Source organism: Alteromonas sp. IB21, assembly GCF_016405965.1.
Taxonomy (GTDB): domain Bacteria; phylum Pseudomonadota; class Gammaproteobacteria; order Enterobacterales; family Alteromonadaceae; genus Alteromonas.
Genome location: NZ_JAEFCD010000002.1, coordinates 230,686 through 288,356, shown reverse-complemented (window position 1 = coordinate 288,356; position 57,671 = coordinate 230,686). Strand labels below are relative to the sequence as shown.

Genomic DNA, 57,671 nt, shown 5'->3' with positions numbered 1-57,671 from the left:
TACGGTGAGCCATCGGCACACGTTTTCTAACTGTCTGACATTACCTGGCCATGGTAGCTGTGACATGACGCGCTCAGCCTCTTTAGAAATACTTTTCGCTTCTACATCCAGCTCTTTTGCCGCACGGCGCAAGAAGTGTCGAGTTAGAAGGGGGATGTCTTCTCTGCGCTCACTTAGAGAAGGCAGGTGCACGCGAATTACGTTCAAGCGGTGGAATAAATCTTCCCTAAATTTTCCATCGGCAACTCGCTGTTCTAAGTTTTGGTGGGTTGCTGCAATGATGCGCACGTCTACACTCACCGATTGATGGCCGCCAACACGATAAAACTGGCCATCAGCTAGTACGCGCAACAAACGGGTCTGCACATCTAATGGCATATCACCAATTTCATCTAAGAATAGCGTACCGCCGTCGGCTTGTTCAAAGCGGCCCTGGCGAGCAGCTTGTGCACCGGTAAATGCGCCTTTCTCATGACCGAATAGTTCAGACTCTACAAGGTCAGCGGGAATGGCGGCCATGTTCAGTGCAATGAAGGGTTTACTCGCTCTAGGGCTGTGCCTGTGAAGCGCATGTGCAACCAGCTCTTTACCTGTGCCTGATTGTCCGTTGATAAGCACGCTGATTGAAGAGCGAGATAAGCGCCCAATGGCACGAAATACTTCCTGCATAGCAGGGGCTTCGCCGATGATCTCTGTCACCACATCTTCAGGTTGTGTTTTCGATACGGTTGATTGCTCCCTTGAATGGGCAAGAGCGCGCTGGGTTAATGTAACCGCTTCGTCTATATCGAAGGGTTTTGGCAAATATTCAAATGCACCCTTTTGATAAGCATTTACAGCACTATCAAGGTCAGAATGCGCTGTCATGATAATAACGGGCAACATAGGGTGCGAAGTATGCACTTCGTTCAATAAAGTCATGCCGTCCATTTGTGGCATTCTAATATCTGAAATGATGACCTCAGGGGCTTGGCCGCTTTGAAGTTGAAGTAATAAATCTTCAGGATTTTCAAAACTTAAGCAGCTTATTTCAGCCGCTTGTAAGGCCTTTTGCAGCACCCAACGAATAGAACTGTCGTCATCGACAATCCACACAGACTCATTCGTCATCGTCTGTCTCCTTACGATCGATTGGTAGATAAATTACGAACTCAGTGTGACCAGGGTAGCTGTCCACATCTATTTTGCCGCCGTGGTGGTTGATAAGGGTCTGTGATATTGACAAACCCAGCCCAGAGCCATTCTGTTTACTTGTGACCATGGGGTAGAAAAGTGTGTCTTTGATTTCCGGAGGAATGCCCGGGCCGTTATCAATAATCTTAATTTTTGCCACCAGCGCATAACGTTTTGTTTGAATCGTCATCTGGCGCTCTATGCGTGTTATTAACCTTATTTCTGGATTAGGCGTTTCGCTTTCTGTCAGCGCCTGAACACTGTTGCGAACAATATTAAGCACCGCTTGTTGGATCATATCTGGATCGAGCATTAGTGGCGGTATACTTGGGTCGTAGTCGCGAACAATGGTAATAGGGTTATCTGTGTCAAATCGCATGAGGCTGCGGATTTTTTCAAGGGCCTGATGCACATTGCTTTCTTCGAATCGTGGCAGTGAATTAGGCCCTAGTAGACGGTCAACCAAGTTGCGAAGACGATCTGATTGCTCAATGATCATGCTAGTAAATTCTTTGTGCTCGTCGTTCAGCTCTTTTTCTAAAAGCTGTGCTGCGCCACGAATGCCACCAAGTGGGTTCTTAATTTCATGAGCAAGGCCGCGCACTAGTTCTCTGGCCGCAAAATGCTGTGCGTTTTGCAGTGTTTCTCGAGTTATGCGCTTTTGCTGATCAATTCTTTTAACTTCAAACAGCAGTCGTGGGCCGTCTTCAAAGTGCAAATTAGTTACAGTCAAGTCAGCAGATACGTAGCGGTTATCTCTAAACGCGAGTTTCACTTCATTCTCAGTGAAGTCTTCACCTTTTCTAATGGCGGCCTTCAATCGTGTAGTTTCTATTGTGCCGGGTATGAAAAAGTCTTGAAGCAAGTGCCCAATAAGTTGTTTTAGCCCAGTCTCAAACAAAGCTTCACCCGCATGGTTGGCATAAACAATCGTAAGTTTATTGTCTACCATCACCAATGCGGTGTTTAAGCTATTGATTAGCTGTTGTGTTTCTAACTCGGTGGAATGCATCCGAGCTCGTCTCCTTTGCACCATAATTGTGCATTGTAGCTTGCAATGATGCGGAGCGCGAATAAAGAACTCAGTAATAAATATTCACTGAACCTCTGTGGTGCGCTTGCATAACAATGGTTGCACGCTATTAGTTATTAATTAACGCCGATGCCTGATGAAGGTAAAGGGTTTGAACTGGAGACGATGCAAGAGTCTTGCCCGTATTGTTAGTTAATTCAACTTTGTAGGTGTGTGCCCCACGATGGATACCAGATAACTTAAAAACGCCGGAATTATTGCTAGCAATTGGGGCATCATCAAAAATTAACCGATAGATAGGTGCTTTAGGTGCACCAGTTTGAGTCGCTGAAATGGTAATTTCACCTAAATTATTTCGGATCGTCGCCTCAGGTGCTGGAGATTTGATTACCACGCGGTACTTCGGTTTCGGTGAATCTAGCTTAAGTGGTGGGGGAGGGGGAACCTTAGCAGCAGTAACTACGTTCTGTGTTTTTCCATCAAACGCTAACGGCTCTGCATTTTTTTGCGGCTTATCGGTGTAAGTAACAGACCCATCTTCTCCAACTACTTTATAGATTGTTGTAGAAGAAGAGGTTCCAGCAACGGGTGCATTGAGGCCTTCAGCTTCGTCGTTCATTTGTGCATCTTGCTGCGTACTTTGTTGCTCATTATCTTGACCTAGCGCATTGGCCTGTAAAGGAAGCAACCCATAGCTAACGAGCGTGAGCAGTGATAGTAAGCAGATATTTCGCGTCATGTTTTGCACGTGTTGTTACCTAATCAATGTATTGTTGGGCTGCCTGTTTATTATTTTTGGCCGAGTACTTAATTGGTCTGGCTAGATTTGACTAAAACTGGCGCACAGTAAATTCCGCTAAAAAGGGGACTCTATTGGTATTTTTTAACGAATTTATAGAACCATAGTAGATAATTAGCGCGCATAAAAAAAGCCCGCAACGCGGGCTTTAGTATATATCGCTATACAGGTGTAATTACACGCTGTAGTACATATCAAACTCAACTGGGTGAGTTGTCATGTTAAGTTTAGTTACTTCTTCAGACTTAAGGTCGATGTATGCATCGATCATGTCGTCTGACATAACGCCACCGGCTTTAAGGAAATCACGGTCGTTATCAAGCGCTTCAAGCGCCATTTCTAGCGAGCTTGCAACTGTTGGGATTTCCGCTGCTTCTTCTGCAGGTAGATCGTACAAGTCTTTATCCATAGCATCGCCAGGGTGGATCTTGTTCTTAATTCCGTCAAGACCAGCCATAAGCATAGCGGTGAACGCTAGGTATGGGTTAGCCGTTGGGTCAGGGAAGCGAACTTCGATACGGCGCGCTTTATCACTTGTTACGTGTGGAATACGAATAGACGCAGAACGGTTACGTGCAGAGTATGCAAGCATTACCGGCGCTTCGAATCCAGGAACTAGACGCTTGTAAGAGTTAGTCGACGCGTTTGCAAATGCGTTAATTGCACGTGCGTGCTTGATGATACCGCCGATGTAGTAAAGTGCTTCTTCAGAAAGACCAGCGTACTTGTCGCCTGCGAAAATGTTTACGCCATCTTTAGAGATCGACTGGTGGCAGTGCATACCAGAGCCGTTATCGCCAACAAGTGGCTTAGGCATGAAGGTAGCAGTTTGGCCGTATGCATGTGCAACGTTGTGTACAACATACTTGTAAACTTGAATTTCGTCCGCCTTCTTAACTAGCGTATTGAATTGGCATGCAATTTCGTTTTGGCCAGCGGTTGCTACTTCGTGGTGGTGCGCTTCAATAACAAGGCCCATTTCTTCCATTACTAAGCACATTGCTGCACGGATGTCGTGCGCAGAGTCTACTGGTGGTACTGGGAAGTAACCGCCTTTAACGCCTGGGCGGTGCGCCATGTTGCCGCCTTCGAACTCTTCACCAGAGTTCCACTTCGCTTCAGCAGCGTCGATCTTGTAGAAAGAACCCGCCATGTCAGTGTGGAAGCGAACGTCGTCGAAAAGGAAAAACTCTGGCTCTGGACCAAAGAATACCGTATCACCAATACCTGTTGACTTTAGATACTCTTCAGCGCGACGTGCCACTGAGCGAGGATCGCGCTCGTAACCTTCCATTGTAGAAGGCTCAACGATGTCACAACGAATGTTAACTTGGGTTTCTTCAGCAAACGGGTCTACAACGCAGCTGTCCGCATCTGGAAGAAGAACCATGTCTGATTCGTTGATGCCTTTCCAGCCAGCGATTGAAGAACCGTCGAACATTTTACCTTCTTCGAAAAATTCTTCATCAACTAGGCCCGCAGGGATAGATACGTGTTGTTCTTTACCTTTAGTATCGGTAAAACGTAAATCTACAAACTTCGCTTCACTTTCTTTAATAAGCTCTAATGCCTTATCAATCGACATCGTGTCCTCCAGGTTTAATGTAAAAAATGCGGGATGATCAGCTTCACCCCAACAGTGAAAAAAGTGAAAGCGATTATCATGCCATCTATATGTATGCCGATTTCTGTGGCATAGAGGGGCACTTATCACTTCCTTTTACGTCAGAATGCACCACAATGGTGCTATGTTGCACTATTGTGGTGACATGTTCTTTTTTACGTTAATCAGCCTAGAATACTTTGTAGCATATGGCTACCTAAGATGTTCAATCCGGTGCAACACAGGTGGTCAATAGTTGAACAGGTAATTGAAAAGCAATAAAACATGTCCGTATCAAAAAAAAGATGCGCAAATGCCGTGGTTTTTCTGTACAATCCGCGCAAATTTTCTATCTGCATTTTTTTGCAACAAATCTAACGCATACTCCTTTCCACTGAATTGCAGTAGTCGTTGATTTACACAGGCTCTATATAAGCATGAATACCACTGATATAAATAAGTTGCGTAACATCGCAATCATCGCCCACGTTGACCACGGTAAAACGACCCTGGTAGACAAACTGTTACAGCAGTCTGGCACCCTTGAATCTCGAGGCGAGCAAGAAGAGCGCGTAATGGACTCGAATGACATCGAGAAAGAACGTGGCATTACCATCCTAGCTAAGAATACAGCGATTAACTGGAACGACTACCGTATCAACATCGTTGATACTCCAGGACACGCTGACTTCGGTGGTGAAGTAGAGCGCGTGATGTCGATGGCTGATTCTGTACTTCTACTTGTAGATGCACAGGAAGGTCCGATGCCACAAACGCGTTTCGTAACGCAAAAGGCGTTTGCCCAAGGTCTTAAGCCAATTGTTGTCATTAACAAAATTGACAAGCCTGGTGCTCGCCCTGATTGGGTAATAGACCAAGTTTTCGATTTGTTCGACAACTTAGGTGCTACTGACGATCAACTGGATTTCCAAGTTGTTTATGCGTCTGCACTAAACGGTTGGGCATCACTTGATGCAGATACTAAAGAAGACGATATGACGGCATTGTTCCAAACTATCGTCGACCAAGTATCTCCACCTGATGCAGATATCGACGGCGCATTCCAAATGCAAATTTCTCAGCTTGATTACAACTCTTATGTAGGTGTAATCGGCGTTGGTCGCGTTAAGCGCGGTTCTGTGAAGACTAACCAACAAGTCACTATCGTTACTGCCGATGGTCAAAAGCGCAACGGAAAAGTTGGCCTAGTTTATGGCTACCTTGGTCTTGCTCGTCATGAGGTGAGTTCTGCTCACGCGGGTGACATTATTGCAATTTCTGGTCTTGGTGAACTGAAGATCTCTGACACCATCTGTGACGTGAACACGGTAGAAGCGCTTCCTCCACTATCGGTTGATGAGCCTACAGTAACCATGACGTTCCAAGTAAACACGTCACCGTTTGCGGGTAAAGAAGGTAAATACGTAACGTCACGTAACATTCTTGAGCGTCTAACCGACGAGCTAGTACACAACGTTGCACTTCGCGTAGAAGAGACGCAAGATCCGGACAAATTCCGCGTATCAGGTCGTGGTGAGCTTCACCTGGGTATACTTATCGAGAACATGCGTCGTGAGGGTTACGAGCTTGCAGTATCACGTCCAGAAGTAATCTTGAAAGAAGTTGACGGCCAAACACAAGAGCCTTTTGAAACCTTGACTATCGACTGTGAAGAGCAGCACCAAGGTTCTATCATGGAACAGCTGGGTCTTCGTAAAGCTGAAATGACAGACATGTCGCCAGATGGTAAAGGTCGTGTGCGTATCGACTTTATTATTCCAAGCCGTGGTCTAATTGGTTTCCAAACTGAATTTATGACGATGACGTCAGGTTCTGGCTTGCTTTACCACACGTTCGATCACTACGGTCCATACAAGGGCGGTGTTATTGGCAAGCGTAAAAACGGTGTGCTTATTGCCAACGCTAACGGTAAAGCGCTAACTAACGCCTTGTTTAACCTTCAAGAGCGTGGTCGTCTATTTATCGGACACGGTGTAGAAGTGTATGAAGGTATGGTTATCGGTATTCATAGCCGTGACAACGACCTTACTGTAAACGCGCTTAAAGGTAAGCAGCTTACTAACGTTCGTGCATCAGGTACTGACGAAGCGCAAACGCTCGTTCCGCCAATCAGAATGTCTCTTGAGCAAGCACTTGAGTTCATCGATGATGACGAACTCGTTGAAGTAACGCCTGTGTCTATCCGTATTCGTAAGAAGCTTCTTACTGAAAACGAGCGTAAGCGTGCATCACGCGGGCCTAAGTCTTAATACCTTCTAAGACTTAAACAACTCTCAAAATGCCAGCTTTTTGCTGGCATTTTTTATTCTGTTTCATCGCTAAGTACAGCGTTAAACGGCCAAAACTTCGACCAATGGTTAGTGGTCAAAGATAATTTACCCACCTATGCTTAGACTAATTGGGTTCGGGTCTAAAAAAGGCCTTAAGCTGGCATAAATTATAATTACTTACCGATTTTTAAGGGGAGCGTATTGTTTTCCGTTGCTGTGATCGAAGACGATCCTATCACGCTTGATATGATAATAAACGCGCTGGAAACGCAGCTAGACGCTACCGTTTACTCGTTTACACGCAGTAAGTTTGCTCGGGACTTTTTGCTACAACAAACTTCTGACTCGTTAAACCTTATTATTAGCGACCAAGTTATGCCAGATTATGATGGTTTAAGCTTGCTGAGAACCTGTCATTCTTCAGGTCTTAACGTACCATTTTTACTTATTACAGCAGATCCAAATAAAGAACTGGTTATTGAGGCTCGTAAGCTTCAAGTCACGGGCTTTTTAGCTAAACCGCTTGATATGAAAGAGTTAATTCAAAAGACGAAAGCCGTAGCCGCGCTCGGCAATTAATAGCATAAACTGATGTGATTTATCTCTAATTAAGTTCATTTCGATATAGAAAATAAAGTAAAACCGCGTGATTCACCCTAGTTTATGGCGCGGGAAACTTCTACACTGGTGCCACAAGTTATTATGCAACAGGATGTAATGTGAGCACGTTATTCGATAATACTCCCCCTCGAAAAGACACCTTCTCGTTTAAATGGCAAAAGTACAAAGGAAAAGACATCATTCCTGCTTGGGTTGCCGATACCGAGTTTCGTTGTGCTCAGCCAATATTAGATGCCATATCAGGCTACATTGAACACGGTAATATGGGGTATATACTGCCCGCGCATCACGAAGGCGCAATTCAAGCAGTAGTGAGATGGCTTAAGGAAAAGCACAATTGGAACATTCAGCCTGAGTGGCTAGTATGGACGCCAGGTGTGGTGCCTGCGTTCAACGTTGCCTGTAAAGCTTATTGTGAGCCCGGCGATAAAGTGCTTATTCAAACCCCGAATTACCCGCCCTTGCTAGCTGCACCTAAGCTAAATGGTTTAGAGCGCGTTGATATTGGTACTGTGGTTCAACATGAAAATGGCGAAAGCGCAGATAAGATTAATCACGTTGAAGGCGCACGCTACACGCTAGACTTTGAAGCGCTAGAGCGGGAGGCGGCAGACCCTAAGTGTAAGCTGTTTATTCTTTGTAACCCAATGAATCCCGTTGGCTCGGTATTGTCGAAAAAAGAGTTAGATCGTATTGCCGATATTTGTAACGCAAATAATGTAAAACTTTGCTCTGATGAAATTCACTGTGACCTTATTTTAGAAGAGGGAAAAACACATATTCCTGCAGGACGTGAAGCAAACCTTGCGGACAATAGTGTTACCTTAATGGCCGCGAGTAAAACCTTCAATATTGCGGGCTTAGGTACCTCATTTGCTATCATTCCTAACCGTCAACTGCGTCAGGCATTTACTAATGCCGCAGCAGGCATCGTGCCGTGGGTTACCGTATTGGGGTTGGCAGCAACTGAAGCGGCGTTCACCCAGTGTGACGATTGGCATCAACAGCAACTTACTTATTTACGTGAAAACAGAGACATGGTCTTCAACACCATTAACAGCATAGATGGACTGCGGATGCTAAAAGCTGACGCCACCTTTTTAGCTTGGGTTGATGCAAGTGGCCTTGGCGTTGAAAATGTTCAGCAGTGGGTAGAGGAAAAAGGTGTGGGACCATCGCCTGGCATCGATTTTCACAAAGCTGACCATTTCCGAATTAACTTCGGCTGCAGCAAAGCGATGCTCCAAGATATTCTCCAACGTCTAGCCAGCTAAAATCGGGGGTAAAGTGCTTTTCAGCCCTAATCTGAAAGCTTTAACCTACTACTGACGTTAAAAAGGGCCAAAGCGGCCCTTTTTCTATGCAGTCTGTTAGTTGCATTGGCTTACTGCTTTTGAAACCTGTCAACTGGGTTAACTTACAAAAAAGTCAGATTAATTCTGCCCTCATTTCTGTAACTAGCCAAAAACACCGATTAGTTTATACAAACCCAAACCAATAACAGTGCCTACTACCAGAAACCCGGCTACGTTACTTTTCCACGTGTTTCTAAATTCGCCCAACGCAGTGTTTTTGTTCATCACCACTAGCAAAAATATAGCAATGATAGGGAGTAGCAAGGCATTGGTGGCTTGTGCGAACAAAATGGCGGGTAACGGCTTAAAGCCAAGGGCTGCAACGCTTACTCCTATCACGATGATAATAAACCACACCGCTTTGAAGCTTTTGCTTTGCATATCGTCAGATAGTCCAAGCGCACCAGTCACGGCGTAAGCGGCTGCTAATGGCGCTGTGATTGCACTGGTTAATCCAGCTGCAAACAAACCAAGTGCAAAGAACCACTGCGCTTTATCTCCTAAAACGGGCTTAAGCTGTTCGCCCATATTAGATGCGTCCATGGTTGCAGCTTGATTGAAAAACGCCATCATGGCCGTGGCCATAACAATTAGCGTGATAAGTCCGCCCATGCTTATTGCTCTTGCTGATTGATTGCGACAGGCTACAACAGCGTCGTGTTTATTCTGTCCTTGAGATGATTTAGCCACGAGGCTAGCGTGTAAGAATAAATTGTAGGGAACGATGGTTGTACCTATTAGCGCAAGCACCGTTGTAATTGCATCGGTATCAAGGCGGGGAGAGATGAATTGGCTAAACATAGCAGCAACGTCAGGCTTAGCTACTAATAGGGTCACTAAAAACACCCCAGCCATAATAAATACCAAATAGACGAGAACGGTTTCAATCCACTTATAGCTTCCAGACCAAAGTAAAACGATTGCAATTGTGCCTAATACGCTGGCCCATGGGCCTATACCAATGCTTATAAAGGCATCTAAGCCGATGGCTGCCCCCGTTAAATTTCCAGACTCATAGGCGGCATTTCCGATACCGATGGCACTGACTATAAGCAAAATAAACACATTTTTCAGCCATGGTTTATATGCCATGTCTTTCATTGCACTGGCTAAGCCTTTGCCACTGGCCACGCCTAATCGAGCCGCCATATCTTGCAGCACTATAGTAGCGAAAATGGAAAAAAGCAGCGCCCATACAAGGTGAAAACCAAAGTTTGCACCAGCTAAGCTTGCTGTGGTTACTGTTCCCGGCCCTATGAATGCGGCCGCGATGATATATCCTGATTTATCTTTTGCCATTGCAACGACTCTTAGTTAAGTTTTGCTATCATGACAATAGGTAGGCGAGCACGCAACAGTACCGCTAAACCAATACAGTAACAGATTGGTTTTAAACCTATTGTCGCGTACCCAATGCGGGCAAGTCATTTTCTCTCGCCTTTACCCGGTTTAAGTGAGGGTAAAAGGTTAAAAAATACGCCCTTAGCAAAGTGGGCGCGCAGACTACCGTTTCACGAAATAGAACGCAAATTAAAATAGGATATTAATGGTGAAAGACGGTTATCCGATAACGATGGTGAGCGATATTGTGTCGTTACCTAATTTTGAGAACGTGCTTCCTTCCACTTACCACGTTGATGGAATGATCTTTGCCATAGCCTCCGCGCCAGAGATACCCATGCCCGAGCAGTGGATGCCTTGGTTAATTCAGTCAGGTGACAGTAAGCTTGTAGATAAAGACGTAGATAAACTGGCTGATGCGTTAATGAATGGTTTGCGCGCGCACTTGAATTTTATGCGGCAAGAAAAGTCACCACTGCCTCAGGAGCTAATCTTGGCCGAAGAGGTGAGTGGCTTTAAACGACCCTCGAAAGCATTAGAGAGCTGGTTGTCAGGACTACTTCATGTCCACAAGTTGCTAGAACCTGTTTGGGAAAATGCCTGGCAACAATTCGAGAAAAAGAATACCGCCGATAATGGAGAAACGCTAGAAGCGCCTGAAGTGCGATTGTCACGTTGTTTAAAGTTGTTTTCTACATTGGCAAATATAGATTTAGCACTTTCATATCGTAATGAAGCACAAACCGAGCAGTTAAAAAGCAACATGGTTTTGCTGATAAAGCAGGTGCCTTCGGTACTTGCGGATTACACAAAGCTCTCCGGAGAATTGGCTGGGGCACTACCCAATCAGTTTGAGACATTCAGCAAAAATTAAATGGCTGCCGTTTGCCTCAACCTTAAATTGAGCTGTTACCGCTGTCGTTGGTGTTGGCGCTGATTCAACGTGTGCTTAAGGGAGGCGGTATAACTGTCTAACTCTAGCTTGGCCTTCTCGTATTGCTCGTTCAAAAGCAAGGAAGCCGGTTCCCTCATCAAGGCTTTAAAGGCCAAATCTGTTTGTTTTAGCAAATCTTTAAGGTGTTGATTACTGTCGTCCATGTCGTATTCCGATAAGTACATTTGTTTAAATCCGAGAAACAGCTTCAACCCGGAGCTTTCTTGCGCTTACATCGTTATCGCTAGTTTATCGCTTCAGGGCTCGATACTCCTTTTATCAAGCCCCAAAGGGTTTAATTTTTCGCTAAAAAGGCTTAACTACCGCCAAACAAACGATAGCGAGAATAGCCAATACCGGTACCTCGTTCAAAAAGCGGTAAAAGCGAGGAGAATGCCTATTTTCATCACGCTCAAATTGCTTCAACAACTTAAACAAATAGAAGTGGTACCCGTAAATAGCAAGTAAAAGCAATAACTTTATGTGAAGCCACCCTGACATTTTAAACCATGTACCGCCGTAACTAACAATAAGCGCAACGCCGAATGCCAGAGTTAACAAGGCGAATGGGGTTACGAAGAACCATAGTCGACGCTCCATAACTTTAAATTCGTCTTTTACCACTTGTGATTGAGTGGTGGCGTGATACACAAAAAGCCGTGGTAGATAAAAAAGCCCTGCCATCCATGCCAACATGAAAAAGATATGCAGTGCCTTAAACCATAAAATGTACATACTAATATTGCGCCTTCTGTAAAAAACTTTGCAAGATATTCCAAGTTACTACGCCAATAATATCGTTAAGTTCTTGATCGTAAATATAAACTGCGCCAGAGCGCGAATTTTTAAGGTGTTCATACACCTCGTGCAGAGTAGACTGGGCGCTAATCCCTTCCATCTCGTAGTAGTTAAGCGCCGTTGCATCGTGCTCCAGACTGACATTGTATTGGACCAGCTTATACTGCACATCTATTTCAAACTTTGATTTTTGAACGACAATTTGTGTCGGATTATTTTCTAAGTAATTGAAAAGCGCCGCCTCTGGAGCATCGTGAAACAACTTGAATTCGGTATCCATTGCAGCGAGCACACCGGTTTTCTCCAGCGCTTCGCGAATTGAAGAAATGGCGTAGGGCAGGTTCTGATAGTCGAGTTGCCGTATGAATATGGATCGGTTTCCAAAAAACTGCGTGGAGGTAACATAAGCGGGCACGATAACAAGCATAGCCGGTAATATAATTTGCGGGCTGTAGGAAAGCTCCATAACCGCTGAGAGGGCTGCAAGCGGGGCATGTAGTACGGCAGTCAACATACCGGCAATGCCCAGCAGCGCGAAGCTATTTGTAAATTCGGGAACATTAATAAAGTAAGATAAGGGTAAAAGAAGCACTGCACCAGCGAGCATCCCGATCACCATCACTGGGCCTATGATCCCTCCCGGTATGCCCAAGCCAATGGCAAAGACGGCTAATATCACTTTGAAGACCAAAGTTGAAACAAGCAGCAACGCCCCAGGAGAGCTATCAAACAAATGTTCAACGTCTATAAAATTAGCGCCAAGGGCTTCAGGGATGAACATGCCAATAGTGCCTGTAATCAACGCAGCGAGTACGAGTCGCCACACCATGGATACCGGTCTGAAAAGCGTCATTACACGCATTAGCTGACTGTTAAATAATACGGCTAAGACACCTAATAGAATGCCTAAAAGGACCAAGTAAAAGTACATCCACTGACTGAACGCATTGAACGATAAAAAGGACAGTTCGTTGACCTCACCAAACACGATACGCGTAAGTACTGAACCGCAGGCTGCAGCCAGCATGATGGGAACAAAAATATGGATTTTGTATTCTCGGAGCACAACTTCCATTACGAAAATAACTGCGGCAAAGGGCGTATTGAACGAGGCGGATATACCCGCAGCAATACCGCAGCCAGCAAGTATGCGAATACTGTTGTAGGGAAGGCGAAGCCACTGGCCTAAAAAGCTGCTACTCGACGCGCCCATGTGAACCGAAGGGCCCTCTCTTCCCACTACGAACCCGCCCGCTAATGCAAGCATACCGCCAAAAAATTGGTTGATGGTGGTTCTTAGCGGTACATAGCCATAATAATATTTTACCCGGTGAATAACGAAGGGAATACCAAGGCGGTAATGCTTGAAACCAGTTAGAAAAGCAATGAAGAGTATCAACCCCACGCTTATCAAAGGCATGATAAACCACACTAACCAGTCGTGAGTGAGGAACGATTTAAGCGACGATACGCCCGTTTCCTGAAGCCATTCGACACATAGCCTGAACAAGATAATAACAAGCGCCGCGCAGGTTCCCCCTACAATGCCCAGCATGCACAACTGAATGGATGTGCGTGGGTGAGCTACTTCCTCTCTTAAAGCCTGCAAGCGCATGTTGTGGTACAGTAGGTTAACGTAGCTAGCAGCTTACCATAAACACTTAAAATTCATAATATTTAGAACGCGTTAGCGTTTTGCATTTTTGTTGATGTAGAGATCATGACAACCGATGAGTTAAAACACCTATTAGGAAACTACAAATGGTCACTGCTAGTGGCTTTAATGATGTTAGCCATGGTGGGCTTTGGTTATAAAATCGCCCGAATGATTGATGAGGGCGACAGCAAAAAAGTTCAGGCACAGCGGGAGACGATAGCTATTTTGTCTGAAGAGAACAACGCGTTAACGACTAAAGTGAATCAGCTTGAAGTGGCCGTTGAGATTGCTTCGTTAGAAGCTGAAAAAATTGTTAATACACTCAGTGAACAGAAAAAAGAAATAGAAGCTCAGCAAGAGTTGATCAGCTTTTACGAACGGGTAATGGCGCCGGAAAAAACGGAAGACGGCTTTGCTATCGAAGGGGTAGAGGTTTTCAAACTAAGCGACACTACGTATCAACTTAGGTTGGTTTTACTGCAGTCGAAACAGCAAAAAGCGGTGATAAACGGCAACTTAACGATTGCTGTTGTGGGTCAAAGAAACGGAGAACCTGTTACTTTGAAATCTGGTGAGTCGAACCTGCTAGCAGAAGACGTTAAATATCGTTTTCGTTTTTTCCAAGCGGTCAATGTAACGCTCACTATTGATAGTGATATCGATGTAGAATCCGTTCAATTCGCTACAACAGTTTACCAGTACAAAACTCGGAAAGGCACTCATGAGATGAGTGTTCTATGGAGCGAGGCCCTTTCTGTAGAGATTGAGTAAACGTATTTGAGCAGTGCTCTTGCAGCAAGGTTTCACGTTGTCTTTTCACAGCACATCGTCTTAGTACTTTTTGCTATTTAAAACATTGTTTCCACTACAACTTTGCCCTAGGCCTACTATTGTTCGAGTTAAGGCGCGCCTTTAAAAACGCGCCTAAATAGTGAACTAGCTAGACAGGGTCACTGTGCCTTTCATAATGCCGATATGGCCTGGAAATGAGCAGAAAAACATATACTCTTCATCTTTGCTCAAGCCTTCGACAGAAAACGTGGTAGAGGTTTGCTCGCCACCGCCAATAAGATCTGTAGCGCCAATGACGCGCTCATCATTAGGCTTAACATAGTTGTTGTCTAACCCTGCACTCATGCCATCGGTTGCCACGGCTTGACCATCGGCTTTAGTCGTCATAACCCAATTGTGACCCATAGACTGTTTAGGCAATTGACCGGTGTGTTTAAGCGTCACCGTAAATTCACTACAGCTTGCTGGAATGGTCACGTTCGATGTGTTGAACTGCATAGCATCGTTTGATTCCACAGTAACCTCACATTCGTTAGCGAACGCACTGGAAGCCAAAAAGAAGAGGGCTGTGCCGCCAAGTAGTTTCTTGATCATAAATAATATCCTTAGAATTTAGAGTAACTGCACCTTTCGGTGTAATTGGAAGACTCAATGTCCTATACGGAAAAGAATACCACCGGATCATTGTTAATGTTAACGATTATCATTTATATTGAGTATGGGCCCAGCATGAAAACACGTTCTGTATCTTAGAACGCGTAAGGAAGCCTATGTCATTGATAAGCAATGCACCGCAACAAGTTCGACTTGGACACACCGACGGTGAGCTGAGCGCTACGCTCGCACCGAGAGTGATCGAATTGCGCTTGCAAGAATAAAAATAGATATACATTTATCCGTGCTCCATTTTTTATAGAGGGTTTACTTGGTCACCAGACATAAAGGTGCCCTAATACGAGTAGAGTGATAATGAATGCGGGGCAAACACGCTCATCACGAGTTTCATCAAAACAAGGATACGAGTAATGACAGCAACACGCACAGAACGCGACAGCATGGGAGAACTTCAAGTTCCTGAAGATGCGCTTTACGGCGCGCAAACTCAGCGGGCTATTCAAAACTTTCCAGTAAGTGGGCAACGTATGCCGGAAGCTTTCATACGCTCGCTTGTCACCGTGAAAAAAGCAGCAGCGCAAGCCAATATGAAACTCAAAGCTCTCGATAATGATCGCGGGCAAGCCATCGTTAAAGCATGCGACACACTACTTTCTCTTGAAGACATAATGCAGCATTTCCCCGTTGATGTTTTTCAAACGGGATCGGGTACAAGTACCAACATGAATGCGAATGAAGTCATTGCGAAATTGGCTTCGGGTTACGCAAACGAAGAGGTTCACCCCAATGACCATGTTAACTATGGTCAAAGTTCCAATGATGTCATTCCTACCACTATTCATGTCAGTGCTGCTATTGCGCTTACAAACGAGCTAATACCAGCTGTTGAAAGCCTCATTAACATCATTGAGGTGAAAGCAAAGTCGGTGGCGCAGTACAGTAAAACAGGGCGCACCCATTTAATGGATGCCATGCCGATAGGAATGGACCAAAGTTTATTAGCGTGGGCAGCACAGCTTAAGCAGCAAGTTAAAACACTGCGTGCAGTACAACCTGCCATTCAAACTCTTGCGCAGGGCGGTACCGCCGTAGGCACAGGTGTAAATGCACATTCAGAATTCGCGGTTACCTTTTCCGATAGCTTAAATGCGCTTACCGATTTAGGGTTTAAACCGGCAGACAATTTCTTTGCGCTTATTGGTTCTCAAGATACCGCTGTCACATTATCTGGCGCGACCAAGAGTCTCGCCGTTACGCTTATGAAAATAGCTAATGATTTACGTTGGATGAATTCTGGGCCGCTTGCTGGTCTTGGTGAAATAGCCTTACCAGCATTACAGCCTGGCTCGTCAATTATGCCAGGAAAGGTGAACCCAGTGATCCCCGAAGCGGTGGCAATGGCCTGCGCGCAAGTTATAGGCAACGACGCAGCCATAACCGTGGGCGGACAGTCGGGTAATTTCGAACTAAACGTCATGCTGCCTATGATTGCTAATAATCTGTTATCTAGTTTGTCGCTAATGACCAACAGCGCATCGCTTATAGGCGAGCAAGCCATAGAAGGTTTCACCGTTAATAAAGATAACATTGAGACACCGCTCTATCGAAACCCAGTACTGGTTACCGCGCTTAATCCTGTGATTGGCTATGCGAAAGCCGCCGAAATAGCCAAAGCAGCATATAAAGAGAATAAACCGGTTATTGACGTTGCCGAGGCCATGACAGATATACCCAGAGATGAGCTAGAAACCTTGCTTGACCCTAAAGCACTTACTCGTCCATAGTCACTTAAAATAGAGATTTAGTGTTAAAAAGTGCGGTGTTTTACCACACTTTTTTATGGTGAAATAACATCCAATTCTGAAGCAATATCGGTGAACGCCTCTCTTCATTAAAAATAATTCGGTTATTGGCATAATATTGGCTTAGTCAGTAGTCAAAAGGGCATTACAGTTGCTGTATGTGCAGGTTTTTTTTGATACAGTGACGCGTTGGAACCATTTGAATCGCTGCTTAAGACGGCGACAAACTATTGCGCTAATAGGTTTTGCTAATACCAAGGTAAAAGCAACGCCTTTTCGGGAAGAAAAAATGACAGAGACTTGCTTTCGCATGAAGGGCACTACGCTCACCAGTATTGTGTTAGAAGTAATAGATTTTGAGCCAGACAACTTCGAAGCGCAGCTATCGCAAAAGATTGCGAGCGCACCGCAGTTTTTTACCCGTTCTTCACTGATCTTGCATCTTATAAAACCTTTGTCAGCCACAGAGTTTGAACTGCTTGTAGCCCTGTGTCGTCGCTTGCAGTTGCAACCCATGGCGGTAAAGGGAGAGGTGGCTGAACTAAAACCAACCATCAACGATTTAGGCTTGGCGGATGTCAGTCAGAGCAAATTTACCGATAGTGTACTTCGCTCGCAAAATCCGTCTCAGCAAGCAACCGAGAACAGCGGTAGCCAAGATAAAAGCGCCGGTCAGGCACAGCAGTCAAGTGACAGCGCTGCCAAGACGTCATCAGAGAATACATTCTCCTCATCCACGGTAACGCCGCCTAAAGCTGAAGTTAAACCTGCCAAAGTAATAAACCGCCCCGTTCGCTCAGGCCAGCAAGTGTATGCTGAAGGTGGTGATTTGGTAGTAACGGCGTCGGTAAGCGAAGGAGCTGAACTTCTGGCCGATGGCAATATTCATGTTTATGGCACATTGCGCGGGCGCGCGTTGGCTGGCGTTAAAGGTAACACGGGCGCCCGTGTTTTTTGTCAATCGCTAGACGCTGAACTTATCTCAATTGCAGGGCAATTTATCATGCACGAAACCGTCAAAGGTGAATGCTGGAAGAAACCTGCACAAGTATATTTAGAAGAAGAAACATTACGTATAGAGCCGTTGGCTTAATGCTTTGTACGCACCAATAGGAAAGAATAGATGGCAAAGATTATCGTAGTAACCTCAGGAAAAGGTGGTGTAGGCAAAACTACATCGAGTGCAGCAATAAGTACGGGGCTTGCATTAGCAGGTCATAAAACGGTGGTGATAGATTTTGATGTGGGTTTGCGAAACCTCGACCTCATCATGGGCTGCGAACGCCGCGTTGTTTACGACTTCGTAAACGTGATTAATAAAGAGGCTTCGCTTAAACAGGCGTTAATTAAAGATAAGCGCACAGAAAATTTGTTTATCCTTCCTGCGTCTCAAACGCGAGATAAAGATGCCCTTACGGTTGATGGTGTTCAAGCGGTCCTTGATGAACTGAAAAAAGACTTTGAATTCATCATTTGTGACTCACCTGCGGGTATTGAGCAGGGGGCACAGATGGCGCTGTACTTTGCTGATGAAGCTATTGTTGTTACTAACCCCGAAGTATCATCAGTACGAGATTCAGACCGTATTTTAGGTATCTTACAAAGCAAGTCTATGCGCGCTGAAAAAGGCGAGTCAGTTAAAGAACATCTTTTGCTAACCCGCTATAACCCAACCCGCGTTGAAAGTGCTGAAATGTTGAGTGTTGCTGACGTTGAAGAGATATTGGCTATACCGTTATTGGGCGTTATTCCAGAGTCTGAGGCGGTATTAAAGGCATCAAACCAAGGTCAGCCCGTTATTCTTGACGAAGACGCAAATGCAGGACAAGCTTACGCTGACGCGGTTAAACGTCTGCTGGGCGAAACTGTTCCACATCGTTTCCTTGAAGCAGAGAAAAAAGGGTTCTTTAAGCGCCTGCTAGGAGGGAAGTAATGGGAATTTTCGACCTGCTTAAAAAGAAGCAAAAGCCGAGCACAGCGGCGGTAGCCAAGGAACGGTTGCAGATCATCGTTGCGCATGAACGCAAAAGGCGTACAGAGCCTGATTACTTGCCCATGATGCAGCAGGAAATTATTCAGGTTATTCGCAAATACGTAACAATTGCTGATGACCAAGTATCGGTGCAGTTGGACAATAACGACGATTGCAGCGTACTTGAGCTCAATGTGACGTTACCCGACAGCAACAGCTAAGCCCTAACAGCGTAACGCGTTGTGTTACAGACGTCAGTACCATAGCGGTTTTATACGAGTGCCACAGCGGCTTTATGCCAACATCGCAGCGCCTGTGCTAACAGTCGCATGCGCTATTTGCTAAAGAGGTCTTCATCTAGATCGAGTTGTTTGGAGGCCTGCGCAATTAAATTCTCATCGAGTGTAGGCGGAGAAATATCGACGCCTTCGCTTAATCTGTCGATAACAGTGTCCAATACGTTGACCCGTGCCTGCCACTTGTATTCCCCATTAACAATATGCCACGGCGCGAAGCTCGTATGAGTGCGTTCAAACATCTCGTTCACTGCTTTGATATACTCTTTTCGCATTTTTCGATTGTGCAAGTCTTCTTCGGTTAACTTCCAGCGTTTAAATGGGTTATGAAGACGCTCTTCAAACCGTTCACGCTGCTCTTTCGACGAAATGTGCATAAAGAGCTTTATAATGCGAACCCCACTGTCGCTAAGTGTTTTCTCAAACGCATTGATCTCTTCATATCCTCGGTTGTAGGTCTTTTCGTCGATCAGCTTATCAACGCGCTCTACGAGCACTCTGCCGTAGTGAGAACGGTCGAATATTTTAAGCGTACCGGGGGAGGGTATGCGCTGCCAAAAGCGATAGAGGAAGTGTTTGTCTTGATCCTCTTTTGCAGGCTTAGCGACAGGAAATACGCTTACGCCACGAGGGTCTAACTTTTCAGTTATACGCCTTATCGCGCCGCCTTTACCAGACGCATCCCAGCCTTCAAAAACGACCAACGCACGCTTTTTCTGGTGGAAGTAAGATTGCTGAACGTGAAAGAGCTGCTCTTGCTGCTTTGCTAACGCGTCCTTGTATTCTTCTTTGCTATCAAAGCGAGACTGCCCGAAATCCTCGAACAAAACAGGGGGAGAAGAGAGCAATAGCGTATTGTCGGCATTATTCATTAGCGCGCCTCGATTTTAATGATTCAGTGCGCAGAGCCAAAAAAAGGGGCTCTGGTATTTCAGTGTTCACTACTTAGCTTTATTTTTCTATCTTTACGTTTAGTTTATTGCTCGCTCAATGGTGGGGATAAACTTGAATCGTTAAGTTTTGCCCCAATAATTGCTTACTATCCGCAAGTATTAGATAATTGCGAGCAAGCACAAAGTGCGTAAGCACGAAGTTAATGTAGAGGTGGGTATGTCTGTAGAAACGGCGTTGCCGATAGAGTTTTCTGATGCTGCAGCAGCGAAAGTGAAAGCCCTTGTTTCAGAAGAAGAAAATCCTGATTTGAAATTACGTGTATACGTAACAGGTGGTGGCTGTTCTGGCTTTCAATATGGTTTTACTTTTGATGAGAAAGTAAATGAGGGTGATATGACCATCGAAAAAGACACGGTCACCATGGTGGTTGACCCAATGAGTCTACAATATCTTGTTGGTGGTGTAGTTGATTACGTAGATGGCCTAGAAGGCTCACGGTTTTTAGTTCAAAATCCCAATGCCACCACAACCTGTGGCTGTGGTGCGAGTTTCAGCGTTTAAGAGGTGCTTTGTTAGCGTTTAACGTTTTTGCGCAAAGCGTGAGTTTTTTGAACGTCGAAAGCCTTTTGAATCGAATTAAAAGGCGCTAAACGTTGATGACTTCTACAACCATAGGCATACATCGCATCATTTTGTATGCCTATCGGTTGTCCTGTTTTAATACTTCCTTTTGTTTTCAAATTCCGGCTACACTAATTTCATCAAACGACCACGTTTAGGATAGCGTTATGAAATTGTATGGCTCAACGACTTCTCCCTATGTACGCCGCATACGTATTGTACTCGCCTCTACTGAGCACGAATTTTTAAACCTTCAAATATTTTCGGGTGAAGACCGAGAATTACTCGCCTCCCGCAACCCGACGCTTAAGGTGCCTTGTCTTGAGGACGAGGGGCAAATGATTTTTGATTCCCGCATTATTTATAACTATCTTGCCGACAAGCTTGATCATGATGGCTTAACTTGGGAAGAAGAAAATCAATTGACCCTGATAGATGCAGCTAACGATTCGTTTGTACAACTCATGCTTCTTAAGCGTTCAGACTTTGATATTAGTGAAGATAAAATGTATTTCAGGCTTCAAAATGAACGAATTGAAGCAGTGCTTACTGCGTTAGTTGACCAGCTTGATGCTGGTGGTTTTAGCGGATGGACTTACCCAGAAATTTGCTTATATACCATGATCGACTGGGTGCTGTTTCGTGAATTACACAATATGAAGGCATTTCCAGAATTATTAGAGTTTCACGAAAAGCATCACAACCGTATAGAGGTTACCGCTACCGATCCTCGCGGTTAGCGCTAAAACTTTTTAGCAGAAGAAAACGATAAAAAAGGGCTATCGGATAATCAATAGCCCTTTGCAAAGTCGAACTGATACTTAAGCGGCAAACGCGCTAAATAGCGCTCAGCATTTTCTAAAAACACGCTTGCTACATCACTTGGCTGGGATTCCGCTGCTGTATGAGCCGTTATGGTAATGTTTGGATGATGCCAGAATCGGTGAGTAGGAGGTAAGGGTTCATGTCGAAATACATCGAGCACGGCGTGAGCAAGAGTACCTTTATCGAGCCCACTGATTAATGCTTCGTCGTCTACAGCACTTCCGCGCCCTGCGTTAATAAATATACTGTGAGGTTTTAAAGCATTAAAAAATTCATAAGACAGCAAGTTTTGTGTTGTTGGCGTGTCTGGCATTAAATTAACGACGTGATCACAGGCACTGGAAAACGCCCTTATTTCACTAGGCGTATATACGCGCTCAGCACCTTCTATATGGTTACCACTTCGCGTTAAACCTATCACTTTCATGCCAAAAACATTCGCTACTGGAATTAGCGCTTGTCCAATGCTGCCAAGCCCTGCAATACCAAGGGTCTGGCCATTTAGCGGTACGCGTGGTGATGCTTTCCATTGAGGTGTTGTTGCCCGCTGATTGTCTTCAAAAGCTTTAATATTTCTTGCATGTTGAAGTAAATACGCAAATACATACTCACGCATAAGCTTGCCAAAAATTCCCTTTAATCCAGTGAGTATATAGTCTGTTCTACCTGCATTGAGAAGCGGTGCATTACCTGCCCACGTGGACTGACACCACTGTAGCGCCGAACACTTATCAATGATGACTGCTGTCAGGTCTGGATCGGACAGTAGTACGGTCACATTATCGGTGTCGACTTCATCAGGGTGGCACGTTACTTGGTCTATCGTGAGCAAAGGCTGGCGATTGGTTCCTCTCAATGCGTCGCTATCAGCAATTTTTTGTTGCAAAGCCTCGGCAATTTCATTGGCTTCATCGCTTAGTATTGTCAGTTTTATCATTCCCAAATCCCTCGCGGCTGGTCGCCTAACGCATGGTAAGTAAACATTTCTTTCCTAGACGTACAGCTAAAATCGTTCAGCAGGTTGTTCTAAAAATGTGATTTAAGTTTTACATTTTTGTAAATAGTGTTGGTGCAACGTTGATTGCACCTGAAGTTAATTCGCAACGGAATCGTCATGCAGTCAGAAAATAATGCCCAAAATCCACTAGCAACACATATTGATGTGAAGCACGCTAAAGTACTCTCTCCAAAGCGTAACACAACCCAAGCTGAAACCACGCAGGCATTGGTGGTTGAGCAGCTCGCTCATTTTGGCATTGATGCAACTAGCGATTATGGTAAAGCGCTCGCCAGCACTGCGCATCATCTCTATGGTGCACAAGCGAGCGTAATGCAATTGTGGGACATTACCAGTAATACGCTGCAAGGGCTCGATAAAGAAGACAGAGTTGCGTACTTCAACGCTAAAAAGTTTCTCTCTTTCCAAATTGCGAAAATTCTGGATACGCTACAAAACCCCTTTCGCGCAACCTACCAGAGTTTATCAAGCGGAAATGGTTCGCAAGGGCACTATCCTCTATTTGATAATGTGACCGCGCTTTTTTCAGCAACGCCAGTGGTCGTGCGAACGGCAACCTATGTTTATGCCTGTACCGAATGGGTAGACGATGCGTTTCAGGGCAAAGAGTTTACTCACCAAATTTATTCGCGATTATTAAACCCTACTAATATCTCTCTTGCTAACGCCATTGTGGATATGGAAGCAGGCCCTTACGCCGCAGAGTATCTGGCATGGAACTTCAATTCAGGCATGGCAGCAATTGATGCTTGCTTGTCCAACGTGTTGAGCCATGGGGATGTGCTTATTGTCTCTAGAAACGTGTACGGAGGCGTCTATCAGTTGCTCCATGATTATTTCGCACGCAGCAACCGCATGGATATTCAAATTGCGTGGTTTGACGGTTATGACGCGCAAAGCTTTGCTGAATTTATGCAAACAACGAAAGCTGAGCATGCGGCTCGCTTAACTAATGGTGCTAAAATGCACGTGTATTTAGAGTCGCCTTGTAATCCACATGGTTATGTATTGGACGTACCGGGAATTTGCGAACTGGCTCACGCACAAAATGCGTTGGTGATGCTGGACTCTACCCTTGCTACGCCTGTTTTGCACCAACCCCTGCAGCACAAAAACAAAGCCGCACGACCCGACTATGTCATTCACAGCTACACCAAAGATTTGTGTGGCAGTGGGGCGACCACGGCGGGCGTTGTGATAGGTGAGGGGCATCGTATGTTCCAGCCAAAAGGCAGTTCAGCGAATGGCGTAGACTGGTCTGAAACCATGTTCTGGGATGTGTATTACATCAAAGGTGCATTCCTAGATTCTGAAAAGGCGTTTGATGTATTAAACGGTATGAAGACCCTTGAGCAACGCATGATGACGAAAGTGATCAACACGCAAGTCTTTACCGCATTTCTTAATGCTCACGATCAAATTCGCGTTAACTGCCACGCACTGCCTGAACACAGTAATGCCGGACTGCGGGAGAAGCAGCATGCGCATGGCTGGCCGTGTACGCTGTTTACCGTTGATATGGCGCCGGCACATTTACCTCGTGATGTATTTGTACGCTTCTTTGATGCTCTAGAGCCCGCGTTTAGTCATCAAGTGAGTATTGGCCAGAACAACACGATTATCCTATGCCCCGCGTTGACGTCTCACTCTGAACTTAGTACAGAAGAACAGAAAAAAGCCGGGATAGAATTGACGACCATGCGCATAGCCATGGGAACCGACAACGTTAAACAACTCATTGCCCACTTTATGTTGGTCGCTAAACATTTTATCGAGCCACACGCACCAGGTTTTTGTGAGAAGTTCATGGCAAATGCCGACATTGACAGCTTGTATTTATCAGTGAGTGAGAGAGTCAGTTCGCAGCACTTTGGCAGCAAAGCCAGTATGGATTCACTGATGAAGGGGGCATAGTTTCATTTTTTAGCTCAAGAAGTTGCATTGAGCAGTCGATAACAAATGTTGAGGATGTTCTCCTTCTCCTGAGCCTTTCCTTACGCGGGCTCGGGATTTTTTTGTATCAAAGATTAATGGCGTTGGTAGGCTCACGCCTTTGTTTTAAAAAAAGATAGAATGACTCTTAATCTTAAAGACTATTTAAGGCGGCTATATGCACGAGTTTAAAATTGATGTAACGCTAGATGCATCATTGCCCTTCGTTTTTGCAGCATTTCACGAGCCTGAATACCTGTCTGAATGGTTTGCGCCGGGTGATTGTTCTGTAACACAAATTATGAGTGATTTTAGAGAGGGCGGGCGCTATCGCATAAAAATGATGGATCCCAGCGGTACTGAAATGTCTTTGACCGGTGAATACGTGACTATATTAGCAAATGAACAGTTGTCGTTTTCTTGGGCATGGGAAGACGATATTGAAGAGTCGATAATGACAACGGTGGATATTCACTTTGAAGCGACTGAGGGTAATAACGTCAGGCTCGTGCTTTTGCAGCAAGGATTTGTGAACAAGCAAGAGTGCGATCAACATAACTATGCCTGGATGTCGTGTTTAGAAAAGCTCGCCGTGTTAGCCGCTAAGAAAAAGTCATTCAATTAATCGTTTGGTTTTTTATTCGTAGTCTCGGTTTAATGACGCTAAAACGTGCACAATGAAAAGGCAGAGCGAGAAGCTCTGCCTTACTTTTTTTCCAACAAAACGTGCAGCGCTATTATGCCTAAGTAAGGGACGTCATAGCGTCTTTTCCGCTTTTTTCACGGTAAGTTTCATGATCATTGTAGCCTTCTTCTGAGCCGCCATACCAAGTTGATGGGTCGTCAAATGAGGCGAGCGGATAATCGTGTTTGAAGCGAGTAGGCAGGTCTGGATTGGTTATCCAGGGTCTACCAAAGGCTATCATGTCGCCATCGCCATCAGATAAACGTTTTTCTGCTTCTTCTTTGGTATATCCACAATTGCCCATGAGCATACCGTCATACAAAGCTCTAAACTCGGCAAGGGTCATAGCTTCGCCACGCTCGTGAAAGCCAAACGCTAAGCCATCCATAACGTGAAGATAGCCTATGTTTACCTTATTAAGTTGTTGAGCAACATAGGTATAGGTCTCACGGAAATCATCAGCTCCCATGTCGTTAAATACACCGTTTGGCGATAATCTAACGCCCACTTGCTCGCTTGGCCATACGCTCAGTACAGTATCCACGACCTCTGCTAAGAAGCGATAGCGATTCTCTAGGCTACCCCCATAGTTGTCGTCACGTTGATTGCTACGGCTATCGAGAAATTGGTTGATAAGGTATCCATTCGCCGCGTGTACTTCAACGCCGTCAAAGCCAGCTGCTTTCGCGTTTACCGCCGCCTTTTTGAAATCTTCAACGGTTCGCTTAATGTCATCATAGGTCATTGCCTTTGGCACTTCGTAAGGCTTTTTACCTTTTGGTGTGTGGATCTCATCACCTTCAATTTTTACTGCTGAGGCTGATAAGGGCAGTTCACCGTTATGAAAGTCACTATGTGATGCGCGCCCAGTGTGCCATAGCTGCAAGATAATCTTTCCGCCAGCTTGGTGAACGCGGTCCACAATAGAGCGCCAGCCATCTACCATTTCGTCGGTGTATATTCCTGGTGTATCAACCCATCCAATACCTTCTTCTGAAATAGCTGTCGCTTCTGTGATAATGAGCCCCGCATCAGCGCGCTGAACATAGTGATCGCCCATAATTTTATTCGGTATGCGATCGGCGCCTGCCCGTCCTCGGGTCATTGGTGCCAACACCATTCGATTTTGAAGCGTATTACCTGCCCAATCAAACGTGCTAAAAAGTACTGAATCTGTCATTCGTTATCCTTAATTAATCTGAATAATTCTCTAAGGGGTATGAGGTAGTCGAACGCCCTAGATTTTAGATAATAATGATTACAGCAATACGGGTTAATTGGATTGATCAATGCGCAAATAGAGAGTAGCGACGAATTTCCGTTTCACGGCTTGAAAAGACGTCTTTTAAAAAAAGATGCGCCTTTCGGCGCACCAGATAGGGGGCGGGAGAGAATAGATAAGCGAAAGAGAATAAAGCTATCGCAAAATCAGGGCCGCAAGGTTAACGTCGAATCTTAGACCTAATACAACAGCGTCATCGAGGGCAGTGACTCTGCCGCGCTCTGCGAACTGGTCGGGGTTAATAACGTAATGTACGTTTGGCTGAATTCTTACGTGCTCGTTAAGTTGGTAACCATAGCTAAGCTCTAACATAGTTTGACTACTTGCCGGTGTACCAACGCCGCCGTTCGTGGCTCGTAGAATACGCTGGTCTTCTAATGCTTCGTCGCTGTATTGTTGTCGGGTATATACGAAACCAATGGTATCGTCAGGACGTGACGCAAACGTGCCGCGCAATACAAAACCTGCTTTAACGTAGTAGTCTTCAATCAATTCACCAGAAGTGCCGGTTAGCACAGCACCGAACAGCGTGAGTCCCTCTTTCGTAAGTGGGTTAGTGCGAGTGACGGTTTGTTCAAAACGGGCAAATATACCTGAGCGACCGTTCCTAACCGCATAATCATTACCAGACTGCGCTGCGTAGTTGCCCTCATCATCAAATACAGGGTCGGTATAGTCAGCGCCGTCGTACCAACCGCCAATTTCATATCTTCTTGGAAGTTCGTCATCATCCCATGTAGTTTGATAACCCAGCGTGAATGGAACTACAACACCCGTGGCTTCATTTGTAGCCCAATCAAATCCGTGGTCCCCGAGGTCTTGATGACTGGTATTGTCTTCATATATTCCAGTATGGAAATAGATCTTTGGTGAAAGCCAGTATTTTGCGTGTCCGCCCCAACTAGATACAGGCCACCATGTAAAGTTACTGGTCCTAAAAACAAAGGTAGGATTGCCGCATGCGGCATTTGTTTGAAAGTACTGGCAAAGTTCTGAGCCCAAAAAACTAATATTGGCTACTGTACGGCCGCCTTCTACTTCCAAATCACCGTCTAAAAACGTTGAAGAAATAGTAAAGCGAGCAAGACGAGTGTTCTGACCGCCAAATATTTCCTGTACAGAAGTGCTGTTGCCAATGTAATGCTCAGCTAAGTTTTTTCCATGTCGATTAGTCATTGCAATATGAACTTTAGTGTCTTCCCAATTTAACAACGTATTTAAATCTAACTCTCCACCCACAAAAAGTTGTCCGGCGTATGCACTGCCTCTTCGCTGACCGCCCTCAATATTTGTCGCTGACTCGCCGGTATAGCTAGCTTGAAAGTCGAACGCCTCTTGCCAGCTACCTTGTGATGCTATGCAGGTAGTAGAAAAAACGAACATGCTTGCTATAAGCGCTGCCGAGAAATTCTGCGATAGCGCTTTAGCAGTGCTGAAAGGTGTAGATTTATCCATCATTATTCTCTCAATATTAAATACGTGGCGAGTTCGAGCTGTTATGAACTTGTGATAAAGGATATAAGCGTATTTCGCGTCTACTTCTCGCTAATCCCTTGTTTAAACAATAAAAAATCAATTTTCACTAATAACAGTTTGTTAACACTTGCTTAGAGTAATTCGGAATCTATCTAACTATAAAGATTAAATCAACCTTGTTTATTTATGTGTTTTGTCAATTTTGTTTGATTTTTGTTGAAGAACGTGGGGAGTGAAAAGCGCAGAAAGTGACATCTTTTGATATAAGTATGAATACTCATTTATTGCATAACACGTTGTATTATAGAGCTTATATTTTTTGTAAGCGCTTCATCTTTATTGTGTGTCACGAGTTTTGTTAACACGCGGATTAAACCAAAGTATAAATTTTTACCTTTTTATAATTAAATAAACTAAATTGATTTATTGACAGTGGTTAAGTGGGGTGATTAAATTGGTTAACTAATTATTTACAAGCAAAAGGCCGTTCATATGAAAAACAACGCCCCTTTGGTTTCCAAAGACACATTACTCCCCTTTGTATTGTTAACAATTTGCTTTGCAGCATGGGGTGTCGCTGCGAATATGACTGACCCTCTGGTTAAAGTGTTCAGTAAAATATTCACTATGTCATCGTTGCAGTCTGCACTTGTTCAATTTGCTTATTATGGTGCGTATTTTTGTTTGGCAATTCCTGCTGCGTTTATCAACAAACGCTTTTCTTATAAGACGGGAGTACTCACCGGATTGGGATGTGCGGCTGCGGGGGCTTTTCTGTTTTATCCCGCCAGTCAGACCATGACCTATGGCTTTTTCTTAGCTGCCCTTTTCGTATTAGCCGGTGGACTATCTATTCTTGAAACCTCTGCTAATCCTTACGTTATGGCTATGGGAAGTGAGAAAAGTGCTACTCGCCGTCTCAATCTCGCTCAGGCATTTAATCCTGTGGGTACGAACCTAGGGGTATTCCTAGCTGCGACACTTATTCTACCAAACTTAAACCAGGCAACGGCAGAAGAGCGAGCAGCCATGTCGGTAGGCGAACTTAAATCTGTTATAGGCGCTGAACTTGATGCGTAATGCTGCCCTATGTAGGTATGGCTTGTGTGCTTGTGTTAGTTTGGATTGCAATAGCACTGATTAAAGCGCCCATTCAAGAGTCGGTAGAGTCAAGCGTAGAAGACGTTAAGCTTGGTGCGTCGCTAAAACGCTTAGCGGCAAATAAGCACTACCGTTTCGGCGTGCTGGCTCAGTTCTTTAACGTTGGCGCGCAAACCTGTGTTTGGACGTTCACTATTCAGTACGCTATGACAGCCATGGGTGGTAATGAGGTTAGTGGTGGTGAAATTTTACAATACAGCATGATTGTATTTCTAATTTCTCGCTTTGTAATGACGTGGGCTATGCAGTATCTCTACCCAGCTAGACTGTTAATGATCATGTCACTGATTGCCATGGCGCTATGTATTTTCATGACACAGTCTCCTAATTTAGCGGGCGTAATAGCATTGGTATCTATTTCTGCCTGTTTGTCGCTAATGTTTCCTACGATTTACGGCATTGCGCTGGAAGGACTGGGAGATGACACCAAACTAGGTGCAGCAGGTCTTGTAATGGCTATTCTTGGTGGAGCTATTATGCCGCTGTTCCAAGCCGCCATTATCGATAGTGCAGGTGTGGTTGTCTCTTATGTTGTTCCGGCCATTTGCTTCTTGCTTGTAGGTGGCTACGGCTATTTCGATATGCGCGCTAAAAAGGGATGCGCTGACGGTAAAAGTGAAGTAGGTGCAGAAGCGCTAAAAGACATGGAAATGGGAATCGCTAAATAGTTGATAAGTGTTCTTCATGAAGGGCGATGATACAGCGCCCTTCATGCTTTTTTAAAAAGTGCTCCAAGCACAGTGGCTTTAGCTGCTCCCGTCACCTCAGGTATATTGCCGGGTATGTCATTGATATACGCATGAGCAAACCACGCAAACGCGGCACCCTCAACGTGTTGAGGGTGCATACCGAGAGTAAAGCTATCAGAAACCTTGTAGTTATCTAAGGCGTCCACAAGATAGGCCAAGAGCGCTTTGTTAAATGCGCCCCCTCCGCAAACAATAACTTCGCTAATTTCACCATGTTTATTAGCTGAAGGTAAGTATTGCTTAATATCCCGAGCAATAGTTTCACCGGTTAAAGCAAGTAACGTAGCTTGAACATCTTTCGGCGCTAAATTGTTACTCGCCTCTTCACCATCTAACGCCGTACTAGAAGGAAAGTAATCTGCGAGCGTGTTACTTAACCAGTCGATATTGAAATATTCTCTACCTGTACTTTTCGGTGCGGGAAGGTGGAAGTAGTCGTCTAGCAGAAGCTGCTGAAGCAGGCCCGAGTGCGGGGAGCCCGACGCTGCCCAAGCACCGTCTCTATCAAAGCTCTCGTTTAAATGTAGGCTTATCCACTGATCCATTAGCCTGTTGCCTGGCCCGATATCAAACCCCCTTGGGGCTAGACCTTCATGTTTAGGGGCAAGCAATGAAACGTTAGCTATACCACCTATGTTTACGAGGGCGCGATGCTTTTCACCACTTGCGAAAATTGCATTGTGAAAGGCGGGTACAAGGGGAGCGCCCTGTCCACCCAGCGCAATATCCTTGCGCCTAAAATCGGCAATAACGTCAATACCTGTTAACGTGGCAATAGTATTGGGGTCGCCTATCTGGCAGGTAAAACCGCGCACTGAAGATCTCACAAAGTGTGCCGATAATACGTCTGCATTTGGATGGTGGCGTACTGTTTGGCCGTGGGAACCAATTGCAGTGATATCTGAGGCAGTAAGGCCGTTTACTTCAAGTAATTCTAAGGTAACTCGGGCAAAGGTTTCAGCGACTAATCTGTCTGCAATTGCCATGCTATTCAGTTCGTCAGGGCCTTCGGAGCAAAGCGCGTTTAGCGCTAAAAGTAATTCGTGAGAATAGGGTGTTGAGTGTGCGGCGAGGGTAGTAAACGAGGTTTGCGTAATATCACACAGGACGGCGTCGACGCCGTCCATGCTAGTGCCTGACATCAGGCCAATATATTTTGCCATAGCGCTGCTATTTCATCGCAAGCATAATACGTTTGTTGTTATTAAGTTGCTGCTGACGAAGTTCTGCTATTTCCATAAATCTTTCTCGCTCTTCCTTTGCTATCGGTAGCGCTTTCGGTAGCTCTACTGTGCGTGGGTTTCTATGTACACCATCCACCAAAAATTCATAGTGTAGATGCGCACCAGTCACCATTCCTGAGCTACCAAGGTAACCGACAGTTTGACCTTGTTTAACAGTATCCCCAACCTTCACTGCGCGTTTCTTGAAGTGAAGGTATTTGGTGGTATATTTTTCACCGTGTTGAATGAAAACATGGTGGCCATTATATTTATCATAGCCTGCTTTGATTACTTTTCCATCGCCAGCGGCCATAATTGGTGTGCCAACGGCAGCGACATAGTCTGTACCACGATGTGCTTTCCAGCGCTTTTGTACAGGGTGAAAACGCGCTTTGGTGAAGTTAGAGCTAACGTATCTAAAGTTAACCGGTGCACGCAAGAAGCTCTTTCGCATGCTGCGGCCCTCAGGCGTATAATAGGTGCCGTCTTCGTGAAGAATCGCGCTAAAATGTTCGCCCTGATTAGTAAATTCCGCCGCCACAATATCGCCGTAGCCAACAAATTCGCCATCAATGTACTGCTCTTCGAATACGACGTTAAAGGTATCGCCAGCGCGAATTTCCATCGCAAAGTCGATATCCCAGCCGAAAATTCCAGCCAAATTCATAATTTGATTACTGGTTAAGCCAGCGTCACTCGCGGCATTCCAAAAGCTAGAATGAATTTCACCTTGCGCGAAGTTATAGCGAATATCTACATCACGTTTCTCAAGCTGAGCAGTCAACCCGGCATTATCGCTAGACGTATCAGGACGGACAAAAAGGGTTTCCGTCGAAGATAGTCTGTACTTTAACTCACCAAAACTGCCGTCTTTATTCGCCTTAAATGAAAGCTCATCCCCAGGAAGCAAAGTGACGAGTGTTTTTGCTAGCTCGCCAGCTTGAGTCACATTGTAAACGTCACGGGCGGTAAAACCCGCGCGTTTAAATAGCTTTGCTAATGTATCGCCACTGCGAACTTTATAAGTTTGCCACGTAGACTCTTCCTCACCAGAAAATACATCAGTAGACGGCGTAATATGCAGATCTACTGGATAGCGGACGCCTGCGTCTAAAATATGTGCCTCTTGATGACGGCTAGCTTCAACTGGCTCCGACGGCAAAAGAATAAGCCCGCCAAGAAACAAGCTTGCGATAGCAATACCTGTTCTGTGCTGCTTAGGTAAATTTTTATATAAATTGAGCGCTTTTGAAGCGTCTAATTTCTTTCTCATACTACGGCCCACCTGAGAAATGTTATGTGCACAACGCTATTTCACATATGTTGCTTAAAAATGCAACTTTTCTCATTATTTTATTAGCGCAAATTGTTACACCCAATAGCTCTTATCATCGCGGTCATCTGATGTGTTCGCTGAACATTTGTAAAGGTGAAGCCACCCCTCTAACGCTGAGATGCTGAGGCGGAGCGCCCATGATACGCCTAACGCGTATTTGCAGAAGCCCTTCCCCTCACGTTCGACCTAAGTCAATTCAGTACACAGATTTCACGTTCAAAACTGTTGGGTTTAACAACCTGACTGTTTGTAATCCGTTTTTTGACGCGCAAACCTTTTAATGGTTCCATTGTACGCGTAAAATGCCCGCCAATATTGAATGTACAGTTTATTTAAGAGTGTGACTTACAAATGAAAGATTGGCAAACAGCGCTGGCTGAGATTAAACGGGGCGTAGATGAAATACTTCCCGAAGAGGATTTAATTGAAAAACTAAAATCCGGCAAAACCCTAACCATTAAAGCGGGTTTTGATCCAACTGCGCCTGATTTGCATCTTGGTCACACTGTATTGATCAATAAGCTGCGTACATTTCAGCAACTTGGCCACAAGGTTGTTTTTCTTATTGGCGATTTTACTGGCCTTATTGGTGATCCTACAGGTAAAAATGTCACACGCAAGCCCTTAAGTAAAGAACAGGTATTAGAAAACGCGAAAACGTATCAAGAACAAGTGTTCAAGATCCTTGATGAAGATAAAACGGAAATACGTTTTAACTCAGAATGGATGGACAAACTGGGCGCAGCAGGCATGATCAAACTCGCTGCGAGCCAAACGGTTGCGCGTATGCTAGAGCGTGACGACTTTAAAAAGCGTTATACCAACGGTCAGCCTATCGCTATTCATGAGTTCTTGTATCCGCTGGTGCAAGGCTGGGACTCCGTCGCGCTTGAATCAGACGTTGAATTAGGCGGTACTGATCAGCGCTTTAACCTGCTTATGGGTCGTGAGCTTCAAAAAGAGCAGGGTCAAAAGCAGCAGTCTATTGTGATGGTGCCGCTACTAGAAGGTCTTGACGGCGTTCAGAAGATGTCAAAATCTTTGAACAACTACATTGGTATCACAGACGCGCCAAACGATATGTTCGGTAAAGTGATGTCTATTTCTGATGATTTGATGTGGCGTTACTACGACCTTCTAAGCTTCCGTCCATTAGAAGAGATAGCTGAGCTTAAATCTCGTGTTGCTAGCGGTGAAAACCCTCGTGATATTAAAATCATGTTGGCGAAAGAAATTATTGCACGCTTCCATGACGATGCTGCAGCTGAAGGCGCGCATCAAGATTTTATTCAACGCTTCCAAAAAAATGCTATTCCCGACGACATGCCTGAGCTTGAAATTGCATTAAGCGACGAAGGCATTGCCATTGGTAACTTGTTAAAAGAAGCGGAGCTTGTTGGGTCAACGTCAGACGCTATGCGCATGATTAAACAAGGCGCAGTTAAAATTAACGGCGACAAAGTGGAAGATACCCGTTTAGTTATTACCGAAAAAGGTGAAAACGTATACCAAGTAGGTAAACGTAAGTTTGCGCGCATTACGCTAGCCTAATATTTTTCGGAAATGTTTTGAAAGCCCGCTTATTTGAGCGGGTTTTTTTGCCTTATTAGACGACATGAAATAGCTGAAAGCTGTAGTCTCAGCCTTATAATTCAAGAATAGGAACGAAGCCCCCATAGATAAGGCGCTTACCGTCGAAAGGCATGGGGTTTTCGCTATTGTTCATTCTAGGGTCTTCCATCACCTTCTGCCATGCGGTATCGCGCACTTCTTTTGATGGCCAAAACGCAATTGAAAACACCACGGTTTCATTTTCTTTAGCTTTTACAGCTAGGGGAAAAGACGTTACCTCGCCAACGGGCACATCGTCACCCCAAGCTTCAAGAATTTTAGTGGCACTATACTCTTTAAAAATATTGCCGGCGATTTTGGCGTGCTCAATGTATAACGCTTTATTTTCAGTGGGAACGGCTACAGCAAAGGCATCGATATATGACATGAGGTGACTCCGTCAAAGAAAAGTGTTCTAACATAGCCTAAATTATAGACAGTATGCAATGTAAACGTTGCTAGCGTTCTGCAAATTTCGCCCATTGATAAAGGCCATGCAGGGCGAGCCTTCTCCCTTTTGTAAAAGGGTAGGTTTTAAGTGGCGAACAATAAAGGGGAAGGGATAAATCGACGTCACAGGTACCGAGCATACGTTGAGCGAGTCGTTGCCCAGCAAATGCGGCAAAAGAAACCCCCGAGCCGCAGTATCCCATGGCATAACCGACAGTAAAGTCAGAGCCGTTTGCACTTTTGCCGCCGGCCTCATTGTCGACGAAAATTCTTGGCATACTGTCTAATGACACACTCACCCAGCCACTCCAGAAATAATCCATAGTAATACCGCTAAGCGAAGGGAAGCTTTTTACCATGGCGTTATAGAGACGCTGCCTCTCTGAGGAGTTGTCGGCACCTTTTCCATTTACCGCTCCACGGCCACCGAATAGTAGGCGTCCGTCGGGCAATACACGATAATAGTATTTCATCATTCGTGTATCCATAAAGCTCATTGGCGCAGTTAGGCCAGACTGCGCACGCTGTTCCTTATTCATTGGCGCAGTGACAAAGATGCTCGACTGAACGGGGAACTGCTTATTATCTACGGCGTCGTGAAAGCGTTTCGGGGTATAAGCGTTAGTGGCAATTAGTATGTGTTTGGCTGATACAGAGCCGTTTGGGGTTGTGACTACATATCCTGTCTTGTGCTTCTCAATACGGATGGCAGGAGAGTCATAGTAAAGCGTCGCGCCAAGTGCTTTTGCTAATCGCGCATACTCGCTTACCAGTTTTAACGGGTGTAAACACGCTCCGTTAACTTCAACTCCCCCGTAGGCCCCCTTGATGCCGAAGCGAGAGGTTAGATCTTCTTGACTAAGTAATGTACTTGCTACTTTGAAATGAGATTCATGGTGCTTTGCACTGTCACTCAGTAGTTTGGCTTGCTTAGGACTGTGAGCGAGTTTCAAATAGGGCCCTTTAACGAGGTCTACGTGCATATCAAAGTCTGCGATACGTTGATTGAGTAGACTTACCGCGCCATCAAATTCAGCCTGCATACCCTTAGCAACCGCATATCCCCATCTATTTTCGATGGCACTCAACGATAGGCGGCCGCTACCAGAAAGAATGAAACCGCCATTGCGACCTGCGCAGCCAAAACCCAATGAATTGGCGTCGAGCAGCGTTACCTGTTGATTAGCCTCAGCAAGTGTTATTGCAGCCGATAGCCCAGTGTATCCCCCTCCAATAACAAGGTAGTCTGAACTTATATTTTTACTTAATGGTGGCAGTGTTTCAGGTTTGTGAGTGGCATGCCAGTAGCTTTCAGCTGGGGGCAGAGAAGGTGAAACGCCGTGGGAAACTAAAGGGTCGTAAGGCATAAGAAAAAAATAGTAAATACCAGATAAAGCTTAAAATTCAAGAAGCATTTCTGCGCCTTCACATTCGCAGTATTCTGTACATACAGGGCAGTTGTAGCCTTCATGAATAGAAGCATCGCGCCATTTGTTGGGGTGTTTTTTTATTAGCTGCCCGCCATTTTTGGTGAAATACTTAAAAGCGCTATTGCCAGGGCTGGCCAGCCAAATGTGTGCTAATCCCGCATCTGCGCCTTGTGTCTTTGCACATTCAATAGACTGACGCAGTAATTCGCTCCCAATTCCTTTACCTTGCATGTCGGGATCAACGGTGTTGCACTTAAAGTAGCATACATTTTCAGCTGTCGCAGGCCACAAAGATGGCGTGCACCATTCGTCGCTTTGCCATTGGTTGTGAGCAAAGGTTAAACGAAAACCAACCACGTTATCTTGATTCAGCGCCACCCAGCTAGCGTTGATATCGCCTACAAAGCTTTTTGCATAATAATCGGCTAGTAAATCATTGGTAAGATAGTTGTCGCCATGCACCTTATTCCCCAGTGAAATTACACCAGCAAAGTGGATGGGCGAGAGTGGCGCATAGGTTATATCACATTGCGCCAAAACGGTTTGATGCATAGGGTCTGACGTCATGACTTCTCTTTGCTTGGCGTATGCTTTATCCCGTCCAAGTGAACATCCAGCGCCTCTACGGATATGAGTATTTCTCTCACTGACATCCACAGTGAATAAAGTAATGAAACTAAGCTTGCAGCGAAAACCCAATTGCCTACCTTCTGGTAAGTAAGATAGATGGCTAGCATGGAGACGACACAAAGAAAAAAACTTCCAACGCCTGCTATTTGCATGCGTTTAATGAGTTGAATGCGCAAACGCAGGTTTTTAATTTGAGCCTGAGTATTATCGTCCCGCTCTTCTTTTGAAAAATTTCTGATTATCGTGGCGAGCGTTAAAAAACGATTTGTATAGGCCAAAAGTAGCAATGAAATTGCTGGAAACAACATGGCTGGGGTAGCGATATCTATTTTCATAAGAGGGTTATACAATCGAAGAATAACAAGAGTGTATCACACGCTGTTATCAACACACAGCATACAGCGTCTTGGGCAATGTGTGCTTGATTAAGGCGCGTTGAGCAACACCAATAAGCATTAGTACGCAGAAACAACCGCGTACACAAGGGCCAATAGAAACTACATTCTATCGACCGTCATTCCTGCTGCACTCCACCCCAACATATCGCCTTCCAAATGCATGACTTCAGAAAAGTCGAGGTCTTCTAATACTTTCATAGCGAGTTTGGCTCTTCTGCCCGAGCGACAATAAATGATGATAGGCTTATTCTTGTGATTTTCTAATTCGCTAAGGTAATCGTTGATGTTCTCATGGGGCATATTGACGGCCCCTGGTATATGACCATCTGCGAATTCTTGGGGAGAACGCACGTCGATAAGTAGCCAGTCTTTATTCGCAACGCGTTCAATGAGGTAAGGCGAGGCAGCGACAGATGCTTGTGAGGTCGCTTTTGCAGAGCATTGAAGCGATGTAAAAAGTACAACACCAACAATAACAATAACAAGAAAAAACACAACGGCTATTCGCATGTTAGAAAAACTCTCACTCTCACTTCAATATTAGACTTAAGTATAGCGTTTATGCAGATTAGTTTATACCTTCACACAGCAATTTTAGTTCATTTATTAAACGCAATGAAAAGCGGCTGGTAACGTCAGGATCTACAACGAGCAACGGTGCGTCTAAGAAGGCTCTGTGCTTGTCCCAAAAAACGTCAAGATCTGCGCGTGTATTCTTTGACGCAGCCACTAATGCGTGAGGTTGCCTCATTAAAACATCTTTTACGCTAACCTGTGGATAGTCGACAGGACTATCGTTAAACAACGTTTGGGCTCCGCATACATTAAGCAGTTTATTCGGCCACGCTCCCGGCCCGATAGACATAAGCGGCACCGTCCATGAATAATAGAATACGGGTTTATTGGTGGTCTTTGCGTATTTCTCTTTTAGGGCGTTGAGTTCGTTTGTAAATTTATCTGTTAGTGCGGTGGCACGTTTTCTTGTACCAGTCAGTTCGGCGAGTCTGTTTATTTCTTCGGGAATGTCTTCCAAATTTTCAACGTTACTGCTAAAAACCTTAATCCCTAAAGAGGAGAGTTTGTGAATATCTTGCGGCTTATTTCCCCCATCCCAAGCGAGGATTAGATCGGGTTCAAGGGCTATTATTGTTGCTATATCAGCACCTTGATAGTCCGCTACGCGAAGAATAGCTTTGGCTTTCTCTGGAAAGTCACTGTAATCACTCACGCCCACAAGGTTATCGCCAAGCCCCAGACTAAAGGCCCATTCAGTTAAGTGGGGGGCTAGGCTAACGATCTTCAATGAAGAGTCGGAGGTTAGCGTTATATCTTCATACTGGAAGCTACTTGAATTCGCCGCGTGTGAGCTGGTGTTAAGCAATGCTGCCAAAAAACACGCATATAAACCGCAAACACGCAGCGCAGAGCGAAATAAATTTAACACTTTGATTTGTACTAAGTTGCTAATCATCTGACGCATTATTACTTTTCTCACCGTTCAACTAACCTTATGAAGTACCCGATACATTTTATCACTGTGTCACGACTCAAATGATCACCGGCAGGACATTGATTGTTATCACCCATCAACATGTGGGGGCTAAACGAGGGCTGCTGCCAACAATACAAGCGAAGCTACGGCGGTTGTTACTAGCATTGCATACGTAATGATAGACTTGGCAGCAATCATGTTTGAGTATTTTACATCGCATTCGCCCCCGACTCGGGTGTAACGATACTTTTTATTTGCGTAGATAGCCGGCCCTCCAAGCTTTATATTGAGCACGCCGCCCAGTAATGCAAGAAGTAGCGAGGTTTTATCTTTTACAGGTGAACGTTTTACGGCACTCAACCCCTTGATTGGATGACTAACAAGAAGAGTTATAAATCCACCAAACAAGGCAGGTGGAAAGGAAAGTAAATACACGAGCTTTCGCACAGGTCGGGCAAAATAAACCATTTTTGGCGTGCGATAATGCCATTGCCACGACGTAAGTAGCAGTAAACGGTAAATGAGTGCACCAATTGGGCCAGTGACTAGATAGTAGAAGATGACACCGCAGTAAAGATAAAGAAATTTCAGCCATAGTGACTCAATAGCGGCTTTAGCAATGCCAATATCAGACAATGAATCACATTGCCTCGCGGTTATTGTTTGCACCATCTCTCTTGCAAGAGATTTTTTATTTCTACCAACACTTGTCAACACCCTTTTATATTGTTGGCGCTGATAGCCAAAATCGAGTAGCGCAATAAGTATGATGGCCTCGAAGAAAACAGGGTATTGCGCCATATAGACCAAAATGGCAACACAAATTACAAACGGAGCAAGCAGGACAAGCGCGGCGAGAGAGCCTGAAATATAATGCTGGCTAGGGCCATAGTCGCGCGATGGTACGACTTTGCGCCCCATCTGTTGAACAAGGTAGCGCATTAGTGTTAACGGGTGAGTACTTTGGGGCCAGCGCCACAGTGCATCAACGGCAACTGCCAACCAAAGTACTAATAGCGACTGATATCTAGGGTCGCTAATAATGTCTGTCATCTTATTTTGCGAGTGCTTTTATCATCGCCATTACAAGCTGTGCTGAATTTTTGGCAGCAGTGTCTAAATATTCTTTGAAGCTAACCGATGATGTTTTTCCAGCAATGTCCGACAGCGAACGAATCACAAGAAATGGCGTGTCAAGCATGTAGCAAGTTTGGCCTATAGCGACGCCTTCCATTTCAACTGCTTTCATATCAGGAAAGTTTTTACGTAGCTCTGCTACTGCTTCATCGCTACCGATAAATGCATCGCCAGTACAAATCAAGCCAGTTGTCGATTGAAGCGATGTGATGGTTGCCGCAGCATTATGTGCTGCTTCCATCAGTGTAGTATCACAACGAAAATCTTCAGGCATACCGGCACACTGGCCTAGCTTATAACCAAAATGAGTAAGGTCGGCATCATGGTGAATGACGTGGCTAGCAATAACCAAGTCGCCAATATTGAGGGTTTTATCAAAGCCACCGGCTGAACCGGTATTAACCACAGCATCGGGAGCATATTGCTCAATAAGTACCGTGGTGGCAAGGGCGGCAGCAACTTTACCAATCCCGCATTTTACTAGCACAACGTCTAGGTCGTTAAGTGTGCCTTCGTAAAACGTAAGGTGCTTCCACTGAGTTTCTTTTACATCGCAAAGTGACGCTTTAAGTAGCGCAACTTCTTCGTCCATTGCACCTAAAATACCAATTTTTTTCATAACTATACCGACGATGTTGAGGGGATTTAACGCGTGAATACGCTCTTTAATAGCTTAATTGTATAAGGAAATCTTTAAAACTGACAGAAAAACGCCTTTGTTACTGCTATTTGAGAGTAAGAAAATAGCAATGCAACAAAGGCTAGGGGAAGTTAGGCTTGTTAGATTAAGCCGCCGCAGGTCTGCTTGAACGGATTGGGCGAGTTGGTCGTTTTGTCGGTTCAGGGTTATGCGTCGGCAACTGAGCCATTTTCTGTTGTAGGCGACGGTATGGAATGAGTTTATTTTCTACGCATTCTCGAATGTCATCTACCGTATAGCCAGATTTCACTTTAATTCTTGCGTGAGGAAGACCAGCAGCGTCGAGCGCTCCTGTTACGAACCAGTCTTTTTGAGATTTATAACCTTCTTTACCTTGGCTGTGAACAAGATCAATAGCCATAACCGGGCTCATGTCGTGTTTGTTCACTAAAACAAAATCAAGTTGACGACTAGATGCTCTGCTTAACGCTTGACTAGCCGTTTTTTTGTTAGTCGATTGACGGACGGCAATGAGGTCGTTAAGGCGCACGCGGCACACAATTCTAAACTCTCTTCCCACCGCCTGCTCGATAAGATTTAAGAACGTATGTTCAACAGGCGTGAATAACTGTGGCTTTCGTCTGAATGGAAACGCGACCCCGCCATCTGACAATTTTATGGCACCTAGCGCAACTACAATAAGTAACATCATTAGAATAATTGCCAATTCCATCGTAACCCTCGCAAATATCAAAAAAAATAAAAGCCCGTGACAGTTCGGTTAGTTAAGGTGCGCTCATTTTTTTAAGCTAACTCGGGCACCTTCGCTTTATCGGTGTCATAAAAATGACGCCAGGCACTGTCACAGTGTTGTACTTATTGAAATTGCAAGCCAGATGCCAACATGAGTAGGTTTACGCGGCTTTTTAAACAGAGAGATTATTTGCTGTTGGATGTAACCAGAATATCGACTTGAGATCCGGTTTTATCGGGGCTTATTATTACCCTTAACGCCTTATTTTCAGAAGTGAGCAAGGTGCGACCGCTAATGGGGGAGTGAGCTTTTAGCGATGGGTGCGCAGCTTGATAGAAACTAAGCATCTCACTTGGGGAGACTGGAGAGTGATAAATCATTACCGCGGTCATGCTTTCGTCAAATGCTTGGCATTGTCTCGCATCATCAGAAATCTTAACCTGTTTAAAATCAGAAGGGCAAGACACTGTGCTTGGCGTTGTCTTTGAAGATAGCCCGTCTTGATGCTTGGTCTGGTTTTGGACTTGAGCATTTATTGAAGAATCTACTGAAATAGTATCAGCAAAGCATACATGACTCGCCGCTAAGGCTAATGCGAAACAAAGTACAGGTTTTCTGATGTTTACGTGCTTCATAGGTAAATTCTTTATCCAACGTGCGGTGCTTTTTATTTGTTTATATGATAGTAAAGACGTAATCCTCGTGCTTCAACTAAACCTTGGTCTATTAACGTATATCCGTCAGGTTTTCCGTATAGGTCTAGGTTTTATAGCATGACTTCTTCAACACCCCTTATCACGGGGAGTAAGGGGTAGTCAGCAATTGATATAGCGCATTCGTACCACTGTAAAAATTGCCTATACGCAGATTTTCGTTGGGGGCATGTTGATTATTATCAGCATTAACTAATGGAATAAGGATCACAGGTTTATTTAAGCGGGTTACAAGGGGAGCGGTGGGGACAGTACCGCCCATCATAGGGATAACAACGACCTTGCCCTCGCTCACGGACTGTAATGCCTTTTTGGCCCATACTCCAACGCTTTCATCAAGGGGTGTTTGGAGTGCTGCGGTACCTTGGGAGACCTCCATACGAATGAGTTTTTCATGTTTAAGGCGAACTTCTTTTGATGGCACCTCATCGACAATGTGATATCCCCTGGCCCTAACAAAGTCTTTTAATAGATTAACTTGTCGTGAAGAGTGGGCGTCTTTTGTTGTTCGAATATCGATAGATGCGGTGGCGTAAGAAGGGATGATAGTTCTTACGGCTGTCGTGCTGGCTGCACTTAATCCATTGATGTTTAAAGAGGGCAGGCTAATAGATTCATAATAATTGCTGCCGACAGACTCGGCCTTTACTACACCAAGGCGCGCCAGTAGCGCCTTTTCATCGATGGGTATTTCTCGAAGCACGTTTTTTATTTCTTCTGGCAAAGGTGAATCTCCATAGTAATTCGGAATCGTCACCATGCCATTTTCGTTTTTCATGCCAGCTAAAAGAGAAGAAAGCATAAAAGCAGGATTTTGAATGTAGTTACCAAAGTGACCGCTGTGACTATCGGAAATAGGCCCATAAGTCGTCAGTTTTACAAGCGTAGCACCACGATGTCCAAATACTACGGTTGGGGCATTAGACGGATGCATAGGCCCGTCTAGCATTACTACTGCATCAGCAGATAGCAGGTTTTTATTCTTTTCAATAACTGTTGCCAGTAAAGGGCTACCGCCTTCTTCATTTGAATCTAGCAGTACCTTGACATTAACCGACGGAGAAGTTTGGTTTAACGACAATGTGTGAAGCGCGGCAAGCAGCATCATAATGGGCGCTTTATCATCTGAGGCCGAGCGCGCGAATATTCGCCAGTTAGGATTATATTGATTTTTTAGTAGTGACAGAGGCTTTTCGACCCATGTGCCATTTTCTTCTACTTTAAGCACTGGCTGCCACGGGCTTTCTTGTTCCCAAACCTCTGGGTTAACCGGTTGACCATCCATATGAGCATAGAAGAGAACGGTAGGGGCATCCTCACCAGCCAACATGTAATCAGCATAAACCATAGGCATCCCCTCATTGTCGAGAAGCTGGGTATTAACGCCATATTCACTGTATTTCGCAACCGTCCATTCAGCGACCTTTCTAATATCAGCAGCAGACTGCGTGGCTACATTGGGTAGCGTAAGGTATTCCAAATACTCATTAAAGACGTCCGAAGTTGCCGTTTCGGTGAGCGAGCGGTGGTCATCCGCTTTTGAATAGAGAGAAAAAGAAACGAAAGCCAATCCGTAAACAAGTAATAAACGCACGCCCATGATGTCATCCTTTCAATATATGCTTGTAGCTACTGTAAAGCGTATCTCGTTAGTTTTAAACAAAAAAAAGCTCGATAGTTAGACTATCGAGCTTTCTGTTAACAGACATTTAAGCGCAACTTAAACGCCAATATAGTCCATGATACCTTCGGCAGCTTTACGGCCTTCGTCGATGGCAGTAACAACAAGATCACTACCTCGCACCATATCACCACCGGCAAATACCTGGGGATGGGAGGTTTGGAACGCAAATTTACCCGCTGAAGGAGCGCGTACGCGCCCTTTTTCATCAAGCATAATGCCGAAGTCACCAAACCATGGTGCAGGGCTAGGCTGGAAGCCGAAAGCGATAATAACCGCGTCTGCTTCAAGCACGTGCTCTGAACCTTCCACTTCAACAGGACGGCGACGACCATTGGCATCCGGTGGGCCCATTTCTGTCTTAACGAGCTTAACGCCACAAGCTTTGCCATTCTCATCGACAGCGATATCTAACGGTTGAAGGTTAAATTTAAACTCTACACCTTCTTCCTTTGCGTTAACCACTTCACGGCGCGAGCCCGGCATACTTTCTTCGTCACGACGATAAGCACAGGTTACTTGCGCAGCGCCCTGACGAATAGATGTCCGTACGCAGTCCATCGTAGTATCACCACCACCGAGCACAACAACCCGTTTGCCTTTCATATCGATGAAATCAGCAGGGTCTTTTTCAAGGCCCATTACGCGGTTAGTATTTGCGATAAGAAACGGCAGCGCCTCGTAAACACCTTCGACATGTTCGTTGTCAAAACCGCCTTGCATCGACTTGTAGGTACCCATGCCTAGGAAAACAGCATCGTATTTATCAAGCAAGTCTTGGAACTGGATGTCTTTGCCGATTTCAGTGTTAAGTACAAACTCAACACCCATTTCGGTAAATATTTGGCGGCGCAGTTTGATCACGTCTTTCTCTAGTTTGAAAGAAGGGATACCAAACGTGAGTAGGCCGCCAATTTCTTCATACTTATCGTAAACAACAGGTTTAACACCGTTACGTACCAGAATATCCGCACATGCAAGGCCAGCTGGGCCTGCGCCTACAATCGCCACTTTCTTGTCGGTCCATACTACGTCAGACATGTCTGGGCGCCAGCCCATCTTAAACGCGGTATCGGTAATGTACTTTTCAATACTACCAATGGTTACAGCACCAAAGTCGTCATTAAGCGTACATGCACCTTCGCACAGTCTGTCTTGTGGACAAACGCGACCACAGACTTCTGGCAAGCTGTTAGTTTTATGCGAAAGCTCCGCGGCTTCTAAAATTCGACCTTCGTTAGCTAAGCTCAACCACTGAGGAATGTAGTTGTGCACTGGACACTTCCATTCACAATAAGGGTTACCGCAGTCCAAGCAGCGGTCTGCTTGGCCTTCGGTTTGAGATTGGCTGAGCGGCTGATAAATTTCCGCGAACTCATGTTTTCGTACCATGATCGGCTTTTTCGGCGGATCGATACGTTCAACATCGACAAATTGATATACGTTCTTTGCCATAAACTAAATCCTCCTACTGAGCCTGAATGCGTAATTCAGCACTTGAACGACTGATGTGACCAAGCAAGTTTTTCACATCACTGGTTTTTGGCTTAATAAGCTTGAAGCGCTTCAACGTTGCGGCGAAATCAGTCAGTAGCGACAACGAGTGCTCACTGCCTGTCTCTTCATAATGTTGATTAATTAAGCCACGCAAGTGCTCAGCAAGAATCGCTTTGTCTTCAATTGGCATAACATCGACAAGCTCTCCGTTAACGCGGTTGTCCAAGTCATCGTTATCATCCAAAAGATAGGCAAAACCACCTGTCATACCTGCACCGAAGTTAACACCAACCGGGCCAAGTACCGCCACGATACCGCCTGTCATATATTCACAGCCGTTATCGCCAATGCCTTCAACCACAGCAATCGCACCAGAGTTGCGCACAGCAAATCGCTCACCAGCACGGCCCGCAGCTAATAGCTTACCGCCCGTTGCTCCGTAAAGGCAGGTGTTGCCCATAATGGCACTGTTGTGTGCGTCGTATGAGATATCGCGAGGTGGATGAATAACAAGCTTACCGCCTGTCATGCCTTTACCTACGTAATCGTTAGCGTCGCCTTCAAGATGCATGTGTAAACCGCCTGCGTTCCAAACGCCGAAGCTTTGGCCTGCTGTTCCGGTTAGCTCAACTTTAATCGGTGTATCTTCAAAGTCCTGATTACCGTGATGTTTAGCGATTTCACCTGATAGCAATGCGCCTACAGAACGGTCTGTGTTGCGAATTGGGTATTTAAGTGTAATCGATTTACCATCGAGTACGGCTTGCTGACCATCTTTAAGCATCTGTGCGTTCAACTCACCTTTATCGATAGGTGCATTGGTCGTTTGTGAGCAGAATAAGCGCGTATGCTCGCCCGCCTTTGGCTGCGCCAGTAACGGAGACAAATCTAAACGATTTTGCTTAGCGGTGATGCCATCGAGTACTTTAAGTAGCTCCGTGCGGCCAACAAGGTCGTCGAACTTAGCGATACCCATAGATGCCATGATTTCACGCACTTCCTGAGCAATGAACTTGAAGTAGTTCATTACCATGTCAGGCAAACCAATGAAGTGGTCGTCACGCAGCTTTTGATCCTGAGTTGCAACACCTGTCGCACAGTTGTTTAAGTGACAAATACGTAAGTATTTACACCCTAATGCAACCATTGGACCGGTACCAAAGCCAAAGCTTTCAGCACCCAATATACCCGCTTTAACCACATCAAGACCGGTTTTCAAACCACCGTCAGTTTGAACGCGTACCTTGTGGCGTAAGCCATTTTCGATAAGGGCTTGTTGCGTTTCAGATAGGCCAAGCTCGAACGGACTACCTGCGTATTTCACTGATGTTAACGGGCTTGCACCTGTACCACCGTCATAGCCTGACACGGTGATAAGGTCGGCATAGGCTTTCGCTACACCCGTAGCAATGGTACCCACGCCCGGCTCAGATACTAGCTTAACTGAGATAAGCGCCGTTGGATTAACCTGTTTCAAGTCGAAGATTAGCTGTGCTAAATCTTCTATAGAATAGATATCGTGGTGCGGAGGCGGTGAAATAAGCGTTACACCTGGCACAGAGAAACGAAGCTGTGCGATGTATTTATTCACTTTGTCACCAGGAAGCTGACCACCTTCACCCGGTTTTGCACCTTGTGCCACTTTAATTTGAATAACGTTAGCGTTAACCAAATAGTGTGGCGTAACACCAAAGCGTCCTGATGCAACCTGCTTAATTTTTGAGTTCTTTTCAGTCCCAAAGCGAGAAGGGTGTTCGCCACCTTCGCCAGAGTTTGATTGACCGCCCAAGCGGTTCATCGCAATCGCAAGCGCCTCATGCGCTTCAGGGCTTAGTGCACCAATTGACATCGCCGCAGTGTCAAAGCGCGGGAATAGGTTTTCCGGCGCTTCAACTTCGCTAATATCAATAGGGTCACAATTAGGATTAATGGCTAACAAATCGCGGATGTGCGCAGGCGCACGCTCGTTAACAAGCTTGGCGTATTGTTGGTAATCGTCGTAATTACCTGAAACAACGGCCTTTTGAAGCGTGCTTACAACATCTGGGTTGTACGCATGGTATTCGCCACCGTGCACATACTTAAGCAAGCCACCGTGATCCACAGACTTACGCTTAAGCCATGCAACGCGGTTTAGATTTATCAGATCTTGATGGAAATCATCGAAGCCCGCGCCTTGAATACGCGAAGTTACACCTTTAAAGCACAAGTTCATGACTTCATTGTTAATACCCACAGCCTCAAATAGCTTAGAACTGCGATAACTGGCAACAGTACTGATACCCATTTTCGACATGATCTTATACAAGCCTTTATTGATACCTTTACGGTAGTTCAACGTGGCCTGCATAGGAGATATGTCTAGCTCGCCTTTTTCGCAAAGCTGTTCGATAGTTTCATAGGCAAGGAATGGATAAACCGCCGTTGCACCGAGGCCAATAAGTACGGCAAAGTGATGCGGGTCACGGGCACTCGCTGTTTCAACAACCACGTTCGCGTCGCAGCGCAGTGATTTTTCAACCAAACGGCGCTGTACCGCACCCACGGCCATTGCAGCAGGGATCACTAAACGGCTTTGCTTAATGTTTCTGTCAGACAGAATCACAAACGCAGCGCGCTTATTTTTAACCAGCATTTCTACTTCGTTACACACGCGCTCAATGGCTTTCTTCAAGCCCTCCTGAGGTGCGTATTGAAGTTCTACTACTTCTGAATAGTAGTTATCTGGGTTAAATTCACGCAGCTGTTTAAGATCGGTATACATCAATATTGGCGAGTCGAATAGCACGCGGTCAGCGTAACCTGACGTTTCGCTAAATACGTTTTGTTCGCGGCCAATACAGGTTGCCAACGACATAACGTGGTTTTCACGTAATGGGTCGATAGGTGGATTTGTAACCTGCGCAAACTGCTGACGGAAGTAGTCGTAAACAGTACGCTGGCGTGATGACATGACCGCCATTGGCGTGTCGTCACCCATAGAGCCAACGGCTTCTTGTCCGTCTTTTGCCAGTACTTTCACAACTTGTTGAATTTCTTCATAGCTGTAGGCGTGAAGCTTGTGATACACCGCCATGGCATCATCATCAAATACGCGCTTTCCTATAAGCGAAGCATCAAGCTGTTCGATTGGCGTAAGGCGACGAATGTGTTTTTCCAACCACTCTTTATAAGGGTGGCGAACTTTAAGGTCGTCGTCAATTTCGGTAGAACGCCAGATTTTGCCCGTATAAGTATCCACAGCAAGCATTTCGCCTGGGCCTACGCGGCCTTTTTCTAAAACGTCAGCCTGCTCGTAATCCCATATACCGACTTCCGAGGCAAGGGTAATGAAGCCATTCTTGGTGATAACGTAACGTGCAGGGCGCAAGCCGTTTCTATCAAGGTTGCAGGCTACGTGGCGACCGTTCGTTAAAACGATACCGGCTGGGCCGTCCCATGGTTCCATGTGCATCGAGTTAAACTCGTAAAATGCACGAAGGTCATCGTCCATGGTTTTGTTGTTTTGATACGCCGGTGGAACAAGCAGGCGCATGGCACGGAATAAATCCATACCGCCAGCTAGAAATAGCTCAAGCATATTATCCAATGACGAAGAATCAGAACCTTCGGTGTTAACGAACGGTGCCGCGTCTTTTAGATCTGGAATGAGTGGCGTTGAGAATTTAGCAGCGCGGGCCATTGCCCAGTCACGGTTTCCTTTAATGGTATTAATTTCACCATTGTGCGCAAGGAAACGGAAAGGCTGGGCTAGCGGCCAGCGCGGTAGTGTGTTTGTCGAGAAGCGCTGGTGGAATACACAGATTGCACTTTGCATACGCTCATCGGCAAGATCGTGATAAAAGGCAGGCAAGTCTTTTGGCATTACCAAACCTTTATAAATCGTTACGAGGCCTGAAAGACAAGCCACGTAAAAATCGGGATCTTTTTCAAGACGCTTTTCAGCGCGGCGGCGGATCATATACAAGCGACGTTCTAGGTCGCGCTTTCTCCAACCCGCTGGTGCGTTAACAAACACCTGCTCGATTTGTGGAACGCCTGTTAGCGCGAGTTCACCCAGTACCGAGCGGTCGACAGGCACTTCGCGCCAGCCCACTACTGAGAGTGTCTCTTTTTCAAGTTCTTCATTGAGTACTTCACGCGCGGCTTGCGCAAGCACTGGGTCCTGACTCAAAAAAATCATGCCAACGCCGTATTTTTTGCTGAGTTTCCAGCCATTTTCTTCGGCGATTGCATGGAAGAACGCATCCGGTTTCTGTAGTAATAAACCACAGCCGTCACCGGTTTTCCCGTCGGCGGCGATACCGCCACGATGCTGCATACGGTCAAGGCCGTGTATAGCAGTTGTTACCAATTCGTGACTGGCTTCCCCATGAGTGTGAGCAATTAAGCCAAACCCACAGTTGTCCCGGGAATCATTGGGATTATATAAACTCATCTCTTAACTCCTTCAACCTTTTGACTGGGCAAGGTATGCGTTGTGTGTAGATGCGCCTAGGTTTGCGTATCACAACATTATTAGACGTCTTTTGAACCTGCTAGCGTTATTGCTGACAGTGTGCGCCTTTCTAGTCGTTATTTATTATTAGAGGATTACCAGTCGTTTCCGCATTTTTATGCATTATTGCGTTGCGGGCCGTACAAAATACCCACATTGAAAACTAAAATCAAACGCTAAAATTAGTCGGTTCGTTAGCTTTTAGTATAAATATAATTAAGTCTTTACTTTTCATTTGCTTATATTCTTTATTTTAAGTTTGTAACAAAAATGTTATTAGCCTAAAAAAGCAATTATATTACACCTCTCAAATGATAATGGTTTTCATTTATATAAATTAGTTGAATAAATATTCTGATTAATTGTTGTTTTATGTAGTCAATGCTTGGTTGGGCTGTATTTTTATTAAATTGTAAAGTTTTAGTTCCGGTTACATAAGAACTTTGTTATGTTGGTTAAAAATCGAACTAGTGTAAAGTTAAATGTGGTGTGTTGGACTTGATAGTGCTTTCGACATTACGCGTTAGCTGGCCGGCAATTGAAAGTGTTAGTAAGAGGTAAAGCAAAAAGGTTCACTGTCACAGTGCTAGGCATGACCAATAAGGAATAGTAGACAATGCCCCTATCCTCACTTCCTGAAAATTCACTTAAGCTCATTGAACATAGGCTGATTGGCGAGAGTGTGAGTTTTAAAGCGTCGCCCAATACCTCTGGGCTATTTGAGCCCAACGCCCCGGATACCATCGTCGTTCATTTCACTGCCGGAAGCAGTCTACAGTCATCTGTCGATGTTCTCACTCGTGTTAATAGTGGCGTTTCGGCTCATTTTGTCATTGGTCGAAACGGCGACATCGTACAATTGCTGCCGACTAATCAAATAGCATGGCATGCTGGCGAAAGCGCTTACGCCGGAAGAAGTGGTTTAAACCGATATTCGATAGGTATCGAATTAGATAATGCCGGACAGCTAGAGCCGAAAGGCGATGGCCTCTTCGAAAGCTGGTTTGGTAAGCTATATGATGAACGCGACGTTGTGGCCGCGCAACACCCTCATCAATCCGTCATGGGTTACTGGCATAAATATTCAGACATACAAATCGCTAAAACAGTCAGTCTTTGTCGCGTGCTTTGTGCTCACTATTCAATCTCTACAGTGGTTGGACATGAAGAAATAGCGCCTTCTCGCAAGGTTGATCCCGGTCCGGCATTTCCAATGGAAGCACTAAGAAAGTCGTTGATGGCACGTGCACATGAGCAGGAATTGCACTCACGAATAGATGAGCTAGCCAAAGAAGACGGTTTACGTAAAGAAAACCATGCGGGGCGTGAAAATTTTTTGCCTGACAAAGAGGGGGCCGTGGCTAGCGTAAGCGCCAACGCTTTAAATGTGCGTAAGGGGCCGAGCATGTCATCTCCGCTACTGGATAATACGTTGCACAAAGGCGAAGTGTTAAAGATAGTTGAAAAGCAGGGGGAGTGGGCAAAAGTTTCTTTCACAAAAACAGGGTGGGTGAACACGCAATACATCAATGACATCTCTGAGAAGTTGCCGTTTCAAGTGTAAACACTCACCTCGGGCATGTTGATAGAAAATTTAACGCATTCCCGAAGTGGTGAAAGCCTGATAGGATAAAGGCAAAATAAGCTTTAATTAGACGTACATGCATTCAGATTCACCAAACGATTCCTGGGCAATTCGCTTTGCTCAATTTGTGCAGCGTTTTGGCACGCTAAAGCTCAGCATTCTTTTTGTTGTTCTTTCGCTTGTGTTCACGCTTGGCGGTTCATACGTAATTCGTGTGAGCATGGGGAGTCAGGTTCAGCCTGATGATTTTATTAGTGCCGTTGTCCTTACGATGCTTTCAGCGCCATGGGTATTGTACTTCTTCAGTGAGTTAATTAAGCAATTAGAAAACTCACGAACTAATTTAAAAGAAGTGGTAAGCCAGTTAGAAAGTTTGCGAGAAGAGGATGTTTTTCTGAACCGAGAGCTTCAGAGTAATATCAGACAGTTAAACCATGAGATAGAGCAGCGTAAACAAGCACAAGAAGAGCGTGAAGCTCTCTTTAAAGATTTAGAAAGAGAAATTCAAGATAAGTCAGAGCAAGAAGCTCAGGCACGTCGTCTCTCTACACTGCTTCGTTCGATTATCGACGCTTCCCCAGACCTTATTTACTACCGTAATGAAGAAGGCCGCTTTGCTGGCTGTAATCGTATAGCCGAACTTATGACGGGGAAAACCGAGCAAGAGCTGCTGGGGTTAACCCCGAAAGATGTCTATGAAGAAGAACTTGCTCGCCAAATTGTTGCCAGTGACCACGAAGTATTAGAAACCAACGCCAGTATTACAGAAGAATTGTGGTTGCGCTTTGCTGACGGTCGTCGACGCTACTTCGAAATGAAGCGTGTGCCATTCTTCGATAAAGAAGGTAACCGTTTAGGTTTACTGTCTTTCGGTCGAGATATGACTGAGCGTAAACAGGCCGAGAATGCTGCTGCTAAGGCTAGCACGGACAAAACCCGCTTTATCGCCACCATTAGTCACGAACTGCGTACGCCATTAAATGGCATTGTTGGCTTAAGCCGCATGCTGCGTGATACAGAGTTAAACGATGAGCAATTCAGCTGGGTAAGTACTATTTACGCAAGCGCGATAACGTTGGGTAATATTTTTAACGATATTATTGACCTGGATAAACTAGACAGAGATAAGCTTGAGTTAAGCCTTAAGACGATTTCACTTAAGGATTTTACTGAGGAACTGAGCAGTATTATTCGCCTGCTTGCAGGAGATAAACAACTCGATTTTAAAACCAAGATTAACGAACCGCTGCCGCGTCTTGTCGAGATAGACGGAACACGCCTACGACAAATTCTGTGGAATATACTGTTTAACGCAGTGAAGTTTACGCAAAAAGGGCATGTGAGTTTATCGGTGTCTGCTACTAAGCCAGATGGCGATAAAGCGTATGTGACATTTGTGATAGAAGACACGGGTGTCGGCATACCTGAAAGCGAGATCGACAAAATTTTCGCCATGTACTATCAGGTTGATCATCCTGATCATCAGTCGGCAACAGGGACCGGTATTGGTCTGGCGATTTGTAAGCAAATGGTTGACTTGATGAAGGGTGAAATTCACGTTTCAAGTCAAGTAGGCAAAGGAACGCGGTTTGAAATTGTGTTGCCTGTGCAAATTTCTAATAGCCCAATGAAAGTAGCCCAGCTAGAAGTCACCGGGCTCAATATCTTGCTGGTAGAAGATATTGAGTTGAACGTTATGGTGGCCAAAGCCTTGCTAGAAAAGCTTGGTCAGAAGGTTGACGTAGCTATGACGGGGCAAGAAGCGATAGATAAAGCACGAGCCACACAATACGATCTCATATTGTTGGATATACAACTGCCAGACATGACAGGATTTGACGTGGCAAGCACGTTAATTGAAGAAGACTTAGTTATGCAGACGCCCATTGTCGCGCTCACGGCGAATGTCATCAAAAAACGTAACGAGTATCTTGAAAACGGCATGGATGACGTTATTGCTAAACCGATCAAGAAATCGCGGGTTATTGAGGTCTTTAATGAGTTGTTCCATGCTCCTCCTGCTCCTCTAGAAGTAGATGGGGAAGTAGAGCGCCCTGAACCAAACAAAACATTAAGTAACATTTTAGATATGGACTTATTGCAGATGTTGGTTGATACCATAGGGGATGAAATGGTGCGCGCCAGCGTTAAAGTATTCCAAGAAAAAATGCCTGAGTACATGGAAATACTGCAGCTGAGCTTAAGTGCGGACGAAAAGTCAGAGGTGTGTTCACAAGCCCATAAGATTAAGGGGGCTGCTGGCTCTGTTGGTTTGGCTCGTGTACAGCGTATTGCTAACCAAATACAGCAGGGCGATCACCCGACGTGGTGGGAGAACGTGCATGACTGGGTGGAAGAGCTGCAGATGGCAGTTCAGCACGATATGAAAGCACTGCACGACTGGCTTAACGAACAACAGGTTGACGATTAAGTTGCGCGATGCGCTCTACAATGATTAATGTAAAAAGAGGGCTTGCCCTCTTTTTTATTGTTTGATCAGGGGACCAAGGTTGCTCCAAAGCTTGAATTTTTTTAGATGTTTAGAGTAAATCAGCAAACTGAACGGGCTAATTTAGTGGTAAAAGGAATTTTTGTGATGACGACTGACACGCAACAAGAAACCGTGTTTTCAAATAATCAGCTGAGCGCTGATGAAATACCGTCTTTTAAAACGCTTACCTTGGTACCCATATCCAAAAAGTATCGCGCGCTAAATATCTTCTCAATTGGGTTAATAGCCTTGGCGTTGACGGGGATTGCAGCGGGCATGAGGTTCCAACGTTTCTGGTCGCTGCCTGACAACGTGCTTATCGCGTACCCTTATGTGGTTGCGGGTATACTTGCAATAGGAAGCGTGTGGGCCCTGTACCACTTTTTTGCTGATGTTCGTATATTCTACGCAATACGAGAGCAAGACATTAGCAAGCAGTCAGGGCTTATCTTCAGAAAGCTTTCCTGCCAACCTATATTGCGTGTTCAGCACGTAGAGGTAAATCGCGGGCCGCTAGACAGATGGGCGGGCCTCGCTTCACTTCAAGTTTTTTCTGCTGGTGGCGAAATGTACACGTTTGAAATACCGGGGTTAAGTATAGCGCGCGCCGAGCAGTTACGTGAATTCATACTGGCGCATAAAGACATAGGTGCACGTTAATGCCAGCGCCTCCTGAAAACCAAACTGTCAATCTAATGCAGTCACAAAAGCCAAGAGAAGATGCCTCTCTTCATTCTAAAAGCGAAGACAGTGGGAGTGATGACCCCAAGCTAAGAGTAGAAACCGGCGGAGAGTGGCAGCGCCTCTCTCTTATTTCGATTCTTTATTTTACCATCCGCAACGTTACCAATACCGCGCAAGGGCTTATTTACGTTATTCCCGCATTAGCTATTTCGTTCAACATTTGGGATAACCTTTTTTCTCCCCAAGTGCTAATTGGCGCTGGCGTCCTATTTTTATCCACTAGCGGCAGCGGCGTAATTAGCTACTTGATGTACAAATTTCGCGTGCACAACCAGCACGTAGAAATTCATCATGGCGTGTTTCAACGCCGGTATACCAATCTGCCGTTGTGGCGCATTCAAAACGTTAAGATAGAAAAACCGTTTTATTATCGTCCCTTCGGCTACGCGTTAGTGGTACTTGATACAGCGGGAAGTGGTAAGGAAGAAGCCAAAATAGTGGCGGTACCCGAAGCTTATGCTGAAGCCCTAAAAAAACAGGTGCTGTATGAAAAAGTGCAGCACGAGGTGGATGACGTTGCTTGTATATCTGATGATGAATTGTCTGCTAAGCGAAGTAGTACATTACATTCATCGAAAATGCATACTGCCACAACGCATGCTCATACACATGAAGAAGTGCTTAACCGTCGTTCGGTCAAAGACATTATTATCCATGGAATTACGAATAATCGCATTTGGATCATTTTAGGTGCCGCAGCGCCGTTTTATGACGACGTATTTGGCGTGGTGTCGGAGTGGCTAGCAGGCAAAGGTTTACAGCTGAATCAAATCGTGGGCGAGCAGACGGTAGCGTGGTGGCAGTTTGGTCTTTACGCTTTTGTCATTTTAATGATGCTTATGGCCTTGGTGGCGCTGCTTAGTGTTGGCGGTGCGCTTTTCACTTTCTACGGCTATACGCTATCGAGAACGGGAGACCGATATATACGTCGCAGTGGCTTACTCAACAAGCTAGAAGTTAGCATGCGAGCATCACGTATACAGATGATAACAGCCAAGCAAGACTGGTTGGATAAAGTGCTGAAGCGGGTAAATTTGTATTTCGAGCAGAACTCTACCGCTGGACAACAGGTGCAAGAGTTGATGTCGCCAAATAAGCTCATTGTGCCATCGGTAACTGAGGATGAAGCCTTTGAGCTTAGCCAGGAAGTGATGCCAGGTTGTGATTTACGTGGTCAGCAATATCATACTATTAGCAGGCGTTTCATTCGGTTTTGGCTGCTTGCGGCCTGGACTACTCCACTTCTGGGCGTTTTCGTCGTTGGCGCAGTAACATCTCATTTAGACATTATGATTGGCGCAGTCACTGCTTTTATCACAGTGGCGCTTTTACTGACACTTAGATGGTGGCGGTGGGGAATAGCTTACGATAACAAGTATGTTTATATAAGACGAGGACGAGTGGGCGTAGACTACCAGTGCTTCGAACCCTATAAAGCGCAGCAAGTTATTATTAAGCAGAGTATATTTATGAAGAAGAAAAAGCTAGCCACCATTAAATTCGTGCTGGCTTCAGGCGCGGTGACTGTGCCGTTCCTGCCGGAAGAGTACGTGAACACACTTGCTGACAGCGTGTTGTTTGACGTGGAGTCGACGAGAAAATCTTGGATGTAATCGAGCGGAAATTGTCGAAACTCACTATGAATTTAAGTTAAAAAGCGCCGCCTCATTAGAGGCTGGCGCTTTTACACCATTATGTATGATTTTTGGTTAAAGCTTTATTTTTGGTAAAACTTTAGTGCATCTAGCACGTCATAGCAGGCGCCCATAGTATGGTAATCTGTTTTTCCTACTGGGCTTTTAGTCTCTTCTAGCTTTTCATTGTTAGCCGATAAAATCCTGAACCAAGCGCCGTATATGTGATCAACCATGTGCCTCCAAGAGTAATCCCAAATCCGGTTGTACCACTGCCAATACTTTTCGTTACCCGTTTCTAGCGCTAATCGGGCGGCACAAGCAAATGATTCAGCTTGTACCCAAAAGTACTTTTCATCGTCACAAATACTATTGTCTGGAGCAAAGCCGTAATATAAGCCTCCGTTTGCATCGTCCCAGCTTATTTCAATAACGGAATCAAACAACGAACAAGCTCGTTCAACTAACCAATCTTGAGGTTCATATTGGTGAATTTGTAACAATAGCTTTGCCCACTCAGTATGATGACCGGGTTGAAATCCCCAAGGACGAAAAAGGTTTTTAGGATCATCTTTGTTGTAATCCCAATCTACGTCCCATGTGTTCGTATAGTGTTCCCAAATTCGACCATCAGCTTTGTTTGCTTGACGAATAGTGATATTCCTAGCTAATGCTATAGCGCGCTCGAGAAAAGGAGCGTAGCGTGTTGCTTCGTAAGCCGCGATAAGGGCTTCGCAACTATGCATATTGGCATTTTGACCACGGTAGTCACTGCATTTTGAGAAGTCAGCATTAAATTCGTCTTTATACAATCCGAATTCGCTATCCCAAAAGTGCGTTTCCATAAGCGAAAACGTTTCGTGAATATACTGCTCGGCCTCTTTCACTCCAGCTCGAAGTGCCCAGCTGTAGGCTAAAATTACAAAAGCTAAACCGTAGCAATGGTTAGTTGCATCAGTAATTGTGCTTTCGGTTCCATCCACAGAAAGTGTCCATGCATAGCCCTTAGTATCTTTCTGCAAATGATACTCACGTAAAAATTCAATACCAGACTCGACACGCTCCTTGTAACGTATATCACCAAAAGCGATGTAAGCTCTCGCATAGTTAAAAACAAAACGTGTAGAGCTCACTAAGTGGCGTGTCTTCGTGTCATACACACTGCCATCATCCATAAAGTTCTGATAGAAGCCGCCCGATAGAGCATCTACATTAGGCTCGTAGAAAGCCAGTATGCTTTTTATATGCGAATCTAAGAATTCTTTAGATGAAAAATCTGGTTGAGAAAGCATAGTAAGCACTCCTTAACCTTTTTTCGCGGTGTCAGGTAACAGCCAATATAGCGCCATGGCTGCGGTCCAAGAAAAATCAGCTCCTCCACTACGCGCGCCGGTCTCTGCATGGAATGACTCGTTAAAACCGCTGGTATAAATACACGCGCGACTTCCCTCTGTAATGCGCTGAGCTTGTTGTGAGAAGCCATAGTCCTCTAAGCCGATGGCTATCATCCAATTTATATGGATCCAGATAGGGCCGCGCCAGTAGCGCTGAGGTTCATAATTGGGATCGTCAGGGTGAGTAGAAGATATCGCATATTTGCTGTGATCAAGCCATTTATCTAACACTGAAATAAGTGGTTGCGTTTGCTGCTCACTGACAAGGCCTGCGAAAAATGGTAATAACCCAGCGGACGTGCGTGCTTTACACATTGTGTTGCTTCTTGTGTCGAAGCTATGAAACATGTTGGTATCGGCACACCATAGCTTATCGATAGCATCTTCCGTCAGGTTCAAGCGTTTTTCAAGGTAAGCAGTTTGTTCGTTACTTACGCCAACTTTTTTGCATATTGCCAGCAAGTCTTTCGTGGCGCGGTGCAGAATTGAAATAATGCTCACATCGTTTACACGATATGGGCAATCTTGATAAATCAACGTATCGTCAAAATTCATCTTTCGGAAAAAGTCGACAAGATACAAAAAGCGGTCATATTCCTTTTTGTGAG

The 57,671-nt window shown here is 45.1% G+C and carries 48 protein-coding genes and 1 pseudogene (2 of these 49 only partly in view); 19 read left to right on the top strand and 30 right to left on the bottom strand.

Annotation, left to right across the window (positions count from 1 at the left end; all coding sequences use genetic code 11):
• The 4 genes from glnG to glnA all read right to left on the bottom strand — a co-directional run.
• On the bottom strand, positions 1–1,110 hold the 5' portion of the coding sequence (glnG, locus tag JC525_RS03025; RefSeq protein ID WP_198814389.1) for a nitrogen regulation protein NR(I). 300 nt of this gene lie to the left of the window's left edge; only the first 1,110 of its 1,410 coding nucleotides appear in the window; its start codon is at positions 1,108–1,110; the stop codon falls past the left edge of the window.
• The gene (gene glnL, locus JC525_RS03020; protein ID WP_198814387.1) at positions 1,100–2,185 is read right to left on the bottom strand and encodes a nitrogen regulation protein NR(II); all 1,086 of its coding nucleotides are present in this window, start codon (positions 2,183–2,185) and stop codon (positions 1,100–1,102) included. The genes glnG and glnL overlap by 11 nt, the downstream gene beginning before the upstream one ends.
• 130 nt (positions 2,186–2,315) lie before the next feature.
• Complete coding sequence (locus JC525_RS03015; protein ID WP_198814491.1) at positions 2,316–2,945, bottom strand: DUF4124 domain-containing protein; 630 nt, start codon at positions 2,943–2,945, stop codon at positions 2,316–2,318.
• Between the two features lie 235 nt (positions 2,946–3,180).
• Positions 3,181–4,590 (bottom strand): glutamate--ammonia ligase, encoded by a 1,410-nt coding sequence (gene glnA / locus JC525_RS03010; RefSeq protein ID WP_198814385.1) that lies wholly within the window; start codon positions 4,588–4,590, stop codon positions 3,181–3,183.
• A gap of 455 nt (positions 4,591–5,045) precedes the next feature.
• Here glnA and typA point away from each other — a divergent pair, with 455 nt between their 5' ends.
• From typA to JC525_RS02995, 3 genes are all read left to right on the top strand, one after another.
• Positions 5,046–6,878 carry a translational GTPase TypA gene (gene typA / locus JC525_RS03005; RefSeq protein WP_198814383.1) on the top strand — a complete coding sequence of 611 codons (1,833 nt, stop codon included), beginning with the start codon at positions 5,046–5,048 and terminating at the stop codon, positions 6,876–6,878.
• Between the two features lie 222 nt (positions 6,879–7,100).
• Positions 7,101–7,478 (top strand): response regulator, encoded by a 378-nt coding sequence (locus JC525_RS03000; protein ID WP_198814381.1) that lies wholly within the window; start codon positions 7,101–7,103, stop codon positions 7,476–7,478.
• Between the two features lie 140 nt (positions 7,479–7,618).
• Complete coding sequence (locus JC525_RS02995; RefSeq protein WP_198814379.1) at positions 7,619–8,794, top strand: MalY/PatB family protein; 1,176 nt, start codon at positions 7,619–7,621, stop codon at positions 8,792–8,794.
• A gap of 183 nt (positions 8,795–8,977) precedes the next feature.
• Here JC525_RS02995 and JC525_RS02990 read toward each other — a convergent pair whose 3' ends face one another.
• Positions 8,978–10,174: an Nramp family divalent metal transporter gene (locus JC525_RS02990; protein WP_198814368.1), complete on the bottom strand. Its 1,197-nt coding sequence runs from the start codon at positions 10,172–10,174 to the stop codon at positions 8,978–8,980.
• Positions 10,175–10,421: 247 nt separating this feature from the next.
• Here JC525_RS02990 and JC525_RS02985 point away from each other — a divergent pair, with 247 nt between their 5' ends.
• Complete coding sequence (locus JC525_RS02985; RefSeq protein WP_198814366.1) at positions 10,422–11,090, top strand: UPF0149 family protein; 669 nt, start codon at positions 10,422–10,424, stop codon at positions 11,088–11,090.
• Positions 11,091–11,125: 35 nt separating this feature from the next.
• On the opposite strand, the gene JC525_RS02980 is transcribed toward JC525_RS02985, so the two are convergent.
• From JC525_RS02980 to JC525_RS02970, 3 genes are all read right to left on the bottom strand, one after another.
• Positions 11,126–11,335 carry a hypothetical protein gene (locus JC525_RS02980; protein WP_233094912.1) on the bottom strand — a complete coding sequence of 70 codons (210 nt, stop codon included), beginning with the start codon at positions 11,333–11,335 and terminating at the stop codon, positions 11,126–11,128.
• Positions 11,336–11,456: 121 nt separating this feature from the next.
• Positions 11,457–11,885 carry a CopD family protein gene (locus tag JC525_RS02975; protein WP_105929459.1) on the bottom strand — a complete coding sequence of 143 codons (429 nt, stop codon included), beginning with the start codon at positions 11,883–11,885 and terminating at the stop codon, positions 11,457–11,459.
• 1 nt (position 11,886) lies between these two features.
• A complete protein-coding gene (locus tag JC525_RS02970; protein ID WP_198814364.1) occupies positions 11,887–13,563 on the bottom strand; it encodes a chloride channel protein in 1,677 nt (558 codons plus the stop codon).
• Positions 13,564–13,668: 105 nt separating this feature from the next.
• Here JC525_RS02970 and JC525_RS02965 point away from each other — a divergent pair, with 105 nt between their 5' ends.
• Positions 13,669–14,376, top strand: a complete 708-nt coding sequence (locus JC525_RS02965; protein WP_198814362.1) for a DUF6776 family protein — start codon at positions 13,669–13,671, stop codon at positions 14,374–14,376.
• A 165-nt stretch (positions 14,377–14,541) separates the two neighbouring features.
• On the opposite strand, the gene azu is transcribed toward JC525_RS02965, so the two are convergent.
• Complete coding sequence (gene azu / locus JC525_RS02960) at positions 14,542–14,991, bottom strand: azurin (protein WP_198814360.1); 450 nt, start codon at positions 14,989–14,991, stop codon at positions 14,542–14,544.
• Positions 14,992–15,422: 431 nt separating this feature from the next.
• On the opposite strand from azu, the gene JC525_RS02955 reads away from it, so the two are divergent.
• The 4 genes from JC525_RS02955 to minE all read left to right on the top strand — a co-directional run bounded on the left by JC525_RS02955 (position 15,423) and on the right by minE (position 19,007).
• Complete coding sequence (locus tag JC525_RS02955; protein WP_198814358.1) at positions 15,423–16,796, top strand: class II fumarate hydratase; 1,374 nt, start codon at positions 15,423–15,425, stop codon at positions 16,794–16,796.
• Positions 16,797–17,103: 307 nt separating this feature from the next.
• On the top strand, positions 17,104–17,907 hold the full coding sequence (gene minC / locus JC525_RS02950) for a septum site-determining protein MinC (protein ID WP_198814356.1): 804 nt from the start codon (positions 17,104–17,106) through the stop codon (positions 17,905–17,907).
• Between the two features lie 30 nt (positions 17,908–17,937).
• The gene (gene minD, locus JC525_RS02945) at positions 17,938–18,747 is read left to right on the top strand and encodes a septum site-determining protein MinD (protein ID WP_198814354.1); all 810 of its coding nucleotides are present in this window, start codon (positions 17,938–17,940) and stop codon (positions 18,745–18,747) included.
• Complete coding sequence (gene minE, locus JC525_RS02940) at positions 18,747–19,007, top strand: cell division topological specificity factor MinE (RefSeq protein WP_105929466.1); 261 nt, start codon at positions 18,747–18,749, stop codon at positions 19,005–19,007. The genes minD and minE overlap by 1 nt, the downstream gene beginning before the upstream one ends.
• Positions 19,008–19,120: 113 nt before the next feature.
• Here the strand turns inward: minE and JC525_RS02935 are convergent, their stop codons facing one another.
• Positions 19,121–19,954: a polyphosphate kinase 2 family protein gene (locus JC525_RS02935; RefSeq protein ID WP_198814352.1), complete on the bottom strand. Its 834-nt coding sequence runs from the start codon at positions 19,952–19,954 to the stop codon at positions 19,121–19,123.
• Between the two features lie 238 nt (positions 19,955–20,192).
• Here JC525_RS02935 and erpA point away from each other — a divergent pair, with 238 nt between their 5' ends.
• The gene (gene erpA, locus JC525_RS02930) at positions 20,193–20,537 is read left to right on the top strand and encodes an iron-sulfur cluster insertion protein ErpA (protein ID WP_105929654.1); all 345 of its coding nucleotides are present in this window, start codon (positions 20,193–20,195) and stop codon (positions 20,535–20,537) included.
• A gap of 227 nt (positions 20,538–20,764) precedes the next feature.
• Complete coding sequence (locus tag JC525_RS02925) at positions 20,765–21,337, top strand: glutathione S-transferase family protein (protein WP_198814350.1); 573 nt, start codon at positions 20,765–20,767, stop codon at positions 21,335–21,337.
• 50 nt (positions 21,338–21,387) lie between these two features.
• On the opposite strand, the gene JC525_RS02920 is transcribed toward JC525_RS02925, so the two are convergent.
• Positions 21,388–22,359, bottom strand: a complete 972-nt coding sequence (locus JC525_RS02920; RefSeq protein ID WP_198814348.1) for a D-2-hydroxyacid dehydrogenase — start codon at positions 22,357–22,359, stop codon at positions 21,388–21,390.
• Positions 22,360–22,536: 177 nt separating this feature from the next.
• Between JC525_RS02920 and JC525_RS02915 the strand changes: the two genes are divergently transcribed.
• Together JC525_RS02915 and JC525_RS02910 are read left to right on the top strand one after the other, a co-directional pair.
• Entirely contained in the window at positions 22,537–24,354 is a 1,818-nt protein-coding gene (locus tag JC525_RS02915) for a trans-sulfuration enzyme family protein (RefSeq protein WP_198814346.1), read from the top strand.
• 196 nt (positions 24,355–24,550) lie between these two features.
• Complete coding sequence (locus JC525_RS02910; RefSeq protein ID WP_198814344.1) at positions 24,551–24,997, top strand: SRPBCC family protein; 447 nt, start codon at positions 24,551–24,553, stop codon at positions 24,995–24,997.
• A 118-nt stretch (positions 24,998–25,115) separates the two neighbouring features.
• On the opposite strand, the gene JC525_RS02905 is transcribed toward JC525_RS02910, so the two are convergent.
• The gene (locus JC525_RS02905; protein ID WP_198814342.1) at positions 25,116–26,237 is read right to left on the bottom strand and encodes an alkene reductase; all 1,122 of its coding nucleotides are present in this window, start codon (positions 26,235–26,237) and stop codon (positions 25,116–25,118) included.
• Between the two features lie 237 nt (positions 26,238–26,474).
• Positions 26,475–27,794: a carbohydrate porin gene (locus JC525_RS02900; RefSeq protein ID WP_198814340.1), complete on the bottom strand. Its 1,320-nt coding sequence runs from the start codon at positions 27,792–27,794 to the stop codon at positions 26,475–26,477.
• 513 nt (positions 27,795–28,307) lie between these two features.
• Here JC525_RS02900 and fucP point away from each other — a divergent pair.
• Positions 28,308–29,644, top strand: a pseudogene (fucP, locus tag JC525_RS20175) (L-fucose:H+ symporter permease).
• 41 nt (positions 29,645–29,685) lie between these two features.
• On the opposite strand, the gene JC525_RS02890 reads toward fucP, so the two are convergent.
• Complete coding sequence (locus JC525_RS02890; protein ID WP_198814338.1) at positions 29,686–30,888, bottom strand: anhydro-N-acetylmuramic acid kinase; 1,203 nt, start codon at positions 30,886–30,888, stop codon at positions 29,686–29,688.
• A 7-nt stretch (positions 30,889–30,895) separates the two neighbouring features.
• On the bottom strand, positions 30,896–32,221 hold the full coding sequence (locus tag JC525_RS02885; protein ID WP_198814336.1) for an OapA family protein: 1,326 nt from the start codon (positions 32,219–32,221) through the stop codon (positions 30,896–30,898).
• 414 nt (positions 32,222–32,635) lie between these two features.
• Here JC525_RS02885 and tyrS point away from each other — a divergent pair, with 414 nt between their 5' ends.
• Positions 32,636–33,835 carry a tyrosine--tRNA ligase gene (tyrS, locus tag JC525_RS02880; RefSeq protein ID WP_198814334.1) on the top strand — a complete coding sequence of 400 codons (1,200 nt, stop codon included), beginning with the start codon at positions 32,636–32,638 and terminating at the stop codon, positions 33,833–33,835.
• Positions 33,836–33,929: 94 nt separating this feature from the next.
• Here tyrS and JC525_RS02875 read toward each other — a convergent pair whose 3' ends face one another.
• The 13 genes from JC525_RS02875 to gltB all read right to left on the bottom strand — a co-directional run bounded on the left by JC525_RS02875 (position 33,930) and on the right by gltB (position 49,155).
• Complete coding sequence (locus JC525_RS02875) at positions 33,930–34,283, bottom strand: DUF1428 domain-containing protein (RefSeq protein ID WP_198814332.1); 354 nt, start codon at positions 34,281–34,283, stop codon at positions 33,930–33,932.
• Positions 34,284–34,353: 70 nt separating this feature from the next.
• The gene (locus JC525_RS02870) at positions 34,354–35,712 is read right to left on the bottom strand and encodes an FAD-dependent oxidoreductase (RefSeq protein WP_198814330.1); all 1,359 of its coding nucleotides are present in this window, start codon (positions 35,710–35,712) and stop codon (positions 34,354–34,356) included.
• 30 nt (positions 35,713–35,742) lie between these two features.
• Positions 35,743–36,342 carry a GNAT family N-acetyltransferase gene (locus JC525_RS02865; protein WP_233094907.1) on the bottom strand — a complete coding sequence of 200 codons (600 nt, stop codon included), beginning with the start codon at positions 36,340–36,342 and terminating at the stop codon, positions 35,743–35,745.
• Entirely contained in the window at positions 36,339–36,740 is a 402-nt protein-coding gene (locus JC525_RS02860) for a DUF2721 domain-containing protein (RefSeq protein ID WP_198814328.1), read from the bottom strand. The genes JC525_RS02865 and JC525_RS02860 overlap by 4 nt, the downstream gene beginning before the upstream one ends.
• A 162-nt stretch (positions 36,741–36,902) precedes the next feature.
• Positions 36,903–37,313, bottom strand: coding sequence for a rhodanese-like domain-containing protein (locus JC525_RS02855; RefSeq protein WP_198814326.1), 411 nt, complete (start codon positions 37,311–37,313; stop codon positions 36,903–36,905).
• Between the two features lie 58 nt (positions 37,314–37,371).
• The gene (locus JC525_RS02850; protein ID WP_198814324.1) at positions 37,372–38,283 is read right to left on the bottom strand and encodes a cobalamin-binding protein; all 912 of its coding nucleotides are present in this window, start codon (positions 38,281–38,283) and stop codon (positions 37,372–37,374) included.
• A 120-nt stretch (positions 38,284–38,403) separates the two neighbouring features.
• A complete protein-coding gene (locus JC525_RS02845; protein ID WP_198814322.1) occupies positions 38,404–39,348 on the bottom strand; it encodes a cobalamin biosynthesis protein CobD/CbiB in 945 nt (314 codons plus the stop codon).
• 1 nt (position 39,349) lies between these two features.
• Positions 39,350–40,051: a 5'-methylthioadenosine/adenosylhomocysteine nucleosidase gene (locus tag JC525_RS02840; RefSeq protein WP_198814320.1), complete on the bottom strand. Its 702-nt coding sequence runs from the start codon at positions 40,049–40,051 to the stop codon at positions 39,350–39,352.
• Between the two features lie 166 nt (positions 40,052–40,217).
• Entirely contained in the window at positions 40,218–40,805 is a 588-nt protein-coding gene (locus JC525_RS02835) for a DUF2726 domain-containing protein (protein ID WP_198814318.1), read from the bottom strand.
• Between the two features lie 206 nt (positions 40,806–41,011).
• Positions 41,012–41,461 (bottom strand): hypothetical protein, encoded by a 450-nt coding sequence (locus JC525_RS02830; RefSeq protein WP_198814316.1) that lies wholly within the window; start codon positions 41,459–41,461, stop codon positions 41,012–41,014.
• Positions 41,462–41,621: 160 nt separating this feature from the next.
• Positions 41,622–43,139 (bottom strand): M20/M25/M40 family metallo-hydrolase, encoded by a 1,518-nt coding sequence (locus JC525_RS02825; protein WP_198814315.1) that lies wholly within the window; start codon positions 43,137–43,139, stop codon positions 41,622–41,624.
• A 120-nt stretch (positions 43,140–43,259) separates the two neighbouring features.
• Entirely contained in the window at positions 43,260–44,675 is a 1,416-nt protein-coding gene (locus tag JC525_RS02820; protein WP_198814313.1) for an FAD-dependent oxidoreductase, read from the bottom strand.
• Positions 44,676–44,688: 13 nt separating this feature from the next.
• The gene (gene gltB, locus JC525_RS02815) at positions 44,689–49,155 is read right to left on the bottom strand and encodes a glutamate synthase large subunit (RefSeq protein WP_198814311.1); all 4,467 of its coding nucleotides are present in this window, start codon (positions 49,153–49,155) and stop codon (positions 44,689–44,691) included.
• Between the two features lie 676 nt (positions 49,156–49,831).
• Here gltB and JC525_RS02810 point away from each other — a divergent pair.
• From JC525_RS02810 to JC525_RS02795, 4 genes are all read left to right on the top strand, one after another.
• On the top strand, positions 49,832–50,779 hold the full coding sequence (locus JC525_RS02810) for an N-acetylmuramoyl-L-alanine amidase (RefSeq protein ID WP_198814309.1): 948 nt from the start codon (positions 49,832–49,834) through the stop codon (positions 50,777–50,779).
• Between the two features lie 97 nt (positions 50,780–50,876).
• Positions 50,877–53,231: an aerobic respiration two-component sensor histidine kinase ArcB gene (arcB, locus tag JC525_RS02805; protein ID WP_198814307.1), complete on the top strand. Its 2,355-nt coding sequence runs from the start codon at positions 50,877–50,879 to the stop codon at positions 53,229–53,231.
• Between the two features lie 165 nt (positions 53,232–53,396).
• Positions 53,397–53,951: a PH domain-containing protein gene (locus JC525_RS02800; RefSeq protein WP_198814477.1), complete on the top strand. Its 555-nt coding sequence runs from the start codon at positions 53,397–53,399 to the stop codon at positions 53,949–53,951.
• Complete coding sequence (locus tag JC525_RS02795; RefSeq protein WP_198814305.1) at positions 53,951–55,648, top strand: PH domain-containing protein; 1,698 nt, start codon at positions 53,951–53,953, stop codon at positions 55,646–55,648. The genes JC525_RS02800 and JC525_RS02795 overlap by 1 nt, the downstream gene beginning before the upstream one ends.
• A 104-nt stretch (positions 55,649–55,752) precedes the next feature.
• Here JC525_RS02795 and JC525_RS02790 read toward each other — a convergent pair whose 3' ends face one another.
• A complete protein-coding gene (locus JC525_RS02790; protein ID WP_198814296.1) occupies positions 55,753–56,961 on the bottom strand; it encodes an AGE family epimerase/isomerase in 1,209 nt (402 codons plus the stop codon).
• 12 nt (positions 56,962–56,973) lie between these two features.
• Positions 56,974–57,671: the 3' portion of an MGH1-like glycoside hydrolase domain-containing protein gene (locus tag JC525_RS02785; protein ID WP_198814294.1), read on the bottom strand. The gene runs 604 nt beyond the window's last position; 698 of the gene's 1,302 nt are visible here — the last part of the coding sequence; the start codon falls outside the window, past its right edge; the stop codon is at positions 56,974–56,976.

Bases quoted from the DNA above. Each gene is read 5' to 3' on its own strand.
- JC525_RS02970 (WP_198814364.1), bottom strand. From the start codon at position 13,563: ATGCGCTTGCAGGCTTTAAGAGAGGAAGTAGCTCACCCACGCACATCC.
- JC525_RS02870 (WP_198814330.1), bottom strand. From the start codon at position 35,712: ATGCCTTACGACCCTTTAGTTTCCCACGGCGTTTCACCTTCTCTGCCC.
- JC525_RS02985 (WP_198814366.1), top strand. From the start codon at position 10,422: ATGGTGAAAGACGGTTATCCGATAACGATGGTGAGCGATATTGTGTCG.
- JC525_RS02900 (WP_198814340.1), bottom strand. From the start codon at position 27,794: ATGGATAAATCTACACCTTTCAGCACTGCTAAAGCGCTATCGCAGAAT.
- arcB (WP_198814307.1), top strand. From the start codon at position 50,877: ATGCATTCAGATTCACCAAACGATTCCTGGGCAATTCGCTTTGCTCAA.
- JC525_RS02795 (WP_198814305.1), top strand. From the start codon at position 53,951: ATGCCAGCGCCTCCTGAAAACCAAACTGTCAATCTAATGCAGTCACAA.
- JC525_RS02850 (WP_198814324.1), bottom strand. From the start codon at position 38,283: ATGCGTCAGATGATTAGCAACTTAGTACAAATCAAAGTGTTAAATTTA.
- JC525_RS03015 (WP_198814491.1), bottom strand. From the start codon at position 2,945: ATGACGCGAAATATCTGCTTACTATCACTGCTCACGCTCGTTAGCTAT.
- JC525_RS02915 (WP_198814346.1), top strand. From the start codon at position 22,537: ATGCAGTCAGAAAATAATGCCCAAAATCCACTAGCAACACATATTGAT.
- minC (WP_198814356.1), top strand. From the start codon at position 17,104: ATGACAGAGACTTGCTTTCGCATGAAGGGCACTACGCTCACCAGTATT.
- JC525_RS02825 (WP_198814315.1), bottom strand. From the start codon at position 43,139: ATGGGCGTGCGTTTATTACTTGTTTACGGATTGGCTTTCGTTTCTTTT.
- erpA (WP_105929654.1), top strand. From the start codon at position 20,193: ATGTCTGTAGAAACGGCGTTGCCGATAGAGTTTTCTGATGCTGCAGCA.
- JC525_RS02800 (WP_198814477.1), top strand. From the start codon at position 53,397: ATGACGACTGACACGCAACAAGAAACCGTGTTTTCAAATAATCAGCTG.
- JC525_RS02980 (WP_233094912.1), bottom strand. From the start codon at position 11,335: ATGTACTTATCGGAATACGACATGGACGACAGTAATCAACACCTTAAA.
- minE (WP_105929466.1), top strand. From the start codon at position 18,747: ATGGGAATTTTCGACCTGCTTAAAAAGAAGCAAAAGCCGAGCACAGCG.
- typA (WP_198814383.1), top strand. From the start codon at position 5,046: ATGAATACCACTGATATAAATAAGTTGCGTAACATCGCAATCATCGCC.
- JC525_RS02845 (WP_198814322.1), bottom strand. From the start codon at position 39,348: ATGACAGACATTATTAGCGACCCTAGATATCAGTCGCTATTAGTACTT.
- JC525_RS02935 (WP_198814352.1), bottom strand. From the start codon at position 19,954: ATGAATAATGCCGACAATACGCTATTGCTCTCTTCTCCCCCTGTTTTG.
- gltB (WP_198814311.1), bottom strand. From the start codon at position 49,155: ATGAGTTTATATAATCCCAATGATTCCCGGGACAACTGTGGGTTTGGC.
- JC525_RS02860 (WP_198814328.1), bottom strand. From the start codon at position 36,740: ATGAAAATAGATATCGCTACCCCAGCCATGTTGTTTCCAGCAATTTCA.
- glnA (WP_198814385.1), bottom strand. From the start codon at position 4,590: ATGTCGATTGATAAGGCATTAGAGCTTATTAAAGAAAGTGAAGCGAAG.
- JC525_RS02905 (WP_198814342.1), bottom strand. From the start codon at position 26,237: ATGACAGATTCAGTACTTTTTAGCACGTTTGATTGGGCAGGTAATACG.
- JC525_RS02925 (WP_198814350.1), top strand. From the start codon at position 20,765: ATGAAATTGTATGGCTCAACGACTTCTCCCTATGTACGCCGCATACGT.
- glnL (WP_198814387.1), bottom strand. From the start codon at position 2,185: ATGCATTCCACCGAGTTAGAAACACAACAGCTAATCAATAGCTTAAAC.
- JC525_RS02855 (WP_198814326.1), bottom strand. From the start codon at position 37,313: ATGCGAATAGCCGTTGTGTTTTTTCTTGTTATTGTTATTGTTGGTGTT.
- JC525_RS02875 (WP_198814332.1), bottom strand. From the start codon at position 34,283: ATGTCATATATCGATGCCTTTGCTGTAGCCGTTCCCACTGAAAATAAA.
- JC525_RS02885 (WP_198814336.1), bottom strand. From the start codon at position 32,221: ATGAGAAAGAAATTAGACGCTTCAAAAGCGCTCAATTTATATAAAAAT.
- tyrS (WP_198814334.1), top strand. From the start codon at position 32,636: ATGAAAGATTGGCAAACAGCGCTGGCTGAGATTAAACGGGGCGTAGAT.
- JC525_RS02840 (WP_198814320.1), bottom strand. From the start codon at position 40,051: ATGAAAAAAATTGGTATTTTAGGTGCAATGGACGAAGAAGTTGCGCTA.
- minD (WP_198814354.1), top strand. From the start codon at position 17,938: ATGGCAAAGATTATCGTAGTAACCTCAGGAAAAGGTGGTGTAGGCAAA.
- JC525_RS02830 (WP_198814316.1), bottom strand. From the start codon at position 41,461: ATGAAGCACGTAAACATCAGAAAACCTGTACTTTGTTTCGCATTAGCC.
- JC525_RS02820 (WP_198814313.1), bottom strand. From the start codon at position 44,675: ATGGCAAAGAACGTATATCAATTTGTCGATGTTGAACGTATCGATCCG.
- JC525_RS02975 (WP_105929459.1), bottom strand. From the start codon at position 11,885: ATGTACATTTTATGGTTTAAGGCACTGCATATCTTTTTCATGTTGGCA.
- JC525_RS02865 (WP_233094907.1), bottom strand. From the start codon at position 36,342: ATGACGTCAGACCCTATGCATCAAACCGTTTTGGCGCAATGTGATATA.
- JC525_RS02810 (WP_198814309.1), top strand. From the start codon at position 49,832: ATGCCCCTATCCTCACTTCCTGAAAATTCACTTAAGCTCATTGAACAT.
- JC525_RS02965 (WP_198814362.1), top strand. From the start codon at position 13,669: ATGACAACCGATGAGTTAAAACACCTATTAGGAAACTACAAATGGTCA.
- JC525_RS02890 (WP_198814338.1), bottom strand. From the start codon at position 30,888: ATGGCAAAATATATTGGCCTGATGTCAGGCACTAGCATGGACGGCGTC.
- JC525_RS02910 (WP_198814344.1), top strand. From the start codon at position 24,551: ATGCACGAGTTTAAAATTGATGTAACGCTAGATGCATCATTGCCCTTC.
- JC525_RS02990 (WP_198814368.1), bottom strand. From the start codon at position 10,174: ATGGCAAAAGATAAATCAGGATATATCATCGCGGCCGCATTCATAGGG.
- azu (WP_198814360.1), bottom strand. From the start codon at position 14,991: ATGATCAAGAAACTACTTGGCGGCACAGCCCTCTTCTTTTTGGCTTCC.
- JC525_RS02955 (WP_198814358.1), top strand. From the start codon at position 15,423: ATGACAGCAACACGCACAGAACGCGACAGCATGGGAGAACTTCAAGTT.
- JC525_RS02920 (WP_198814348.1), bottom strand. From the start codon at position 22,359: ATGATAAAACTGACAATACTAAGCGATGAAGCCAATGAAATTGCCGAG.
- JC525_RS02835 (WP_198814318.1), bottom strand. From the start codon at position 40,805: ATGGAATTGGCAATTATTCTAATGATGTTACTTATTGTAGTTGCGCTA.
- JC525_RS02790 (WP_198814296.1), bottom strand. From the start codon at position 56,961: ATGCTTTCTCAACCAGATTTTTCATCTAAAGAATTCTTAGATTCGCAT.